Raw genomic sequence first — 56,689 nt, forward strand, 5'->3', positions numbered from 1 at the left:
AAGGGGTCGCTTTCTTTTGGTTACTTTTCTTTACGAGTAAAGAAAAGTGACACCTCCATGTGCCCAAGAGCCTGACACCACTCCGCCTTTAGGCCCTGCAGACCTGAATCAGGTCCCTACAAACGCATTAGGACCCAGGAAAAGACAAACATCTCCATCCCCCCATGAGCCCACCCCCTCAACTTGTTTCCCCCCGAAACAACTCCCCAAAACAAATCACCGATTTTTACGAACCAGCATCTCAAGTTACAGATATGTTGCAACTTAGCCGCTTTTTGCCCCTGCAGATTTCCCTGGATGCGTCGTAATCTTCAAACGCGCCAACCGGCGCTGCAACCAGATAGGAAATCATGTCCGAACGCCTCATCATGCTTGACGTCCCCGGTGTCCTCTACTCGAGCCGCTCCGAGGCTCGGCTGGGCGGGATTCCCGATACCGGCACCCTGCGCGACGTCCGTTTCTTCGATCCCGTCGCCCTTGGTTTCGTGCGTCGGCTGTTTGGTCTCGCCGGCGCCCGCGTGGTGGTATCCGAGGCATGGCGCCGCGGCGTCCCGGCGGCGATCCTGCAGCAGCTCGACCTGCAGATCGAAGGCATGACACCCGACGTGCCCGGCGGCCACGCCGCGCGCATCGCGGCCTACTTCGCGCACCGGCCTGCGCCGCAGGCGTTCGCCATCCTGACCTGCGACACGGCATCCCTGCGCGATGAGCAATACGCGCACCTGCGCCCGCACGTGGTGGCGGTGAACCCGGCAGAGGGGCTGACGCCGGCCAATTTCAAACAGGCGCTCGATCTGCTTGGCGTGGCCTGCCCGTCCACGCTGTGCCTCGATACCCAGCCCGACGCCGGCCTCGAAGCCCGGCTGCGACACCTGCGCCTGCTGGCCAGGGAAGCACCCGCGCGCTTCGAGGCAGGCACCATCGCCACGCCGCTGTTGCAGGCGGTGCCCGAGCTTGCGCTGCCGGTGCGGCAGCCCGCGCAGGCGCTGGCGCACGCCTGACACCTGCCCCGCATTGCATGCCGGCCCCGGCCACGGCACGCCATATGAGCGCGCCGCGGCCGGGGCCGGCTTGCTATCGGGCGCGGGCTTGCGCGCTGTCCCGCCCGCTTGCCGTCTCGCTGAAGACCAGCAGCAGGCCAAGCACGATCGCGGCCATGCCCGCCATGCTCAAGGCGGCCAGGCGGTTGCCCAGGAACAGGTAGTCCAGCAGCGCGGTCACGCCCGGCACCAGGTAGAACAGGCTGGTGACGTTGACCAGGTTGCCGGCCTGGATCAGCCGGTAGAGCAGCAGCGTGGCGCCCACCGAGATCACCAGCGCGAGCCATGCCAGCGACAGCGCGAAACCGGCGCCCGGCACCACCGCCATCGGCTGGAACGGGACGAACAGCAGGCACAGGGCAAGCCCCGCGCAGTACTGCAGCGGCAGCACGTCCAGCGGGGCCTGCCGGATGCGCTTTTGCAGGATGGCGCCGATCGTCATGCACGCCAGCGCCGCCAGCGCGAAGGCCATGCCCAGCGGCGAGAAGCGCGCCAGGCCGATGCCCTGCCAGACCACCAGCACCAGTCCGCACAAGGCCACCGCGAGTCCGGCCAGCCGGCGCGCGGAAACGCGCCGTTCCACCAGCAGCAAGGTCAGGATGGGCTGCACGCCCAGCACCGTGGCAAGTACGCCAGGCGTGATGCCGCGCGCCAGCGCCAGCAGGTAGCAGATCGAGTAGGCACCGGTCAGCAACAGCCCGGCGGCGGCCACCTGCAAGCGCGTGCCGGCCGGCGGCAGCCAGCGCCGGCGCCATGCCGCAAGCACCAGGAGTACGCTCAGCGCCAGCGCGAAGCGCGCCACCAGCAAGGCAAAAGCGGAAGCATATTCAAGCCCTAGCCGCGCGAAGATCGCGCCGCTGCTCCATAGCAGCACGAAGAGCGCGGTCGCGCCATGCGCGCTCAGGGCGGTTTTGTTCAAAGCCATGATATTCACCTGTCACGGGAATCCGAAAGCTCCGGCACGCCCGGCTGCGCGCGGGCGCGTGTCGCGCCCTGGCGCGATGCCGGGCCTGGCCGAAGATGGAAAAAACCGAAAAAACGGGCTGCGGATCAGCCCAGCAAGGCGGCGGGCGGCGGCGCAAGGCCAGCCCCCGCGCGCGGCGGCGACGTGACAGGAGGTGCGAAAGCCGCGGCGCACGGCCATGCCGCGCCCGCATGGGTCGCGATGGCGGCAATGGGATGGTGCGCGGCGTGGATCATGATGCTTTCGTGGAAACTGCGGGAAATATCCGTTGGTCCGTGGAGGCCGAAGAATCCGGTAGTCCGGCGAACTGCGTAACGGTACACCACGCAAACGCGCAAGGCAATGCTGCGCCGCCAACGGCTTACGAGGCCGGTTCGGGATCGGCTGCCAGCCGGCCGGCCACGGCAAACAGCCATGTCGCCAGCACGGCCAGCGCCCACAGCACCAGCACCCGGCCCGCCACGAGCTGCTCGTCAACCAGGTAGGTGCTGCACAGCTGGACCTCCGCCTCCTGGTAGAGCAGCCCGGCGGTCAGCATCATCCAGCAGCCATTGATGACGAAGAAGCCTTGCAGTACGGGGCCGGCCGCCTGCCAGGACGCGCGCGCCAGCAGCCCGGCCAGCACCATGGTCACGACCTTGGCCATGCCGCTCGGCGCCCCGAGCGTGGCTTCGTCCAGCGCCACCGGCAGCATCCAGTAGCTGACAACGCACCAGGCCGCCAGCAGGCCCGGCAGGCCGGCCCCGTTCCATGGGGCCAGCCAGCTCGTCAGGCGCCGGCCAGCACAATGCGCGGCCCACCAGCCGGCCAGCGCGAGCAAGGGCAATTCAAGCCCCATATGCCGGACCATGGACGCCTCCAGCCAGGGGCGCAGGAGCGCGGCCAGCGCCAGCAGCAGCCCGGGGCAGCAGGCTTGCCAGCCAGCCGGGAGCGCGAGCGGATTGCGCCATGGCCGGCGCGCGGGCAGCGGCCTCATGTGCCACCGCGCAGCAGGTCGGCCAGTGCCAGGTCCGGCCGCGCCACATCGTAGGCCGCGGCCAGGCGGCCCTTGCCATCGAGCAGGAACAGCGCCGCATTGTGCGAGTAGCCGCCCAGCCCGTCGGGCAGCACGACAATGCCGAAGGCGTCGAGCAAGCTGCGCAGCCGCGCCGGCTCGGCCACCGTGGCGAAGGTCCACATGGCGTGATCGGCGCGCAGCGTGCGGGCATAGGCCCGCAACGCGGCCGGCGTATCGCGTGCCGGGTCGAAGCTCAGGGTCAGCAGCCGCACACGGTCCTGCAGCCCGCGCTCGCGCAACTGCTGCTGGAGCCACGCCTGGCCCGAGGCGCTGGTGCGGCAGATCGCCGTGCATTGCGTGTAGACGAAGCTCACCAGCGTGACGGGTGCGCGGTCCGCGAGGGCTTCAGCGCCGGACGGCGTCCCGCCACCGAACGCATGGCGGGCACCGGCCTGATCGACCAGTGCCAGCGCCGGCAATGCGCGCGGCACGCGCGCCAGGTCGAGCCGGCGCGCGCCGTCTGCGCTGACCGTGCGCAGTCCGCGCGTGGTGGCGAACACCGCCGCACCGGCCGCCGCCAGCACCAGCGCCACCATCAGCAGCGTCCTGAGCCACATGCGCGTCATGGCTTGGCGGAACCTGCTCCACCGATGAAGGCCTGCAGCGCCTCGCCGCCATGCCAGGGTTCCTTCTGCGCCGCCGACGCCGTGCGCGCCGCCGCGATCTGCGCGGCATCGACCGGTGCCGCATGGTTGCCCCACTGGCTACGGATATGCGTGGCCAGCGCGGCGATCTCCGCGTCGGAGAACTGTTCGCCGAACGCCGGCATGGCGCCGTTGTAGGTGGTGCCAAGCACGTCCAGCGGGCCGGTCATGCCGTGCAGCAGGATCTGCGCGAGCCGGTCCGGCTCGCCGTTGACCCAGGGCGAAGCGGCCAGGGGCGGGAACACGCCTGGGATACCTTGCCCGCCGGCCTGGTGGCAGGCCTGGCAATTTGCCGCGAACAACTGCTTGCCATCGGCAACGGTGCCCTGCCCGGCCGGCGCCGCCAGCGCGGCCGCGTCGCGGCGGTCGCCCAGCGCGGCGGTGCCGTCGGCGCGCTCGATCGCGATATAGCTGACCGCCCACACCAGCAGGCCGCATACCAGCGCCAGCACCACCTTGGGCACCGGGTTGTGCTGCTCGACGGGATCGGCGTTTTCTGTCTTATGGGCTTGCGAGGGCTTCATCGGGTCGGGCGGCCGCATCCGGGGTGGTCGGCGTGGACGGCGCGTAGAGGTTGAGAGTGGGATTGGAAGAAGCGGCCGCACCGCGCAGGTTGGAGGGTGCGGCCGAAACGGCTGCCAGCGTGATACGTCCCGGGGATTGCCGGGTGGTATCCGCCGCGGCGGCCTGCTCCAGCACCGGGTAGGTGTGGCGCAGGCTGATCAGGTAGGCCACCAGGTCCAGCGCCTGGGGCGTGGCCACCGCTACCTTGCCGGGCGGCACCGCGCCGCCCGGCAGGGCGACGACCTTGTCGCCCTTGGCCACGGCGCCCTCCGGCTTCAACTCGAACAGGAAGGGGTAGGCTGGCATGATGCTGTCAGCCACATAGGCGCGCGGCTGGTAAAGGTGGCCAAGGTGCCAGTCGGCGCTGGGCTGGCGCACGCCGATATTGAAGAGATCCGGCCCGGTGCGCATGGTGCCCAGCAAGGGCGGGCTGTCGTAGTGATAGTCGGCCGCGACCGAGGGCCGCCCCCAGCCGCGCTGCCCGTCGGCGCGGCCGGCGCCGGTGGAACTGGGCTGCTGGGTGTGGCAGGCAATGCAGCCGTTGGCCAGATAGACCTCGCGGCCGCGCAATTGCTCGCTGGTGTACGGCGCCAGCGCCGCCGGGGCCGGCACATCCTTGAGCTGCAGGAAGGGCACCACGATCATGGCCGAGGTGGCGAGCGAAAGCGTGACCATCGCCCCGCCCACAAGTTTGAGTTCGTTTTCCATGTTCAGGCTGCCGCTTGGGTGGCCATGCGATCGGTCTGCGCAAGCGCCGAAGGACGCAGGACCATCAAGGCAAAGTGGAAGGCAAAGACCAGGTGGCCCAGCGTCATCAGCGCGCCGCCGAGCGAGCGCCCCTGCAGCCAGGGCAATGTGACCGCCACCGAATCCATGAACGGCCGCGCCGGGTCGAGCAGCGCCAGGCCCTGCAGTACGCCACCGATGCTCAGGGTGATCAGGTAGGTCAGGAAGCCCGCCACCACCAGCCAGAAATGCAGCGAGATCAGCGCCGGCCGGGGCCACGGCGCGTCGACGATGCGCGGCAGCGCGAAATAGATGCCGCCGAAGATCACCATCGACACGAAGCCGTACATGCCAAGGTGCGCGTGCGCCACCGTGAAGTGCGTGAAGTGGGTCACCGCGTTGAGCGAGCGCAGCGCCTCGAAGGAGCCCTGCACCGACGCCAGCGTGTACATGATCGCGCCGAAGACGATGAAGCGCAGCGTGGCCGAGTGGCGCAGCGCGCCGAAATGCCCCTTGAGCGTCAGGTGCTGGTTCACAGAGAACGCCGTCACGGGAATGATCATCATCACGCTCTGCACGATCGACAGCGTGATCAGCCATGGGGGAATGGGTCCGCCGATCAGGTGGTGGGCACCGACCTGGCCGTAGAAGAAAGCCAGCGTCCAGAAGCCCAGCAGCGACAGGTTGTATGAACGCACCGGCCGCCCGATCACCTTGGGCAGGAAGTAGTAGACACAGGCGAGCGACAGCGGCGTATAGAACAGGCCCAGTACGTTGTGGCCGAACCACCAGTTCATGGTGGCCTGCTCCACGCCGAAATGCACGCCCGGGACCTTGGCGACCACGTACAGCACCGGGAACCAGAACAGCGCCGCGCCGATGTACCAGACCGACACATACAAATGATGTACGCGGCGCTTTTGCAGCATGAACGCCAGCGGCAGGCCGATCATCATCCCGCCCAGCGCGAACAGCAGGCCCACCTGCCACGGGATCTCCAGCCATTCCAGTCCGGCATTGATACCGATGGCGATGCCGCCCAGTCCGGCCACCAGCCCCGCATTCCAGATCAGCGCGCCGATGACGGCAAAGCGGCCGCCCAGCAGCGGCGTACGCAACAAGCGCGGCAGCATCCACAGCGTCAGTCCGAGCAGGCCCATCGGGGCCCAGCCATAGGCCACCGCATTCAGGTGCAGCGTGCGCAGGCGGCCGAAGGTCAGCCAGGCCTGCTGGGTCAGCAGGTCGGGCAGGTGCAGCTTGAGCGAACTGAGCAGCCCGGCGGCGGACGCCACCACCAGCCAGACCACCGCGCAGCTCAGCAGCAGCAGCGCCGGCATGGCGCTGGAGCGGTCGGCTTGCTGCCGCGCGGCCAGTTCGAGGTCGAGGTCGGCCCGGGCCGCCGCGGCGGCGGCCGGCGCCTGCCGGCTGGACGCCGCGCCCGCCCACAAGGCCTGCCGCTGCACGGCATCGCTCGAGGGCTCTTCCGGATGGCCGACTTCGCCGGCCGCGAAAATAGTGCGGGCACCAGCGGCCTCGAGATCGAACAGGCCCTTGCGCAGCGACCAGATAAAGGCGAACAGCCCACCTACCGAAAGCAGGAAGGTAGCTAACAACAGACTCGTGGGATCCATGGATTTCCTTGCTCTTCCCGCAGCGGCACGGCAGCCGCCGTGCTCAACGGACAGCGCTGCATGCTAAGGATGCAAGCCCTGGCGGAACAGGAGCAGATCCGCACGATTCAACCGGACCAGCTTGATTTGCGCGCGACATGATGCCGCAGTAGCAGCCAAGGACCTGATCTGCCGGCGGCCTCCCGGTTGATACGGTACAGTTGAAAAAATCCAGTACCTTGCCAAACAGTTGCTTCCCTATGTCGTCGATGCCGTCCAAGTCCACCGCCCCTCGCCAGGCCACCCCCGGGTCCGCCGCCCCCGGCACGCTCTATGAAACACTGGCCGACGACATCGCGCAGTCGATCCAGGCCGGCACGCTGCGCCCCGGCGACCGCCTGCCCTCGGTGCGGCAGGCCAGCGCCAGCCGCGGCCTGAGTCCATCCACGGTGTTCCAGGCCTATTACCTGCTGGAAGCGCGCGGGCTGATCGTGGCGCGCCAGCGCTCCGGCTATTTCGTCGCCAGCGCCAGCCGCGTGCTGCCGCCCGAGCCGGAGGCGCCGTCGCAGCCGGCCGAGGACTCGACCGCGCTGAACGTCAGCGAGCTGGTCTTCGACGTGCTGCAGTCGGCCAAGCAGCGGGAGCTGGTACCGCTGGGATCGGCATTCCCGAGCCCGCTGCTGTTTCCGCTGCCGCGCCTGGCCAAGTCGATGGCCGGGGTGATCCAGCATCTCGACCCCTGGAGCTCGGTGGACGACATGACGCCAGGCAATGCCGGCCTGCGCCGGCAGATCGCGCTGCGCTACCTGATCGACGGACTCACCGTGCACACCGACGAGATCGTCATCACCAATGGCGCACTGGAAGCACTGAACCTGTGCCTGGCGGCGGTCACGCGGCCGGGCGACGCGGTGATCATCGAATCGCCGACCTTCTATGGCGCGCTGCAGGCGCTGGAACGCAACGGCCTGCGCGCCATCGAAGTGCCGACCCATCCGCGCGAGGGCATCGAGCTCGACGCGCTCGCCCGCGCGCTGGACCGTCACCGCCCGCGCGCGTGCTGGCTGATGACCAATTTCCAGAATCCGCTCGGCAGCCTGATGCCGGACGACAAGAAGCGCGAGCTGGTGCAGTTGCTGGCGCGCTTCGAGGTGCCGCTGATCGAGGACGACGTCTACGGCGAGCTGTACTTCGGCAGCAAGCGCCCGACGCCGGCCAAGGCATTCGACGCGCACGGCCTGGTAATGCACTGCGGCTCGTTCTCGAAATGCCTGGCGCCAGGCTACCGGATCGGTTGGGCCGCACCCGGACGCTTCGCGCGCGACGTGGCACGCGCCAAGCTCACCAGCACATTGACGGTGGCGGCGCCGACGCAGGCCGCCATCCTCGGCTACCTGGAGAAGGGTGGCTATGACCGCCACCTGCGCCAGTTGCGCCAGGCGCTGATGGTGCGCCAGGATGCGTTCGCGCAAGCGATCGCACGGCATTTCCCGCCCGGCACGCGCGCCACGCGGCCGGCCGGCGGATACTTCCTGTGGATCGAAATGCCGTCGGGCACCGACAGCCTTGCCCTGCATCGCTTCGCGCTCTCGCACGGCATCAGCATCGCGCCCGGGCCGATCTTCTCGGCGCATGGCGGATTCCGCCATTGCCTGCGGATCAATTGCGGGCACGATTTCGACGATCGCACCGATGCGGCACTGGCCACGCTGGGACGGCTCGCCAGGCTGACGATGCAGTAAAGGCGGCGCCGTCCCACGCTGACAACTTACAATGCGCGGCCCAATGGAGAACATGCAATGGAATCCCGCCTGACCGAACTCGAAATCAAGGTCGCCTTCCAGGACGACCTGCTCGAAACGCTCAACCTGGCCGTGGCGCGCCAGCAGCGCCAGATCGACCTGCTGCAGGAGCAGCTACAGGCGCTCTACCAGCAGATGCGCTCCAGCGGCGCGGGCGGCGCCGACGGCGGCCCGCAGCACGAGATCCCGCCGCACTACTGAGTTTGAAGATGGCGCAGCCCCGGCATGAAGCGGGCACCGGCCCGACCGATTGAACGAAAGCTGCGCCATCGCGGTCTGACAGGCTGGTGCGCGAACCGACGCGCAAGACACCAACCTGGAGTCACCGCAGCATGGCGATTCGCGCCAACCCACTGAAAGCCCTCGGCATTGCCGCGTGCGCCGCAATCGCCACGCTGGGCACCGCCAGCGCCGTTGCTGGCTACAACATCTGGACCGGCGAATACACCTTCTCCCGCCAGGAATTGCAGGACGCCGTGGACAAGCGCTTTCCGGCAACGCTGCGCTACGGCCAGCTTGTCGACGTGCAACTGACGCATCCGCGCCTGGTGCTCGACGACGCCAACAACCGCGTGACCACCCAGTTGGATGCGCGGCTCAGCAATACCTTGCTGCCGGCGCCGCCCATCGACGGCACGCTGTCGCTGAGCAGCGGACTCAGATACGATCCGGCGAAACGCGCCGTGCTGCTCGACAATCCTGCCGTCGAACAGGTGCGGGTAAACGGCATGCCGGCGCAGTACGGCGAGCAGCTGAATGCGATCGGTGCCGTGGTCGCGCAGCAAATCCTGCGCGACTACCCGCTTTACACCTTCACGCCGGAGCAATTGCGCGTGGCCGGCAAAGAGGTCGAGCCAGGCGCCATTACCGTGCTGCCCGACGGCATCAAGGTGCAGGTCAATACGCGCTAAGCGCAATACGTATCCCATATTCGCATCGAATGCGGCTGCCATTGCCGCGCGGCATTTGTTGTATTGGCGCACGCATTCATACCAGAACCACACGGATTAAATGCATGTCGCGCGAGTAAACTCGCCCGACCGGTTATACTCCGCGCTCCAACAACTAACGGGTAATTACAATGGCCGTAGCAAAGAAAGTCGCACAAACCAGCGCAGCAAAGACCAAGCCGGCAGCCGCCAAGAAGGCCGCCGTGCCCGCAAAGAAGGCCAGCGTGCTGGCTCGCGAACTGCAAGCTGCGAAGAAGGGCCTGCTGAAGCTGCGCGCCGATGCAAAGAAGGCGATCGAAGCCGCCAAGCGCGAAATCAAGGTCGCAGCCGAAGCCGCCAAGAAGGCAGTGCTGGCAGAGAAGCAAGCCGCCAAGGAAAAGCTGGCTGCGCAAAAGGCCAAGGCCAAGCCGGCAGCGAAGAAGCCGGTGGTGAAGGCCGCCGTGGCGAAGAAGGCAGCAGCACCGAAGGCCGCTGCCAAGAAGGCCGCCGCACCGAAGGCCGCCGCCAGGAAGGCAGCCGCTCCGAAGGCAGCAGCAGCGCCGAAGGCAGCCGCTCCGAAGGCCCCGCGCAAGACCGCCGCAAAGAAGCCGGCAGCACCGAAGAAGGCCGTGGCCGTGAAGGTCGAGGCAGAAGCGCCTGTCGCCGCGAAGTAAATCGCGCGAGGGCCAGCGCGGCAAGCGGCCCGGACATGCGCGCGGAAATCCGCGCCATGCTTCGGTCCCCGCCGCGCACCGCTCTGGTGCGAACCGGCTGGTGCCTGGCAGGGCCAGCCGGACATCCCTGTCGAAATTCCCGGCTTCCCGAACGTCTCAAGCCTTCAAGCAGGCTCTCCCACCCAACAGGCCAGCTCGGCAGGCGCCGCTCTCCCGCACGTCCGGTCGCCCTGTTTTCCCGGCCGTCATTCGATGTCATTCCGGCAATTGCCCGCACGGCCGCCAGGAAAGACCCGACGGATATTTCCCTCGATTAATGCAGTCCGGTAATTCGCGCCTCGCTCTCGCAGCATCTTAAGCCGACGCTTAAGCTGGAACCAGGCCAGAACGCAGCCGGAACCTGAGTGGAACCGGAACCAGCATTCGAGCCAGCCTTTTCTGTCATCCCCGGCCCGTTTTCCGCCCGGCATTCAGGCTGCTGTCAGCCGGTATGGGATGAGAGATTTCCTATTTGCGAAATACCAGGCTGAAGTTATTGGCCGGCATCGGAACCGGCTCGTCCATGCGAAAACCCTCCGCTTCGCCCAGCGCCGCCACGTCCTCCATATTGCGCACGCCCCATTCGGCATCGGCGCTGCGCAGCTGCGCGTCGAAGACAGCATTGCTTGGCGCGGTATGTTCGCCGTTGCGCCGATAGGGACCATAAAGGTAAAGCACGCCACCTGCCGGCAGCAGGCAGCCCGCCCCCGCGAACAACGCCTCGGCCGCCGCCCACGGCGCGATGTGGATCATATTGATGCAGACCATCGCTTGCGCCGCCTCGATGCCCCAGGGCTGCTGCCGCACGTCCAGCACCAGCGGTGCGCGCACGTTGGCCAGCCCGGCATGGGCGGTCCAGCCTTCGATCGAAGCGCGCGCGGTGGCATCCGGATCGCTGGGCTGCCAGGTCAGCCCCGGCAGCGCCGCGGCAAAATAGGCCGCGTGCTGGCCGGTACCGCTGGCGATTTCCAGCACAAGCCCGCTTTCCGGCAAGATCCGGCGCAACACGGCGAGGATGGCGTCGCGGTTGCGGTCGGTGGCTGGCGCGATCCGGCGAGCGTCGAGTTGCGCGTCTTGGTTCGGCATGGTGTTCTCCTGTGGACAATAGTGCGCACGGCGTACTGGCGCGGTGGCTGGTCGGTGCCGCAAGCGTAGCAGGCATGCGCTGCATGCGGGGCACGGAGACATCGGACTGCCTTCGCCCGTCACGCGCGCACGGGCCCGAACCGTTCCCGGTAGTCCCCCGGGGAAGTGCCGACGCGCTTGCGGAAAACGCGATGCAAGGCGTCCACGCTGCCGAAGCCGGATCGCTCGGCGATGCGCTCCAGCGGCCACGCCGTGGTCTCCAGCAACGCCTTGGCGCGCTCCGCACGCGCGCCTTCGACGAAGCGCGCCGGCGGACCGCCCGTCTCCCGGGCAAAGGCCCGGGCGAGCGTGCGCTCGCTCATGCCCGCGCGCGCGGCAAGCGCGGGCCCCCGCAGGTCACCCCTGGGATCGTCGATGATGGCAGCCAGCAAGGCGCGCAGCCTGGGCGTCGCGCTGCCCTGCAACTGCAGCCCGGTACTGAACTGCGACTGGCCGCCGGGCCGCCGCAGGAACAGCACCAGCTCGCGCGCCACGGCAAGCGCCAGCTCGGGACCGCAATCGGCCTCGACCAGCGACAGGCACAGGTCGATGCCGGCGGAGACGCCGGCCGAGGTATAGATAGGCGGATCCGCGACGAAGATCGCGTCGGGTTCGACCCGCACCGCCGGGCGCAGCGCCTGCAGCAAACCGCAGGCGTTCCAGTGCGTGGTGGCGCGGCGCCCGTCCAGCAAGCCGGCGGCGGCCAGCACGAAGGCGCCGGTGCAAACGCTGGCGATGCGGCGCGTGCGCCTGGCGCGCGACTGCAACCAGGCGATCAGTTCCGGATCGGCGGCGGCGCGGCGCAGGCTCGCCTCGCTGCCGCCGGCGACAACCAGGGTATCGGTGCGGGCGGGCAGATCGGCCAGCGCGGCCGCGCCGGCCAGCCGCAGGCCGGCATGGGTCCCGAGCTCGCCGCCGGCCTGCGTGGCAAGCGTGACCTGGTACGGCTTGCGGCCCGCGGGACTATGCAGGTTGGCCACGGCGAAGACTTCCATCGGCCCCACCACGTCGAGCGACTGGACGCCCTCGAAGCCCACCACCACCACGCTCCTGGTTGTTCTCTGTGAATTGGTCATGGCAAAGAATGCGGTAAATCTGGCCTTTTTGCCAGAGCCCAAAAGCCGTATTTTGACCTGGATCGAGACACGTCAACCGAGGACACCATGCAGCACACCTTCAGGCTCCGCCTCGCCGCACTCGCATTCAGCGCGCTCTTGTCATGCGGCTGCAGCGAACCGGGCACCCAGACCCAGGCGCCAGCATCGCCCGAGCCGGCCAGCCTGGCAACCGCCGCGCCGCTCGCCCTGCCGGCGCCCAAGGCCGGGCGCGTGCGGCCCCTGGTGGCGGTACTGGCCGACAACGCCGGCACCGAGGTGACCGATTTCGTGATTCCCTATGGCGTGCTGCGCGAGGCGGACGTGGCCGACGTACGCTCCGTATCGACCGGCGCCGGCACCGTCGCGCTGATGCCGGCCCTGCGCATACGGGCCGACCAGACCATCGCCGGCTTCGACGCGGAAGTGCCCGCAGGGGCGGACATCGTGATCGTGCCGGCGATGCACCACGACGATACGCCCCAGGTGCTGGCCTGGCTGCGCGCCCAGGCCGCGCGGGGGGCCACCGTGGTGGCGGTCTGCGAGGGCGCGCTCGTCCTCGCGCGCGCCGGGCTGCTCGATGGCCGCTCGGCCACAACACACTGGTATGCGATGCGCGGTATCGAAGCGAAGTTCCCAGCCACCCGCTGGGTGCACGGCCGGCGCTATGTGGCGGACGGCAACATCGTGACCTCCAGCGGCGTGACCGCCTCCCTGCCGCTGTCGCTGGCGCTGGTCGAAGCCATTGCCGGCCAGCCGGCGGCGGCAGCGGCGGCGGCCCGGCTGGGCGTCCGGGACTGGAGCGCGCGCCACGATTCGACGCCGTTCAGGCTGGACGCCGCGAGCATCGGCCTCGCGCTCTCCAACCGCCTCGCGTGGTGGCGGCACGAAACCGTCGATATCGCGGTGGCGCCCGGCTTTGACGAGATCGCAGTGGCGCTGCAGGCAGACGCGTGGTCGCGCACCTATCGCTCCGAAGCCAGGACGCTGGGCACTGCCGCCGAATTGCGCTCGCGCCGCGGCTTGCGGCTGGAGGCCGACGCCGTTGCCGTCGGCGCGGCGACCGGTCCCGAGCCTGGCCACCATGCGTCGGCCCCGTATGCCGGACCACCGGCCGAAGCGCTCGATGCTGCCCTGGGCACCATCCAGGCCCGCTACGGCCAGGCGACCGCGCAGTTCGTCGCGCTGCAAATGGAGTACCCACGCCGTTGAGGTCCGATGCCGGCGATGGCAGCGCCGGCAAGATGCAAAACGCCCCCGATGAAAGCATCATCGGGGGCGTTCGCACCGCCCGCGCTGGCCGGCGCCTGCGCGCCGGCCAGCAAGCCCGGGACAGGTCGGGCGGTGCTCAGGCCTTGGTCGTCTTGACGCTGGTGGCCTCGGCCGTCAGGTAGCCGACAGCCGCGCCGAAGCGGTCCTTGTAGTTGGCGCGGACCAGCGGATCCAGCTTCGGCTGCACCTTGCTGTGCAGGCTGGTCCAGTCACCGGCGTGCTGGAAATTATTCATGATGTAGGTCCAGCCGTTGAGCTCGTCGACCGCATGCAGGCCCGTCGATTCCGCGCCCGCCGGGGTGGACAGCACGCGCGTCAGCTTCCTGGTGTCGACGTTGTAGGCCCACAGGAAATTGTTGACGTGCTGGCTGCTGTCCTCGCCGATGAACAGGGTGCGCAGCTTTTCCGAGAACTTGAGGTTGTCGGGGTTGGCGACCAGTTCGGGGTCGGCGGTGTTGCCCAACGCGTCGGCCGCGATATCCTTGCCGACCAGCAGCGCCCTGGTATGCACCGGCACCCATTCGCTGTTGATCGCGGCGCCGCCCAGGTCCTTCTGGCCGCCGGCGAGGTTGTGCTGCATCACGCCGCCGGCCTTGAGCGCCGCCGGAACCGAGATGCCGCTCTCCGGATTCCAGCCCTTGGCGGTGTTGCCGTTGACCATCGAATCCTGGATGTTCTGCAGCGCGGAGTAGGCCACCTTGTCCTTGATATTGACGGTGGTGCCTTCCATCTTGGTGAAGCCCATGCTGCCGCCCATCAGATAGGCATAGCGATGGGTTTCCAGGAACGCCGCAGCCTTTTCCTTGCCGGGCATGACCTTGACCCAGTTGGCCGCGCCGCCGATGAAGATCTTCTTGTAGCTGGCGTCCGAGGGGTCGCTGAACTTGACGTCGAGGATATCGGTCGGCAGGTTGGACTTGGCCAGTGCCTCGATCTCGGCGCTGGTGGCATGGCCCAGCTTGACCCAGGTCAGGTCGGCGCCGGCGGCGGCGGGGTCGATGGAGAAGCCCGCGCCTACCTTGGCCACATACAGCGTGCCGGCGGAGAGATCCTTCTCCTTGTCCGCCACGAACATGAACAGGCCGCTGTTGGTGGCGTCGTCGCCCATCAGCACGGTGCGGTTGTCCGGCATCACCTGCACGAGTTCGTGCGAGATGCGGCCCATGCAATAGTGCTTCTTGATGCTGGCGGTGCCGTCCGGGTTGACCGTGACTTCGGGCATATGGCCATAGAAGTACGGGTTGGCCAGGACGCTGGCGGTGCCGAGCAGGTTCTTGCTGAACGCCTGGAACTGGGCGCTCGCGCTCGCGGTGAACGCGTCCGGCTCGTATTCCTCGCTGGACAGGTGCGTGTTCCACGGCGACAGGCTGGCGCCGCAGGTGATCCACAGGCCGTTGACGGACGAGGTGTCGACGTTGTGGTACTTGACCAGGGTCAGCTTGCCGGTGGCGGGGTTCTGGTCCAGCGTCAGCACGCCGATCGGCGACGGCAGGCGGCCATAGGTGTCGTTGCTGGCCTGGTCGCGCGTGGTGTATTCGAACTGGACCACGGCGAATACCGTGTTGCCCTTCACGCCCGCGACCTTGGCGCCGTCGATCTTGAGCAGCGAGGTGCCGTCCGGCGAGTCGGAGTAGAACTGGCGCTCCTTGCCTGCCACCGAGCGGTCGATGATCGGCTGGTTGTTGATGTCGAAATAGCCGCCGGCGAGGATGGTGCCGCCCTTGCCGTCCGGTACCTGGTCGCCGGTGATGAAGAAGGGCTGGTAGGCCAGCTTGTAGGTCTGGCTGGTGCCGTCGCTGAACGAGACCTTCAGGCTCGAACCCACCGTGGTGGTCGCCATCGCGGCCGCGTTACCCAGGTCCGGCGCGGCCATGCCGGTGAATTCCGCGGTGGTGAACGTGGCAGCCGGGGGGGTGGCCGCTATCGCTTCGTCATCGCCGCCGCAGCCGACCAGGAAGGCCGTGGCCCCGAGGCCCAGCGGCAGCATCGGCGCGCCAGCCAGGAATTTGAGCGCCTTGCGGCGGGATGCGTCAGGTTTGTCGAGCATTGTTCTTTCCCGTTCCTTATGTGATGGAGTGGGCGGCGCGCATGGCGCCGCCATGCCGCGCGCTGGTGGGGGACAGCCGTGCGTCGGTCAGGCCGATGTCGCATCCTATGAATGATTTGTGACAACCTGTTGAAATTGACTTATTTTTCAGACATTCGAGGGACCCGCCGCGCCTCCCTGGCGGGTTGGCGGGCGTTCCGGATACCTGCGGGCCGGCCGACGGGCGGCTGTTGTACACTGGCGGACGCGCCCGTCCCGGGCGCCTTATCCCTTAGCTTGCCGCCCGCCGGCGTCCCATGCGGCGCGCCGCGATGCGGCCTCACCCGTGCCGACCTACACCCTCGCCTCCTCCGTCCAGGCGGACCTTGAAATCCGCAAGAGCCGTTTCATCGGCTACGCGATCCCTGTGCCCGACCGCGAAACCGCCATGGCGCAGCTGCAGCGCCTGCGTGCCGAGCACGCCACCGCCACCCATGTCTGCTGGGCCCTGCTGGCAGGCGGCCAGTCCGGCATGTCGGACGATGGCGAGCCTTCCGGCACGGCCGGCCGGCCCATCCTGGAGGTGTTGCGCCACCATGAGCTGGACGGCGTACTGGCCGCGGTGGTGCGCTACTACGGCGGCATCAAGCTGGGAGCGGGCGGGCTGGTGCGCGCCTATACGGATGCGATTGCCGCCGCGATGAAGGACGCGCAGCGCATCGAACGCATCGTCCAGGCCGACCTGACGGTGGAGGTGGACTATGCCGACGAGGCGCGCGTGCGACGCTGGATCGAGCAGGCAGGCCATACGCTCGCGCATGGCGAGCACGGGGCCGCGGCACGGCTGACGATCCGCCTGCCGGCGAGCGTGCTGGACGACGCGCAGGCAGCGTTGCGCGATGCCACCCATGGGCGCGCCCGCTTTGCCGGCGCGGGCAAGGACGGCGACGATGAAGGGGCACCATCGTGAGCGGCCACGCGCCGGCACCGGTGCCCGCCTTCTCCGCGCGGGTGGAGCCGCTCGGCAGCACCTTTCCCGCGCCACCCGGACAGACGCTGCTGGAAGCCGCGCTGCAGGCCGGCGTGCGCCTGCCCAGCTCGTGCCGCAACGGCACCTGCCGCAGTTGCCTGTGCCGGCTATCCGCCGGGCGGATCGCCTATCGCATCGAATGGCCGGGCGTCAGCTTCGATGAGCGCGACGAAGGCTACATCCTGCCCTGCGTAGCGTATCCCGAAAGCGATGTGGTGATAGACGCGCCGCAGGCACGCTGAAGCGGGCTCAGGCCAGCCCGGCCAGCTTGCGCGCCCGCCTCGGCATCGCGCGCGCCGCCAGGCATTGCATGAAGAACGGCCAGGCGATGCGCAGGGCATCCGGGCCCGACGGATCGGAGAAGGCCTGGCTGGACGGCCCGCCGCTCCAGGCATGCGCAAGCCCTTCGATCCGCACCAGGCGGATATAAGGCCGCCCCTCGCTCGACCATCCATGAACACGGTAAGGGCGGCGCTGCCCGCGCTGCACCCTGCGCGGCGGCGCCGGCACGGGCGCTTGCGGCAAGAGTTGCTGCCACAGCGCCGCCGAGGCCAGTGCGTTGTCGAACGCCACCACGGGATCCGCATCGCCGTGCAGCAGCAGCAAGGGCGGCGGCGAACGCCCCGCCAGTTGCAGCCGGGCGGCGTGCAGGTCGGGCTGGCCCTTGCCATGCATGACGCGCGCCGCCTGCGCGGCGTTGCTCGCACTGTATGGCGCCGCGCCCGAGTGCGAGCCCACCGCGACAAAACGGTCCGGGTAGCGCAGCCCGAGCGTCAGCGCCATCGCCCCGCCGGCCGAAAGGCCCAGCACGAAGACGCTGTCGGGGCGAACCGGGCGATGCTCACAGATATGCTCGACGATGGCCATCAGCAGGCTGGCCTCGGCTGCCACCCGGGCCGGCGAGCGGAACCAGTTCCAGCAACGCTGCGCATTGGCCTGGGAGGATTGTTCAGGCATCAGCACCACGCAGCCCGCGCTGCGCGCCAGCGCCGCCGCCCGGGTGCAGGCGGCGAAGCTGGCGGAATCCTGGCCGCAGCCGTGCAACAGCACCAGCAGCGGGGCCGGGCGCGAGGCGCTCGCGCCGGGCGGGATGAACAGGCGGTAACGCCGCTGTACCAGCGGCCCCAGGCCCCAGCTGCCTTCCTCCCAGCGTCCGCCGCCCCGGCTGACCGGCGGCGGCACCGGCGAGGCTACCCCGCTGAGCACCCGCTGCGCGGCCTTGCTCATGGCCTCGCCCTGCTTCACCGCCGAGCGGATGGCACTGCGCGTGACGGTGCGCTGCGCGTCGCGGACATTGCGGGTGGCGATCTTGCTCAGCGTATCCCAAAGCTTGCGGCCGCTGCGGCTGCGTCGTGTCATCGGCGATATGCCATGGGCGGCATCTCCTGTGCGCGTGGTGGGAATGCGCCGAGGCGGGCGCACGGCTGGCCTGGCAGCGCAGCAGCCAGTATGCCGCGCGCCGGCGCATTCTGTCAGGCGATGCCGTGCACGCGCGCTCCCCCTGGGCGGACTCCTGCCGCCGCGCTCGCCGCCTAGAATGCCCCGCGCAGCGCCAGCTCGGCGCCGAGCAGCAGCAGCCCGCAGAAAAACAAGCGGCGAAAGCGCGCCGCGCTGATGCGATGGCGCAGCCACTGGCCGATGTACATGCCGCCCAGCGCAGGCACCAGTGCCAGCAGCGAAGCGCCCAGCACCGGCGTGTGCAGCAACGCGCCGTTCAGCGCCAGGCTGATCGCCAGGGCGACAGTGGATACGGTGAACGACAAGCCCAGCGCCTGCACCAGGGTTTCCCTGTCCAATTCCAGCCCCTGCAGGTAGGGCACCGCCGGAATCAGGAATACGCCCGTGACGGCGGTGATGGCGCCGGTGACCGCACCGATCAGCGGCCCCAGCCAGGCTTCCGTGGCCGCCGGGACTCTCGGATGGTATGCGGCCAGCCCCAGCACCGCGTACAACACCAGCGCCATGCCCAGCCATGCGGTGGCATGCGCCATCAGGCTGGCTGGCAACAGCGCGGCCGCCAGCCAGGTGCCCGCGCAGATGGCCGCCAGCATCGGCCACAGCCGCCGCGCCAGCTGGCCGAGCCGCGGCCCGCTGTACAGCTGGACGACGTTGGTCACCATGGATGGCGCCACCAGCAGCGCCGCCGCCTGCGCCGGCGGCATGGCAAGCCCCAGCAGCCCTACCGCCACCGTGGGCAGGCCCAGTCCCACCACGCCCTTGACCAGCCCCGCCAGCAGGAAGGTGAAGCCGATCAGCGCAGTCTGCGCGTTCAGGAAAGCCGACTCCATCGCGGGCCCCTCACCCGGCCCGTGCCGGCGAGGCCGCAACCGGGGCGTGCACGGCGCGGCTGTCGGCCGGGGCCTGCTCGCGCTCGTCCAGCCCGTAGTCGCGCAACACCTGCGCCACGCGCAGGCGATAGCCCGCGAACACGCCGCCGCGCCCGGCCGACTGCGCGTGGCGGTGCTCCGCCGTATTGCGCCAGGCCATGACCGCGGCTTCGTCGCGGAAGAACGACAGGGACAGCAGCTTCCCCGGGTTGCTCAGGCTCTGGAAGCGCTCCACCGAGATAAAGCCGTCGATGGCTTCCAGCGTGGTGCGCAGTTGCGCCGCGATATGCATATACGTATCCATGCGGCCCTCGGCGGGCTCGACTTCGAAGATGACTGCGATCATGGCGGAGGCCTTTTTCGGTTGCGTTCCATGGGTTCGGCGCGCCTTGCCGTTCACGGCAAGGGCACACGGAAAAGATCAGAGAAAATGCGGAATGCGCGTGTTGAGCGAGGGGCGATAGCGGAACGCGCGCGCCAGCAACGCCGGATCCGCGCCGCGCGACAGCAGCGCCGCGACAACCGCCTGCGCCACCGCCGACGCCAGCGCGTCGCCGGGGCAGGCATGACGGCCGCGGCCGAAGGTCCAGGGCGCCGCCGATGCATCGCACGCGCCGGTGCGTCCGCCGCCGTCATCGAGCGATGCCGCCGCCAGCACCACCAGCACGGTATCGCCGGCCTTCAGATCCGCGCCGCACAGGCGCGCATCGGCGGCCAGGAAGCGGCGCGTGTTCTGCACCGGCGGATCTTCCCGCAGCACGCCCGCGGCGGCCTCTTGCAGCGCATCCAGCCCGCGCCCTCGCTGCGGCTCCCGCGCGAGCCGCAGCAGCATGTTGCCGACCAGCCCGGCGCTGGCCTCGCAAGCCTGTATCAGCAGGCCGATCGCATTGGCGACGACAATCTCCCGCGTCACGCCGGCCGCCAGCGCCTCACGCACCAGCCCCTCCAGCGGCGGCGCGGCCGGATCATCCATTGGGGCCATGCCCGTTGTAGCGGACGCCAGGCGCGCGCGCATCCAGGCCTGCAGCCAGGCCGCCGCGTCGCTGCCGGCAGCAAGCTGCTCTGCCGTGGCCAGCGGCGACATCGCCCGCGCGAAAGCGGCCACCTGCGCCGCCATCCGCGCCGCCTCGCCACGCGCGCCGGCCACCTCCAGTCCCAGGACATCGGCCACTGCCAGCACCGGCAAGGAGAACATCCAGTGATTGACGGCCGCGCCCTGATGGCGGCTGTCGAACGGCAGATCCAGCGCCAGCGCCGACACCCGCGCGCGCACGCCGGCCAGATCCAGGCACGCCATCCGCTTGCGCAACACCGCCTTGAGCGGTGCGTTCCATTCGCGGTCGTTCATGCGGATCAGGCCGCCAAACAGCGCACCGGCGTGGCTATCCGCGAGCGCCGGCGGCACCGCCTGCGCGGGCGGCCGTACCCGGCACGCGGGATGCGCCAGCACCGCCGCCACCTCGGCGGCGCCAGCGGCCACCCACAGGCCGAGCGCTTCGTCGCGATAGAAGGGCCGCTGCGCGGCGAGGGTGTGATAGTAGGCCGCGGGGTCGGGATGGGTGACGGCGGAAAGCGGGTCGGGGGGCATCGGCATGGGAGGCGGCACGGGACCAAGGAGTGGGCTCAGGAGCACACAAAGAGTATGCCGCCGCCAGTGGCCCGACGTTTCATGACGAGGTGAAATATGGAATGCGGCCCCGCGTAAAACCGCGCCTTCGCTGGCCGCCGGTCAGCCAGCTACGGCACTTTACTCCCACGCGCTTGAATGCCTGCATTCCTCATCTGACCCCGGGGAATAAAGTGCTTCCGAAAGTCGCACTGAGCCATTGATTATTCAATGCGTCCAGATCGGTGCGCGTCACTAAATTGCTTTCGGGCAAGAATTGCGTCCGGTAGGAGAGCGCTTCCGAAATCGACGCCTCATTCTCGATTCAATATCGGAGGCAAACGCCGCAATCAATTCTGAGTGGACTAATGGCCTCCTCCATTGTGCCCGCCGCCGTCCCCGCCGCGAACCATAGCTCGACCACCACCGTGGCCCATACCTGGACTGTTGCCATGGCTCATAGCCGGACCACCGCCGGCGGTCATACCCGGACTGCCGGCATGGACCATACCCTGGCCGCCGCCAGCGCCCATAGCCGGGCCATTTCCTCTGACCATCCCCGGACCGCCACCGTGACCCATGCCTGGACCGTTGCCAGGACTCATGGCCGGACCACCGCCGAGGGCCATACCCGGACTGCCGGCATGGACCATACCCTGGCCGCCACCAGCGCCCATGGCCTGACCACTGCCGGGGACCATACCCGGACCGCCGCCATGGGCCATACCCTGGCCGCGGCCAGCGCCCATAGTCCGCCCGTTTCCAGCGGCCGCACCCGCACCGCTGCCATGGGTCATACCCGGACCGCTACCAGCGCCCATGCCAGGACCGGCGCCCAGGCTCATAGCCGGACCGGCGCCATGGTCCATACCTTGACCACGGTCATGGAATCCGTGATGAAACCGGTGGTGCCGGCCGTGATGGAAGCTCCCGAAGAAAATGGCGCCATACACTGGAAAGCCGCCATAGTAATATCCAGAATAATAGGGGTATTCGTGGTCCGAATATCCATAATACGGATAATCATAATTGGGATACTCATAATAAGGATAGGTATCGCCGAGAGGCCCGGAATAGTATCCGGCGGTGTAGGTATCGTCGTAGTAGGCCGCGGTTGGAACTTCGCTGCATCCTGATAGAAAAAACAACGCCGAAGCAGCCATCGCGGCAGCGCGAATCGTGCTCATGGCTTACCCCCCGCCACATCAAGTGAATCACGTCGCAAATGTTGCTGATGCCGTACACATCAAATTGGCTCCAACAGGCAGCCCTGTGACCGGCATCTCAACTCAGCCCCCCTTGGTACTGCGCTCACGCTATTCAGCCTGCCATATGAAGCCAAGAAAAGCGCGAAGTTTGGGCTCGTGGCGGATGCTCCCCTGGCAATCTCGGCTTTTCCCATCCGGGTCCATGGCCGAGCGATTGATCCGGCTTAGCCACTTTCCGTCTAATTTGGGTGGACAGCCTTCTAATCAAGTTTACGCGCTCCAGTCCAGCTATGCGCTTCTTTGCGAAATTTCGACGACGCAAATCTGGATGGCGCAGCATTGAGGGTCGCGTGGACATTGAGGCGTCTGGCTGCCCCTCTGTAGTCCTCGCGCTCCAGGAGCGTCCACCTAAAGCGTTCTCCGCCTGAGGCCGAGTACAGCAAGCCGGCGCTACCGCTTGGCTTGCAAAGGCAACGGCTAGTCCTATCCCAACGACCATGCAACGAGGTTGTTCCCTAGCGAACGACCTTGCACTCGGCAGTGCTGGCCAACCATTGGACGAAATACGTTCGGAGCCGCACCGTTCGAGGTGAACGGAGACCTATCATGAAGAAGATCATCCCGGCCGCCGTTGGCACGACGGCACTCCTCGCTTCCTTGTCCGACCGACAAATGTGCGACAACCTGCCACGGCAGGTCCATCCCAAACTTCGCTGAACGCTGATACTATTCTTGTCAAAATAAGCAACAGTTCTCGTGCGCACATCTGTTCGCCGGCTATGGCTTGCCGGGTTTCTCATCACCGCTTTCCTGACAGTCCAACTGGCAGCGGCGGCTTACGCCTGTACGGGAAGCCGTTATTCGCTTGAGCAGATGGACGACATGGCCGGCATGATGGAGTCATGCCCGGAGATGGCGAAGAATGCCCAACAGGACACGGGGGCGCATGACGGGCTCTGCCTTGAGCACTGCCAGCTCGGCTCCAAATCTGTCGACCACGCATCACCGCAAGTTCCTGCTTTTCTGCCGGTGCTGTTGAACGTGGTAGAGCCAACGCCGGCGCCCACGGTTGACCACTTTGCACTGGTGTATGGCCACGCCATCCCGCGCGCGCCACCACCACGGCTCTCCATCCTCCACTGTTGTTATCGCACGTAGCCTCCTGAGCAACGCAATTCGGGTGCTGTCTCGCTAGACCGGGACAGCTGTCGTTGCTCCTGGAGGCTTTATGCTTTTCCCTCGTCGCTTGATGCAGGCGCTGCTTTGCGCGCCTGTGCTCGGCATGGCCGTGCCGCTTGTGGTGCACGCCCAGTCGGCACCACCTCTTTCTATCGAAGAAGCCGTTGCGCTGGCCACCACGCGTGCCGGCAACGCCGAGACCTCTCACGGCGCCGTTGAAGCCGCCGTACAAATGGCGGTCGCGGCCGGCCAGTTGCCGGACCCCGTGCTCAAACTCGGGCTGAACAATGTCCCGGTCAACGGGAATGATAGGTTCTCGCTCAGCCGGGACTTCATGACCCAGCGCTCTGTCAGCGTTGTTCAGGAGTTCACTCGCTCAGACAAGCGCCGAGCGCGTACGGAGCGCTATGAAGCGGAAGCCGCCGCCGCAGAGGCGCAGAGAGCCGTCAGCCTGGCCAATGTTCAGCGCAGCGTTGCCACCGCATGGCTCGACCGCTGGTATGCCCAGCAAGCGGACGTGCTCCTCGGCCACCATGGCCACCCCCTGGAACTCGAACTTCAAGCCGCCATGGCCGCCTATCGAAGCGGGCGTGGCACGCGAGCGGATGTGCTTGCGGCGGAGATGGAAATTCAGAAACTGCAGGACCGCCTTGACGAGAACCGAGCCGCCGTCGACGCGACCCGCGCGAATCTCGAACGTTGGGTCGGCCAAGCCGCAAGTCGCCCACTCTCGGAGCGGCCGGGTCTCGTCGTTCCCTTGCGCCTGCAGCAGCTTGTGCAGACCGAACTGGATGCCTTGCCGGAAATGGCGGCTTCCCAACGGCAAATCGCCTTGGCGGAAGCCGACATTCGGGCAGCCACTGAGAACAGGAAGCCGGATGTGACCGTCGAGTTGATGTACAGCCAGCGCGGCTCCGCCTTTTCCAACATGGGTTCTCTCAACGTCAGCTTTCCGGTGCCTTGGGACCAGGGCAATCGGCAGGACCGCGAAGTCGCTGCCAAGCTCGCACAGGCACAGGAGGCACGAGCCAAGTCGGAAGTCATCGCACGCAATACCAGGGCAATGGTCGCGGCCAAGCTCGCCGAGCTGCAGCGCAATCTCGACCGGCTCAAACGCTACGACCAGAACATCTTGCCGTTGGCAAACGCCCAGGCAGACGCTGCACTGACGGCATACCGGGCCAACACCGGGCCCCTGGCCGCTGTTGCCGAAGCAAACCACCGAGCCATCGACACGGCGCTCGAGCGACTGACACTTGAAGCCAAAACGGCAAAGCTGTGGGCCGACCTGACCTTCCTCATCCCGCTGCCGACAGCACAGACCGAACCCGCCGTGAAGGAGCTCAAATGAAGAAACAGGCCATTTCCATCGCGGTGGGTGTCATCGTCGCCGCGAGCGCACTCTATGGCGCCTATCACCTTGGTGTCAGGCAGGGCGCGAAGTCCACCCAGCCCCCAGCTCCGGCCGTGGCGGAGGCAGGGCTCAAGGCCAGCGACACGGACCCGAAGACCGGAAAACGTGTTCTCTACTGGCACGACCCCATGGTGCCAGGCCAACGCTTCGACAAGCCCGGAAAGTCGCCGTTCATGGACATGCAGCTCGTGCCCGTCTACGCGGACGGCGACGGGAGCAGCAGCGGCGTGACCGTCGATAGCCGCGTCGCCCAGAATCTAGGCATCCGCACCGCTGAGGTGAAGGCTGGCCGGCTGAGCGCCGTGCTGGAAGTGCCCGGCAATGTCGCCATCGACGAACGTAGCGTCCAGGTTATCCAGGCCCGCACCAATGCCTTCGTGCAGCATGTCTCCGTCAAGGCAACGCTAGACCCGGTCAAGCGCGGCCAACCGCTGGTGACGTTGTACTCGCCGGACTGGGTGGCGGCGCAGGAGGAATACCTGGCGGTGTCACGCATGGCGATCAGCGGGCAAACCGACTTGCGTAGTGCGGCCAAGGCACGCATGCTCCAGGCCGGGATGACGCCTGGCCAAGTGAGCGCCGTCGAGTCCTCGGGGAAGCTGCAGCCCAATCTGGGAATAACCAGCCCGGTGGACGGCATTGTGACCGAGGTCGGAGTTCGTGACGGGATGACCGTAGCGCCCGGTATGACCCTGTACCGCCTGGCAGACCTGAGTCAGGTCTGGGTCATCGCGGAAGTGCCGGAAGGGCAAAGCCACAGCATCGCGCCCGGCGTGCCCGTCAAAGTATCGCCGACCGGTGCATCTGAGGCGCTCGCTGGCAAAGTCGACACCGTCCTACCCGACGTGAATCCGGCCACCCGAACCATCAAGGTCCGCATCGTGCTGCCCAATATGGGGCGGCAGTTGCTGCCTGGCATGTTCACGACGGTTCGATTCGATGCCGGTCAGGAGAAGGAGGCGCTGCTTGTTCCGTCCGAAGCTGTCATCCGCACGGGCCAACGGAACATCGTCATGGTCGACACCGGCAAGAATGGCTTTGTCGCGGCGGACATCAAGACAGGCCGGGAAGCCTCGGGCATGGTGGAGGTACTGGACGGACTCAAAGCCGGCCAGAAGGTCGTCACCTCGGGCCAGTTCCTCATCGACTCGGAAGCCAGCCTGCGCGGCACCGCCACTCGGATGGAAGCTGTCCCTGCAGCATCCGCGCCCGCAGCAGCGCCCCCCGAACATGAGGGAGTCGGACGCATTGAAGCCGTGTCGCCTAATGGCCTGACCATTTCACATGGACCGATTCCAACCATGCATTGGGGCGCCATGACGATGGACTTCAAGCCGCCTCCTTCCGGCATGCCGAAGGGTCTGAAGGAAGGTCAACAGATTCGCTTCAAGTTCCACATGGATAGCGAGGGAACACCGGTCCTGTCTTCCGTACAGCAGGCAGCCGCAAGCACGGCGGGAGCAAAGCCATGATGGCAAACCTCATCCGCTGGTCGATTCGGAACCGCTTCGTCGTCCTGCTGGCGACTGTCATCCTGACAGCGTGGGGCATTTGGGCGGCGCGCAGCACGCCGCTTGACGCCTTGCCGGACCTCTCCGACGTCCAGGTCATTATCCGCACCACGTACCCCGGCCAGGCTCCGCAAATCGTCGAGAATCAGGTGACTTATCCGCTCACGACCACCATGCTATCGGTGCCCGGAGCCAAGACCGTGCGGGGGTACTCGTTCTTCGGGGATTCCTTCGTCTATGTGCTGTTCGAGGACGGCACCGATTTGTACTGGGCGCGCTCGCGCGTGCTGGAGTACCTGAACCAGGTTCAGTCAAGACTGCCTGCTGCGGCCAAGCCCGCGCTCGGTCCGGATGCCACGGGGGTGGGCTGGGTCTACGAGTACGCGCTCGTCGACAAGACCGGCCAACACGACATCGCACAGCTGCGCGCGCTACAGGACTGGTTCCTGCGCTTCGAACTGAAGTCGCTACCCAACGTCTCTGAAGTAGCCTCCATTGGCGGGATGGTGAAGCAGTACCAGGTTGTGCTGATGCCCGAAAAACTGCGCGCCTACAACATTCCTCAGGCCAGAGTCCTGGAAGCGCTGAAGGGCGCAAACCAGGAAGCCGGCGGCTCGGTGCTGGAGTTCGGCGAAGCCGAGTATATGGTGCGTGCTTCCGGGTATCTGAAAACGCTGGACGACTTTCGGCAGATTCCGCTGAATGTCAGCAATGCGGGCATCCCGGTTCGTCTCGGCGATGTGGCTACGCTTCAGCTGGGCCCGGAAATGCGACGCGGCATCGCCGAGTTGAACGGTCAAGGGGAAGTCGCCGGTGGCGTCATCATCATGCGCTCCGGCAAGAATGCCCTGGAAACGATCGAGGCAGTCCGGGCGAAACTCGAGTCTCTCAAGAAGAGCCTGCCGCCGGGCGTGGAGATTGTCTCGACCTATGACCGCTCCAGCCTTATCAATCGTGCGGTGGAAAACCTGACGCACAAGCTGGTCGAAGAGTTCATCGTAGTGGCGGTGGTCTGCCTGGTGTTCCTATTTCACATGCGGTCCGCGCTGGTCGCCATCGTCTCCTTGCCGCTGGGTGTGCTGGCTGCCTTTCTGGTGATGCGCTATCAGGGCGTGAACGCCAACATCATGTCGTTGGGTGGCATCGCCATTGCCATTGGGGCCATGGTCGACGCGGCTGTCGTGATGATCGAGAACGCACACAAGCACATCGAGCATTGGCGCGAAAAGAATCCTGGGCGCCATCTTCGCGGCGACGAACAATGGCAGGTGATTGGCGAATCCGCAGCGGAGGTGGGACCAGCGCTCTTCTTCTCGCTGCTCATCATCACCCTGTCCTTCATTCCCGTGTTCACGCTGGAAGCCCAGGAGGGTCGCCTGTTTTCTCCGCTCGCCTTCACCAAGACATACTCAATGGCAGCAGCCGCAGGCTTGGCTGTGACGCTGATTCCTGTCCTGATGGGCTACCTCATACGCGGCAAGATTCCGTCCGAGCAATCCAATCCCGTCAATCGCTTCCTTATCCGACTCTATCAGCCGGTACTCGCCCGGGTACTGCGCTACCCGAAGAGCACCATCGTGGTCGCTGCGCTGATGCTCGCCGGAACCGCGTGGCCCATCATGCGGGTTGGCGGTGAGTTCATGCCTCCGCTCGACGAAGGCGACCTGCTCTATATGCCTTCGGCGCTGCCAGGACTGTCTGCCGGCAAGGCGGCGCAACTGCTCCAGCAGACCGACCGGCTCATCAAGACGGTGCCAGAGGTCGCAACCGTGTTTGGCAAGGCTGGCCGTGCCGACTCTGCCACTGACCCGGCGCCGATGGAGATGTTCGAGACCACTATCCAGTTCAAGCCGCGCGACCAGTGGCGAGCCGGCATGACGCCGGACAAGCTGGTAGAAGAGTTGGACAAGACGGTCAAGGTGCCGGGGTTATCCAACGTGTGGGTGCCGCCGATTCGCAACCGTATCGACATGTTGGCCACAGGCATCAAGAGCCCGGTGGGCATCAAGGTGGCCGGCACCAACCTGAAGGAAATCGACAAGCTGGCCGGCCAGATAGAACAAGCCGTCAAGCCGGTGCCGGGCGTTACCTCTGCCCTGGCCGAACGTCTCGCCGGTGGACGCTACGTCGACGTCGACATCGACCGCGTGGCAGCCAGCCGCTATGGCCTCAATGTTGACGACGTCCAAAGCATCGTGGCGTCGGCCATCGGCGGCGAGAACGTTGGCGAAGTGGTGGATGGCTTGGCCCGTTACCCCATCAACGTCCGCTATCCACGGGACTACCGCGACTCGGTCGAGCAATTGCGCATGCTTCCCGTGGTGACGCAAAGTGGTCAGCAGATTCTGCTGGCAGATGTCGCCCGCATCCAGGTGACGCAGGGGCCGCCGATGTTGCGCAGCGAGAATGCGCGGCTGTCCGGCTGGGTCTATGTGGATATCCGGGGACGCGACCTGCGCTCGGCCGTGCAGGAAATGCAGGGTGTCGTTGCCAAGGCGGTGCCGCTGCCTGCCGGCTATTCCATCAGTTGGTCCGGACAGTTCGAGTATCTTGAACGCGCCACCCAGAAGCTGAAGGTGGTGGTGCCATTCACGCTGCTCATCATCTTCCTGCTGCTTTACCTTACCTTCAGTCGATTCGACGAAGCCCTGCTCATCATGGCGACCCTGCCGTTCGCGCTGGTGGGCGGGTTCTGGCTACTCTATCTCCTTGGCCACAACTTATCGGTGGCAAGCGTGGTGGGCTTCATCGCCTTGGCCGGCGTCGCCGCGGAGTTCGGCGTCATCATGCTGCTCTACCTCAAGCAATCCTGGTTCAGGAAAATTGAGAGCGGGCATGCCGACCACGCGGCCCTGCTTGAGGCGATTCAGGAAGGTGCCGTCCTGCGCGTTCGCCCCAAGGCCATGACTGTGGCAGTCATCCTGGCCGGCCTGTTACCCATCATGTGGGCGGGCGGGACCGGCTCGGAAGTCATGCAGCGCATCGCAGCGCCGATGGTGGGGGGCATGGTCACAGCCCCCCTGCTCTCGCTCTTTGTTGTTCCGGCCGCCTATTTCCTGATGCGCAGGCGCCGGATGAGTTCACCCGCCGCATCCACCCACCCCACCCTTGGAAAGGAATCGCTATGAAATACGCCAACGCCCTCTCGATCGTTCTTGCCCTTGCAGCCGCGCCGGCAGCCTTCGCTGCCGGGTCGATGGATGGCATGGACATGAAGCCGGCCACCCAATCTCGGCAAGCACCGCATCCTGTCGCTGCCGAAATCAAAAAGATTGACCGGCACGCTGGCAAGGTGACGCTCAAGCATGGCCCCATCGAAAACCTTGGGATGGATGCAATGACAATGGCCTTCCCGGTGAAAGACCGCGCTGTCTTAAAGAATTTCAAGGTGGGCGACACCGTGTCAGTTACGTTCGACAGCGTGGATGGCAAGGCGACCGTGGTCGAAATGCGTCGCCCCTAATGCCTGTTCCGAGCACTGCTAAAGCGGGCGGTGCTCAGAATTCTTGAAAGGCCTACGACAATCACGGGGCCTGAAAGGAGGTGAATGCCAAGTTGTGCTCATCCGGCACGCCGCCGGTGTGCCGGTCAGGTGTGCCCACTGTGCATCCCAGACGTCAATCAAGCCGGCACTTTCCGGACGCTGCCGCCCAGCGTCACTCTGACCCACACAACGTGTCGATCAGGGGACACGAGACCTCCGCATGATTAGCGCGGCACTGTCCGACAAGGCTTCTCAGCTCGGTTCGCAGCACCCGCAAATCCCGCAACCGCTCCTCCACGACCTGGAGTTTGTGCTCTGCCAGCGTGCGGGCGGTACCGCATGCGCTACCGTCATTGAGCTGCAGCAGGGCGCGAACTTCATCCAGGGTGAAGCCCAGCGCCTGGGCCCGGCGAATGAAATGAAGCCGCTGCAAGCTCTGCCGCGAATATTGACGAATAGCGCCATACGCGCGTTCCGGTACCGGCAGCAAGCCGCACCTGTGGTAGTAGCGCACCGTCTCCACGCCAACATTGGCCGCCTTGGCCAACTGCCCGATTGTTAGTGTCGACTCCATCACTTGACTCCGTACTTAGGTACGTAGCTAGACTACGTGCAAGCAGGTCGAAAAGGAAGTGTGATGGCAGGTCGATGGACAACACCCGGTGCTCTGCTGGCCGGCGCAGGAGCCGCAATTGGCGCGTCAGCTTGTTGCGCTGGGCCACTACTGCTGGTCATGTTGGGGTTAGGTGGCGCGTGGGGTACTCGACTGAGCGCGCTGGAGCCATTTCAACCATTCTTCATGGCCGGAGCGCTCGCGTTCTTCGGGTTCGCCTTCTATCGCCTCTACAGCAAGCCTGAAGCCTGCAACGCAGGGGAGGCCTGCGCGGCTCCGGCCGTGCGGAGACGCCAACGGGTCATGTTCTGGACCGTCGCGCCCGGCGCCGTGGCGCTGATGGCGTTCCCACTGTATGCACCGCTGTTTTATTGAGGCATTCCCATGTATAGGAATCCAGTCCTGTTGTTCGTCGCGGCCATCGCTTCTGCCGCGGCCTTTGCTGCCGGCACGCGCTATCCATCGACCATCAGGCAGGAGAAATGATGAGCGCCGTCGAATTGCAGTCAACCATCACCTGCCCCAGGTGTGCGCACGCGAAAGCAGAGACGATGCCCACAGACGCCTGTCAGTGGTTCTACGAGTGTGAACATTGCAACGCAGTACTCAGACCCACGGCCGGGGACTGCTGCGTTTTCTGCTCGTATGGCACCAACAGGTGCCCACCGATGCAACAACTGTCGGGGTCGTGCTGCGCCTGCGAATGAACTGTGGCCAGACTTCGCCAAGACATCGAAGCCGCGTTGCGGGATGCGTGCCATGGCGCGGATTCCGGCAAAAGCGCAAGCTCGTCTTCAATCGTTTGCGAGGGGTTGCGTGTACACAAACCGCAAGCCTGTCTTTCCGTCCGACGTAACGGCATGCAAACTGACTTGGCCACCAAGCCGCGCCGCTGCGCTCCGAACAATCGCCAGCCCAAGCCCGCTCCCCGGTTGCCCCGACCCGACAACCCGATAGAACGCGTCAAACACGCGGGGAAGCTCCCCTTCGGGAATGCCCGGCCCGGAGTCTTCCACTTCAAACATGGCAGCATCGCTCTTCCGATACAGTCGTACATCAACCTTTCCACCAGGTGGTGTGTACAGGACCGCATTGTCGATGGCATTGCGAACCAGCGCGCGAAAGTCCTCTTGACTCCCGCGGATCGTCAGCGCCTCGCCAACCTCTAAGCCAAGGTCGATATCCTTGGAATCCGCGAACGGGAATATCTCCCCAATCACATCGATGAGCACAACCTTGGCGTCGATGTCGTGACCAACCGTCGGCGGGCCTGCCTCGTGCTCGGCCAGCATCAACAACTGTTCGACCAGGGAGCGCATGCGTGAGATGCTCGCACCCAATGGAGCAAGGCGAGCCAAGACTGCCTCGGGAACGGCCTCCACCGTCATGACGTTCTCCAGTTGCAGGGTCATCGCAGTAACCGGCGAGCGCAGTTCGTGCGCCGCGTCGGCTACGAACTGGCGTTGCTGCGAAATGGCCGACTGCAGCCGCCCAAGCAGCCTGTTCGTCGAACTCACAAACGGCAGGATTTCCGACGGCGCGCCCTGCGTGACGAGCGGTGCCAGATCTGTGTCGCCCTTCCTATCGACCTCTGCAGAGAGCTGCTGTACTTTCCGCAGCAGAATTCGGATAAGAAATCCGGCCAGCAGTGTCAGGATGGGAATCACGGACAACAGCGGAATCAGGGTCCGCAGCGCGCTGTCACGTGCAATCTCGTCTCGCGCCGACGTTCGCTGCGCGACAGCCAGGCCATATTCCGCGCTCAGCGGCCTGATGTAGATGCGCCACGATTCGCCGTGCGAATCAATGGTGTGCAGACCATCGGATAGCTCGCCCGGCAGGGTCAGCGACGGGTCTGGCGTGACCACCCGAGTGGCTAGCTTGGATACCTTCAGCACCCAGATTCGCATCTCCGGCTCCTCGGCCTGAACGAACCCGCCCTGCGAGGAGAGAAACCCGGCATCGCCAGGCGAGACCAGCCAGGCAATTTCCCGCAACTCGTCGTCCTGCAGGTCGCGCGCCTCCTCAAAGGCGAACCAGAACGACGCCGCTGCTGCCACAAGCCCAATGACCAGAATCGTGCCGCATATCGAGATGGACAACATCCATAGGAGTGACCGGTTCACTCCGCCTTTGGCACCATCCATCCCACCCCCCTGATATTCTTGATGACACTCGCGTCAAGTTTCTTCCTGACCCCGTGAAGGAGGAACTCAACGGCATTGCTTTCGACCTCTTCGTTCCAACCGTAGATGCGCTCTTCGAGCGCATTGCGGGAGAGGATGACACCAGGCCGGAGCATGAATTCGCGCAAGAGCGCAAATTCGCGAGCCGACAGCTGACGCTGGATGCCCTGGTACCAGACCTCGTGACTGGCCTGGTCCAGCGAGAGCGCGCCATTTCGAAGGATTGAGGAAACCTCTTGGCCTTGCCGCCGCGTGAGGGCGCGGAGTCGGGCCAGCAACTCCCCGACATGAAACGGTTTCACCAGATAGTCATCCGCGCCGAGGTCCAGGCCTGCAATGCGGTCTTCTACCGCGCTGCGCGCCGTGATAACGAGGACCGGCACGGCATTTCCTTGCCTTCGTGCCTCGCGTAGTACCTCGAGGCCATCTTTTCCGGGAAGCCCCAGGTCCAGCAGAACCGCCTCGTAGCGCTGCGCGAATAGCGCCGTAGCGGCTTGACGGCCATCCGTCGTCCAGTCCACCGCATAGCCCGCGTCCCTGAGAGTCTGGCATATGGCCTCCCCGATAAGGGGATCGTCTTCCACCAGTAGCGTTCGCATCCTCTCCCCATTTCGGTTGCTTGTCCATGCCAGCCCCGCGCGCAGCGTGTCTGTGAAGACTTAGCGGAGACTTAGTGGAGACTTGGCGGCGATTGCCGCATAAGTCACTTCGGCTTGAATCTGCTAAGTCCCCGCTAATTTTCGCTGCATATCCTCGCCCCCGCTTGTTGCCCATCGCTCCCTCAGGCCAATGGGCACTCACCAACTGGTGGTCCGGATCGGACTACGGAATCGACCAGAGGAGCCGAGGAATGAATGTCGCCAACGCCACGCTGACGGCGCGACCGGGCTCGATGCCACGGATTCTAGCCTCGTCTCGGGCATGGTTCCTCACTGTCTGCTGCGCGACCCTGTCAGCTTGCGCGTTCGACCACTATGACGCGCGCCCAATCTCCGCCGGCACCATTGCCAACACATACAACGAGCGTTCGCTTGCATCGGCTGACTTGCGCGACTTCATTGAGCGGCATGCCATGCCCTCAAGCACCAACTGGCCACCACCCCGCTGGAACCTGGATACCCTGACCCTTGCTGCGCTGTACTACAACCCGGACCTGGACCTCGCACGTGCCAGGCTGGCGAGCACGGAAGCCAGCATCAAGACCGCCGCGCAGCGGCCGAATCCGGCCCTGCAGTTGCCGTTTCAACGCACGCTGAATCCCAAGGGCGGAGACTCGCCATGGACTCTCGGTATTGCGCTGGACATCCCGATTCAGACTGCCGGCAAGCGCGGCTACCGCATCGACCAGGCTACCCATTTCGCCAGCGCGGCGCGCCTGGATGTCGCAAATGCGGCCTGGAGCGTGCGAAGCCAGCTACGGACCCAGCTATTGAATCTCTGGTTGGCGAATGCGCGGACGGAGCTCCTCAAGCAGCAGTTGGAACTGGACCAACGCATGAATACGATGCTGGAGAAACGCGTCCTCCTGGGCGAGGCTTCGGCATGGGAGCAGAATCAGCAGCGCCTGGCTCTCATCCAGGCTCAGGCCGACTTGCTGGATGCGCAGCGGCAGACGTCAGCCGCCAGGGTCCTGATTGCCAATGTGCTTGGGCTACGGTCGGGCGCCCTCGATGGCCTGGATATCGACCTTACGGATTTCGGACGGCCTTATGCCTCGGTTCCGGCCCCGGAAATCCGGCTACAGGCATTGCTGAACCGGGCCGATGTGCTGTCTGGCCTGGCGCAGTACGAAGCCAGTCAAGCCGCGTTGCAGCTGGAGGTCGCCAAGCAATATCCGGACATTCATCTTGGCCCGGGCTATACCTTTGACCAGGGATTGCACAAGCTTGGCTTCGACTTTACCAATCTCGTGCTGCCCATCTTCAATCGCAACGAGGGGCCAATCGCAGAGGCGCGGGCCCGGCGACTGGAAGCGGAAGCCCAGGTCAAGCGGCTCGAAGCCCAGGCACTGGGTGAAACCGACGGCGCCATCACCGCGTATCAAGCCACGCAAAGCATCCTGAAGCGGAATGAGGAGCAGGTCAGCATGCAAGGCCGCCAGCTCCTGGCAGCACGACGTTCCTTCGAAGCGGGACAAACCGACCGGATGGCGTTGACGCTTGCCGAACGGACCGAGCTTGCCGCGCGGCTTGCATGGCAAGACGCCGAATTCCGGATGCAGCAGGCCATCGGCCGGCTGGAAGATGCCATCCAGCGTCCACTCTCCGGCCGCGATGCGGGCGCCAATCCGAACAACTGGGTCAAGTGACCATGACAAGAAAAACGATACTCAAGGGCATTCTGCTCTTGTCGCCTGCGATTCTGGCCGCGCTTGTGCTGGGCGGGTTCTTGCTGAGCAAGGGTGAGCAGGACAAGGAAGCCGAGCGCGAGGCGCCGGTCCCGAGCGCGGTCCGCATCGCGGTGGCGGAGGGATTCACTACGCTGACGGTCGACGCCGCCATGCAAACACGCAGCGGCTTCCAGGTGGATGCACTGGCGCCCGCCAGCGCGACGACCGGACCCGCCGCCTATGGCATCGTTCTCGACTTGCAACCCCTCGTGGAAATGGCGAGCCGCCATGCCTCCGGTGTCGCGGACCTGAACGCCGCCCAAGCTTCGCTCGACGCGTCGCGCGCAGACTATGAGCGGCTCCAGGCCCTCAACGCAGACGCAAGCAATGTGTCGCTCAAGACAGTGCAAGCAGCGCGCGCAGTGCTTGCTTCGGCGACGGCAAAAGTCAATGCGGCACGCGTGGGGGTCGCCGCCATTGCCAGCGCAGCCAGGCAACAGTTCGGACCGACTCTGTCGGCCTGGGCGTCGACACCGGAATCCCCGGAGCTTGTCCCCTTCGTGGCACGCCGCGAAGTGTTACTGCGGGTCGTCCTGCCGCCCGGGCCATCCGCAACAGCCCCCGCCGTCCTGAAAGTGACGACGGATGGTATCCCCGCGTTCGACGCGCGCTTGATTTCGCCGTCGCCCCAGGTCGACCCCGGCATCCAGGGGCAAGCCTACTTCTATCGCGCCGCTGTGCCCCTGGCTACGGGCATGCGCATATCCGCCCACCTCGCTGTACCGTCGGGACAAGATAGCGGCCTGCTGGTGCCCGCCGGCGCCATCGTCTGGTATGGCGGTCAACCCTGGGCCTACGTCCAGTCCGACAACACGCACTTCCAGCGCCGGCCAGTCGACCCGCGCTCGCCTCAAGATGGGGACTTTGTCGTCACCGAAGGATTCAAGCCCGCCGACCGGGTCGTGGTGCGGGGCGCGCAGCTATTGCTTTCCGAAGAATCCCGAGCGCAACTGGCCAGCCAGCAAGGCAACGACGCGCGCTGACCCAATATGCTGACTTCCATTGTCGACTTCTCCGTCCGCCTTCGCGGCGTCATCCTTGCGCTCGCCTGCCTGCTCCTCGGCTATGGCACCTATGCCTTGTTCCAGAGCAAGCTCGACGTCTTTCCGGAATTCACGCCACCGCTCGTTACCGTCCAGACGGAAGCCCCCGGGCTCTCCGCAGAGCAGGTCGAACTGCTGGTCACACAGCGCGTTGAAAATGCCTTGGGCGGCTCGATCGGGCTTGAATCCATGCGGTCCCAATCGATACAGGGCGTATCGGTCGTTACCCTGACGTTCAATGGCCAGACCGATATCCGCCGCGCCCGGCAGTTGGTGGCGGAACATCTGGCAACCCTCACGGGCGAGCTGCCGGCGGGAGTACGCGCGCCGAAGATGACCCCACTGAGCTCGGCGACCAGCATTGTGCTTGGGATAGGGATGACGTCGGACACGCGTTCGCCCATGGCGCTGCGCACTTTCGCCGAATGGACGCTGAAGCCCCGGCTGCTGAGTCGTGCCGGGGTCTCGGACGTGAGTATCTACGGTGGCGAAATCAAGCAATACCAGGTCCAGGTCGACCCGCAAAAACTGGTTCGCCTTGGCCTCTCGCTGCACGACGTGGTCAGCGCGACGCAACGCGCAACCGGCATCCGTGGTGCGGGCGTGCTCGAAACCCCGAACCAGCGCATTGTCCTCAACACCGTCGGCCAGACCACGACCGCCGAGCAGTTGGGCCAGGTTGTCCTGCTGCAGAAGAACGGCGCCGTGGTCCGGCTCGCGGATGTCGGCAAGGTCGTACTTGGCCAGGAATTGCCGGTCAGCGGCGCCAACATCCAGGGCAAGCCGGGCGTCGTGCTGATGGTCAGCAACCAGTACGGCGCGGATACCGTGTCGGTGACCAGGAACGTCGAGGCAGCGCTGGCAGCCTTGCAGCCAATGCTGGCGGCCAATGGTATCCAACTGCACGCTGACATCTTCAGGCCCGCCAATTTCATCGTCGCCTCGACCGACCACCTGCGCACGGCGCTCGTCGTAGGGGCGGCGCTGGTGGTCATCGTCCTGTTCCTTTTTCTCTTCAACGTACGCACCGCCTTCATCTCAGCCACCGCCATCCCGCTCTCGCTGCTGGCCGCCGTCGTGGTACTGCATCACTTCGGCGTGGCGCTGAACACGATGACGCTGGGAGGACTGGCCATCGCGCTTGGCGAGGTGGTGGACGATGCCATCATCGACGTGGAGAACATTTACCGTCGCCTGCGCGAAAACCGCCACTTGGCGACGCCGCTGCCCGCCATCACGGTTGTCGTCACCGCATCCACCGAGGTGCGCAGCGCGGTGATATATGCAACATTTACCGTCGCCACCGTCTTCCTGCCGGTGCTGAGCTTGTCCGGCGTTGCCGGCAGACTGTTCGCCCCACTGGGGATGGCCTATATCCTGGCCATCATGTCGTCGCTGGTGGTCGCACTCACGCTGACCCCGGCGCTATGTTATGCATTGCTGGCCAACCGTACCAGCGACGCGGAGGAGCCCCGCGTCTACCAGTGGCTCAAGGCCCGCTACGCAGCCATCCTCACCCAGGTCGAGCAGCACTGGATTGCCGTCGTCGTGGCATTTGCCGGCCTGGTGCTGGCGACGCTGGCAACACTACCCTTCTTCAGCACGGAGTTTCTGCCGGAGCTGCGCGAAGGGCATTTCATCGCCCACATGCAGGCGGCGCCGGGCACGTCGTTGCAAGAATCGCTGCGTATCGGGGAACGCGTCAGCCATGCGCTGCTGGCGGTGCCGAACATACGGAGCGTGGCGCAGCGGGTTGGACGAACCGCGCGCGGCATCGATGTCTTCGGCCCGCAATACAGCGAGTTCGAGATCGACCTGAAGCCTGGCTTGGATGCGGAGGCACAGGAACAGACGCTGGCCGACCTGCGGAAAGAGATGGCGGGCTTTCCCGGCTTGACCTTTGCCACCGAGACCTTTCTGACCGAACGGGTCCAGGAAACCATTTCCGGCTACACGGCGCCGGTCATCGTCAACGTGTTCGGCAATGACCTCGATATCCTGGACGGCCTGGCGCGGCAGGTGTCGCGCACGCTCAGCACCATTCCGGGGGCGGCCGGGGTGACGGTGCAGTCGCCTCCCGAGATCCCGCAGCTGACCATCCGTCTGCGGCAGGACCAGCTGACGCGCTGGGGCTTTGCACCGCTGGACGTGATGGAAGCCATCCAGACCGCTTACCAGAGCGCCGAGGTCGCCCAGGTCTATGAGGCAAACGCCGTCGTCAATGTGGCGGTGGTGCTCGCCAGCGAATCTCGCCGCACGCCGGCTCAGGTGGGCGAGTTGCCGCTGCGCAATGCCGATGGCGTCATGGTGCCGCTAAGCCGCCTTGCGGACATCGCGCAAACGACAGGCCGCTACCTCATTCTGCACGATGGCGGCCAACGGCTGCAGACCGTGACCGCGCATCTCAACGGTCCTTCGCTCGGTCGGTTTGTCGGAGAGGCCCAGCGCCGCATTGCCGCTGACGTGAAGTTTCCGAAGGGCTATTACTTCGCCCTATCGGGCGAGGCGCAGGCCCAGGCGCACGCACAGCGGGACTTGCTGGTCTATTTCGCCATGGCGGCCGCCGGCATCGGCCTGCTCGTCTATCTGGCACTGCGCAGTTGGCGCGGCCTGGTCCTGGTCATGGCAAACCTGCCGTTCGCGCTGGTGGGCGGCGCGCTTACGGTCTTTGCCACGGGCGGACTGCTGTCGCTGGGGTCGATGGTCGGCTTTGTGACCCTGTTCGGCATCACGTTGCGCAACGCCATCATGCTCATCTCCCACTACGAGCACCTGGTCCAGGTCGAGGGCCACGCCTGGAACCTGGAGACGGCGACTCTGGGCGCAACCGAGAGGCTGGCGCCCATTCTGATGACAGCGCTCGTTACCGGGCTGGGCCTGTTGCCGCTGGCGCTCCAATCCGGCGAACCGGGCAACGAGGTGGAGGGGCCGATGGCGATTGTCATCCTGGGCGGCCTCTTCACCTCGACCGTGCTGAACCTGCTGATATTGCCGACCCTGGCGCTACGCTTCGGCAAATTTGACTGGGGAGCAAGCCAGAATGCAGACCGTTGATTCCAGCTTGCCCCACTCACGTCTGCGCACGGTGTCGGTAGTTATGCTCCATAGCGCAAATGAGAGGATGACGCCGAAGAGCGGTGCCACCGGGAAGTCGCCGGTTCTGGCCGTACCCAGATGGCGTAGCGCCACCACGAACACGCATTGAAGTCCGAGGCCATCATCCGCCGGCAAACGCCTATACTGCATTCGTTGCTTCAATTCAGGATGAACTATGGAATACGCTCCCAGCATCAGCCAGCTGGCTGGCCTGCTTGCCGACCCCGGACGAGCCGCCATGCTGTGGGCGCTGATGGACGGCAGCGCGCGGCCGGCAGGCGAGCTCGCTGCCATCGCGGGCCTGTCGGCATCGTCCACCAGCGGACACCTGGCGCGCCTTAGCGAGGGCGGCCTGCTCGCCGTGCAGACGCGCGGGCGCAATCGCTACTACCGGCTTGCCACGCCCGAGATCGGCGTAGCCATCGAGGCGCTCGCCAGCGCGTCGCTGGCGAGCCAGCCGCCGCGTGCGCGGGTCGTGCCTGCCTCCCGTACCGCCCCCGCGGGGCTGCGCCAGGCCCGCACCTGCTACGACCATCTCGCGGGGGAACTGGCAGTTGGCCTGTTCGAGCGGATGTCGCAGGCCAGTTGGATCGTGGTGCAAGGCACCACCGTGGACCTCACCGCGAGCGGCGCGCAGGGCATGGCGCAACTTGGCGTGGACCTCGAGGTGGCGCGCCGCAAGCGGCGGCAGTTTGCCTGCACCTGCCCCGACTGGAGCGAGCGCAAGCCGCATCTGGGCGGCGCGCTCGGCGCGGCGCTGCTCGAGAGCCTGATGGCACGCAACTGGATAGAACCCACGCCCACCTCGCGCGCGCTGCGGGTGACGCCGCGCGGGCAACGCGAGATCCCGCGCATTGCCGGCTGAGCCAACGACGTGCGGATTAGGTATCATTTCCCGATTTCAATGCGCCGCACAGGCGCCGCACCGGTGGAGGGCAGATGCGATGAGCGAAGGACTGAATAACGAAGCGCACCAGGCGCTCTGGCGCCTGATCGAACTGATCAACTTCGACGACTCGGCCATGGCCGAAAAACAGCAGACGCTGTTCGACGAAGCGCTGGCCGATTCGGATGACGCGGATGTGGTCGAAGGCCAGGAACTGCTGTGGATCCTCAAGGACGTGATCGACTGGGAATCCGGCTTCTATGTCGACTGGAAGGATGCCGAGTCCTTTATCAGCTGCATGGACGAGCTTTGCGCCCGGCTCGACATCGAACTCGACTGGGGCGTGGAAGATACCGAGGACGAGGACTTCCTGGAAAGCGCCAGCGTGCCCGAACTGATGGAGCTTGCCCACGAGCAATTGCGCCTCGCCGGTGTCACCTTGTGGAACTGGAACACCGAAGGCGACGCCTACGCCGGCTGGATCGCGCGCGGCGAGGACGACGAGGAAATAACCACCCTCGCCGAGACGCTGGGACTGGAAATCAGGACCTGCGACCAGCCATACTGAGACTGCCGGCGGGGGCGGCCGGGGCGCCGCGGCAGCCCCGGGTGCCGGCGCCGGGCCCTCAACCCCGCGCCGCCGCGAGCCTGGGATCCGCGCTGCCCAGCGTCTCCTCCAGCACATCGAGAAACGCCCGCACACTGGCGGGCATCAGCTTGCGCGCGGGCATCAGCACATACACCTTGAGCGGCGACGACGTATAGCCGGGCAACACCCGCACCAGCCGCCCCTGGTCCAGTTCATCCTGCACGTAGCGCGGCGACAGGCGCGCCACGCCAAGCCCGTCCAGCGCCGCCTTCAGCCGGATCTCGGCATTCTGCGTACGCATGCGCGGCTCCACCGCCAGGCTTGCCACCTCCGTGCCATCGCGCAGGAATTCCCAGCGCCGGTCCTCGGCATTGCCCAGCATGGGCCAGTTCGCCAGGTCCTGTGGCGTGCGAGGCAGCCCGCGCGCGCGGATCAAGGCCGGCGAGGCAAAGAAGCCGCGATCGATCAGCACCACCCGCTTGCTGGCGAAGGAGCTGTCGTGCAGCCCGGTATTGGTCATCACGAAGACGAGGTCGTAACCGCGTTCGACCAGGTCGGGCTGGTCCCACGTCACGTCGACCTCCACCCGCAGCGCGGGATGCAGGCGCAGCAGCCGGGTCAGGCTGGGCGAAAGGTGCAGGGAGCCGACCTCGTAGGGCGTGGCAATGCGCAAGGTGCCGGCGACCTCCGTGCTGACCGACACCGCCTCGGCGCTGATCTCGCGCAACTCCGTGAACAGCGGCGCCACCCGATCGTACAACTGCTGCCCCCGCTCGGTCACCCGCACCCGGCGCGTGGTGCGCTCGAACAGGCGCACGCCCAGCTGCATCTCCAGCCGGGATACGGCAGCGCTTGCCGAGGACTTCGGCACGTCGGCCAGTTCGGCGCCCTTGGTAAAGCCCGCGCCCTCCACCACCCGGCAGAAAATCTCCCAGTCCTTCCATTCGATCGTCTTCATGCGCCCGTCCTTTCCGCCAACCGCATGCGTCCTTGAGCGGTACGCGCCGGCGGAGAACATTGTCCCATGCGGTGAACAATAGCGCGCGTTGCGGATGCCGCCGGCCTTATTGAAATCTTCCCTTGTAAATTTACGTCGTAAATATACACTGTAAAACATACATGGACGGCCATACCCCGCCGCATCCGCAAACCCGCACGACAACCCTCGCAGCCAATGGCAAGACATCTGACCCAGGAAGAAATCGACGCCTTCAAGACCCGCCTGTGCGCGGTGGCGGAACGCCGTTTCGCCGAAGGCGGCGTGGCCAGCGTAAGCATGCGCCAGCTCGCCGAGGAACTGGGCTGCAGTCCGATGACGCCCTATCGCTACTTCCAGGACAAGGAAGACATCCTGGCCGCGGTACGCGCGGCGGCGTTCGACCGCTTCGCCGCGGCGCTGGAAGCCGCCGCCGCCACCGCGGGCGATCCCCGCCAGCGCGCGCGCGCGGTGGGCGAGGCTTACCTCGCCTTTGCCTGCGCCCAGCCCAATGCCTACCGGCTGATGTTCGACATGACGCAGCCGGACGACCGCTATCCCGAACTGGAGCGCGCCGGCGCGCGCGCGCGCCGCACCATGAGCGCGCACCTGGAAGACATGGCGGCGCGCGGCCTGATCCACGGCGACCCGCAGGTGATGAGCTATGTGATCTGGGCCTCGATCCACGGCCTGGTCATGCTGCACCTGGCCGGCAAGCTGCACGGCTCGCCCGGCATGCGCGCCATCCACGCCGAGATGGTGCGCCTGCTGTCTGCGGGCATGCGCGCACCCCAGCCCGAAACGGGCACAGAAGCAAGTACCGAAGCAAGTACCGGAACCGAAGCCAGCAACGAAGCCATTCCCCAAGCCACGCACGACCCCGCCAAGCGACAGACCAAGAGGAGCACCCGATGAGCCGGCCCGAACCGTCGTCCCCCTATCTCAGCGGCAATTTCGCCCCCATCCTGATGGAGTGCGACGCGCACGACCTGCCCGTGCTGGGCGAATTGCCGCGCGCGCTGCGCGGCACGCTCTACCGCAACGGGCCCAATCCGCAGTACGCGCCGCGCGATGCGCACTATCACTGGTTCATCGGCGACGGCATGGTGCACGCCTTCCATATCGAGGATGGCCGCGTGCGCTATCGCAACCGCTGGGTGCGCACCAACAAGTTCCAGCGCGAGCAGGCCGCGGGCCACGCCCTGTTCGGCAGCTGGGGCAACCCGGCCACCACCGACCCCTCGGTACTCGGCCAGAACGATGGCGTGGCCAATACCAATATCCTCTGGCATGGCGGACGCCTGCTGGCACTGGAAGAAGCCGACCTGCCGATCGAACTGGATAGCGAGAGCCTGGCCACGCGCGGCGACGTCGACTACGGCGGCAAGCTCGACGGCGCCATGACGGCGCACCCGAAGATCGACCCCGTCACCGGCGAAATGGTGTTCTTCGCCTATTCGGCCGATGGCCCCTTTACCCCCGGCATGCGCTATGGCGTGGTGGACCGGGACGGCCGGATGCAGCGCCTGGAGCGCTTCGAAGCCCCCTTCCCCAGCATGGTCCACGATTTCATGGTGACGCAGAACCATGTCCTGTTTCCCATCCTGCCGCTCACCGGCAGCATGGAACGCGCCATGCGCGGCGAGCCGGCCTACGCCTGGGAGCCGAGGCTGGGCTCGCACATCGGCATCATGCCGCGCAGCGGCGGCGCCGCACAGATACGCTGGTTCCGCGGCGAGGCCTGTTATGTGTTCCATGTCATGAACGCATGGGAGTCCGGCAGCCGGATCATCGCCGACGTGATGCAATACGACACCGCGCCGCTGTTCAATCCGGATGCCAACGGCGCCCGCGCGCGGCTGTGCCGCTGGACTTTCGACATGGCCGGCAAGTCGGACGGCTTCACCCGCGAATACCTCGACGACATGCCGGGCGAGTTCCCCCGCTTCGACGAGCGCTTCTCGACGCTGCCCTACCGCCACGGCTACTTTGCCTTTCGCCAGCACGAAAGCAGCGGGCGCGGCAGCTATGACGGCCTGGCCCATATCGACCTGCACAGCGGCAAGCGCGTGACCCATGTGCTGCCCGAGGGCGATGCGGTCTCGGAGCCGGTGTTCGTTCCGCGCGCCGCCGACAGCGCCGAGGGCGACGGCTGGCTGCTGGCCACCGTCTACCGCGGCGCCGAGGCACGCAGCGACCTCGCGGTCTACGAGGCCGGCGCCCTGGCGGACGGGCCCGTCGCCACGGTGCCGCTATCGCACCGCGTGCCGTTCGGCTTCCACGGCAACTGGCTCGGCGCGGACTGAAGCCGCCCCGGATCATCCACGCCAGGCGGCACGGCACCACGACACGCATCGCGCCGCATCACGACACCAAGGAGACCAGCATGGGAATGCTGACCGGATTCGCGCCCTTCATCGCTTTCTTCGTCGCCATGCGGATGGCGTCGCCCCTGGCAGGGCTCGGCGCGGCCTGCGCCGTATCGCTCTTCATGTGCCTGCGCATGAGGCGGCGGGGAGAATCGCTCAAGGTGCTGGAAGTGGGGAGCCTGGCGCTGTTCGCCGTGCTGCTGCTCTATACCGTGGTGGCTGCGCCGCAGTGGACGGTGGCCACGGTGCGGCTCGCGGTGGACGGCGGCCTGCTGGCCATCGTGGTGATCTCGCTGGCGATCGGCCGTCCGTTCACGCTGCAATATGCCCGCGAGCGCGTACCGCGCGAGTACTGGAACGCGCCGCGTTTCCTGGCGGTGAACCGCCATATCACGCTGGCCTGGGCCGCCGCGCTGGCGGTGATGGTGGCCGCCGATGCGGCGGCGGAATATGTCAGCGCCATCCCGCTGTGGGTCGACATCGCGGCCACGGCCGCCGCCTTCGCGGGCGCCGTGATCTTCACGGTGCGCTACCCGGCGGCGGTGCGGCGCGCGGCCGCGTCAGGCGCACCGCGACAGCCGCAAGCATAGGCGCGAGCGGACCAGCCAGTGCGCGCGTCAGCGGCGGGGAAATCCGGCGAAACGGCGGCCCGGGCCGCCGCCCGCGGGCTCAATGCTCGAACATGATCACCGAGCGTGCCAGCTCGCCGCGGCGCAGTTCGTCGAAGGCCTCGTTGATGTTCTCCAGCGGCATGCGGCGCGAGATCAGCTCATCCAGCCTGAGCTTGCCCGACAGGTAGAAATCCACCAGCCGCGGCATATCCACCGGAAAGCGGTTGGAACCCATCAGCGAGCCCTGGATGCGCTTTTCGGCCAGGAAGTCGGTGCCCTTGATCTCGATCTTCACGCCCGGCGCGATCATGCCGATCACGGTGGCGGTGCCGCCGCGGCGCAGCATGGCGAAGGCCTGTTCGGTGGTCTGCTTGAGGCCGATGGCCTCGAAGGCGTGATGCACGCCACCGCGCGTCAATTCGCGCACCGCCTCCACCGCATCCACGTCGGCGGCGTTGATGACGTCGGTCGCACCGAACTTCCTGGCCAGGTCCAGCTTGCCCGGCACGCGGTCGATGGCGATGATGCGGCCCGCGCCGGCAATGGCGGCGCCGTTGATGGTGGCCAGGCCAATGCCGCCACAGCCGATCACCGCCACGGTCTCGCCTGGGCTCACGCGCGCGGTGTGCACCACGGCGCCCACGCCGGTGGTCACCGCGCAGCCGATCAGCGCGGCGCGGTCCAGCGGCATTTCCGGGCGGATCGCCACCAGCGCGTGCTCGTGGACCAGCATCTGCTCGGCAAAGGCGGACAGGTTGAGGAACTGGTTCATGGTCCCGCTCCCGCCCTTGGCCAGCAGGCGCGGTTCCTCGCCCTCGCGGCGCTTGGTGTCCGGCTCCACGCACAGCGACAGGTGCCCGGTCAGGCAGTGTTCGCAATGGCCGCAGTATGCCGACAGGCAGGTGATCACGTGATCACCGGGCTTGACCGTGCGCACCTCCGCGCCCACCTGCTCGACCACCCCGGCCGCCTCGTGGCCGAGCACCACCGGCATCGGGAACGGATAGGCGCCGTCGAGAAAATGCAGGTCGGAGTGGCAAACGCCGACCGCTGCCGTGCGCAGCAGCACCTCGCGCGGCCCGGGCTTGCCGATGGCGACGTCTTCGATCACGAGCGGGGTCTTGGGTTGATGCAGGACGGCGGCTTTCATGGGTCTCCTCGTTGTTCGGCGCGTTGTTCGGCGTATTCGACGTACTACGATTCCAGCCTCCCGGCGATGGGCGGCGCAGAGCGCTACCATACAGCCGAAACGGGATTCGGTGAAGCCTCGCCGCCGCGCCACCCGCCAGCCCGCGCCACGCTTGGGGATCAGGACGCCGAAGCCGCCCCGGCTTGCTGCGGGGACGCGCCCGCGGCGCCGGATGCCGCCTGCGCCGCAGCCTCCGCGATACGCTGCAGGTGATACCTGCGCAGGATCTGCTGCCCGACCGAGAGCCGCGAGGCCACCGGCACCGGGAAGCGCACCAGCACGTCGAGCCGGTCCGCCGCCATGGCTTCGAACATCACGCGGGGCTCGAACTGGGAGAGATCGAGAAAGCGCGTGCCGCCGTACTCCTGCAGGCTGTGCCGGGCCTCGTCCAGGAACGGCGCGCACACCTGCTCGGTGATCCCGATCAGCGTGGCCTCGACGCGGTCCGGGTCGCTCTTCTCGGGCAGCGGGATGCGCAGGGTCTCCAGGGTGTACTTGCCCGACTGGGAGTGATTGCGCACCGCGGAGGTCAGCAGCATGCTGTTGGGAATCTGCACGGTGGAGCCGGTGAACTGGCGCGCACCGGCGATTTCCACCAGCGTGGTGGTGAGCGCGTCCATATCCGCCACTTCGCCGGAGTAGGGGCCGATCTCCACGATGTCCCCGAGCTGGAAGGGGCGCGCCATCATGCGCAGGAAGGCGCCGAGGAAACACATCACGAGTTCCTTGCCGCCGATCACCAGTGCCACCGCGAAGGCGGTCAGCGAGATCGCCACGCTCTTGAGCTCCGACACCCAGATCCCGAGCAGCAGCAGGAACACCACGGCGCCGACCACGTTGCGCGAAGCCACGGTCCAGGTGCGATAGCTGCCGCGGTTGTCCTTGTCCCCCTGCTGGCGCGCCTGGAAAAAGCGGTTGATGAACTTCACGGCCAGCATGCCGGCCAGCACGATGCCGGCGCTCAGCCCGATATGTAGAAGATAGCTGTCGTTGAAGGGCAGGTTCATGAGGATGGTTCCGGATACCGCGAGGATGGCAAACCCCAGATTCTAGCCATGCCGCACTGCAACGTCGCGAAACCGGCCCTGCGCGGACCATCGCGGCTTTCCCCGGGCGGCGTTTTCTCTTATGATGCCGCCCAATGTACCAGCCGGTAAATGTACCCTGCGCCTTTGCGCGCATCGCCGCGTTTCCCCACTGATGCCGGCGCCGCCGGTGAGTGCGGACAGCGCCGGCGCACCCGGCTTGCGCACTCCCATCCTTTATTGCCTATGATCAGCCAGCAACCCGTTTCCAGCACACCGCCCCCCGCCCTGCGCCGCACCCTGCGCGCCCGCCATCTCACCATGATCGCGATCGGCGGCTCGATCGGCACCGGGCTGTTCGTGGCGTCCGGCGCCACCATCGCGCAAGCCGGGCCAGGCGGGGCGCTCGCGGCTTACGTGCTGATCGGCGCCATGGTCTATTTCCTGATGACCAGCCTGGGCGAGCTGGCCGCCTACATGCCGGTGTCCGGCTCCTTCGCCACCTACGGCGCGCTGTATGTCGACGAAGGCTTCGGCTTCGCGCTGGGCTGGAACTACTGGTACAACTGGGCGGTCACCATCGCCGTGGAGCTGGCGGCAGCGCAGTTGGTGATGCAGTACTGGTTCCCGGACACGCCGGGACTGCTGTGGAGCGCGCTGTTTCTCACGGTGATGTTCCTGCTCAACGCCATCTCGGTGCGCGGCTTCGGCGAGGCCGAATACTGGTGCGCGCTGGTCAAGGTGGTGACGGTGATCGCCTTCATCGTCATCGGCGTGCTGATGATCTTCGGCATCCTGCGCGGCGATACCGGCGGGGTGCCGGCGGGGCTGGTGAACCTGACCGCCGGCGACGCGCCCTTCGTCGGCGGCCTGCCGGCGATGATCGGCGTGGCCATGATCGCGGGCTTCTCCTTCCAGGGCACCGAGCTGATCGGCGTGGCGGCCGGCGAATCCGCCGATCCCGCCAGGAACATCCCGCGCGCCGTGCGGCAGGTGTTCTGGCGCATCCTGCTGTTCTACGTGCTGGCGATCCTGATCATCGGCATCCTGATTCCCTATACCGATCCCAGCCTGCTCAAGAACGATGTGGAAACGGTCGGCGTGAGCCCGTTCACGCTGGTGTTCCGCCATGCGGGACTGGCATTCGCCGCCGGCGTGATGAACGCGGTGATCCTGACCGCCGTGCTGTCGGCCGGCAATTCCGGCATGTACGCCTCCACCCGCATGCTCTACAACCTCGCCACCGAAGGCCGCGCACCGCGCGTGTTCGCGGGCCTGACGCGCAACGGCGTGCCGCTGATGGCGCTGCTGGCCACCACCGCGGTCGGCGCGCTGTGCTTCCTGACCTCGCTGTTCGAGAGCAAGTCGGTCTACCTGTGGCTGCTCAACCTGTCGGGCATGACGGGCTTTATCGCCTGGCTCGGCATTGCCATCAGCCACTATCGCTTCCGCCGCGGCTTCGTCGCGCAGGGGCTCGACCTGTCGCGCCTGCCTTACCGCTCGCCCTTCTTTCCCTACGGTCCGATCTTCGCCTTCGTGCTGTGCCTGATCGTCACGCTGGGGCAGAACTACCAGGCCTTCATGGACGGCAGGATCGACTGGGTGGCGGTCACCGCCACCTATATCGGCATCCCGATCTTCCTGCTGATCTGGCTGGGCTACCGCATCGTGCGCAAGACGCGCTTCGTGCGCTACGCCGACATGACATTCCCGCCGCTGCCGCCCGCCCGCGGCGCAGCGGAAGGCTCCGCCCTTCCCGCCACGGCGGCGGCGGAATAAAGCGCAGTAAGCAGTAAACATCCTGAGAGCACACAAGAAGAAAAAGCGCTGCACCACAACAACAAGGAGAGTTGATTTGAAACACGCGATCCGCAAGAGCCTGCTGGCAATCGCCGCCGGCTTCACCCTGTCGGCCCATGCCGCGCCCACCCTGATCGAATCCGTGCAGGGCTATACCCTGAGGAATGATCAGGTCGCCGGCTTCACTGGCCTGGTGTTCGACCAGGGCAAGGTGCTGGCCACCGGCGGCGACGCCGCGCTGCGCGCGCAGTACCCCGAGGCCAAGCGCATCGACGGCCACGGCAAGACCCTGCTGCCGGGCCTGATCGACGCGCACGGCCACGTGTTCCGCCTGGGTTTCAAGACCACCGAGATCTCGCTGTCGGGCACCAGGGATCTCCAGCAAGCGCAAGGCATCATCCGCACCTACGGCGACAAGAACCCGCAGCGCCAATGGCTGCTCGGCTACGGCTGGAACCAGGTCAACTGGAAACTGGGCCGTTTCCCCACCGCGGCTGAACTGGACGCGGCGGTAGCGGACCGCCCGGTACGCCTGATCCGCGTGGACGGCCACGCCGCCTGGCTCAACACCAAGGCCATGCAGGCCGCCGGCATCACGCGCGACACCAAGGACCCGGCAGGCGGGCGCATCGAGCGTGACGCCAGCGGCAACCCCACCGGCGTGCTGGTCGACAAGGCCATGGCGCTGGTCAACAACGTGATTCCGCCCTACTCCGACGACGACCGCCGCGCCGCGCTGGCCGCCGCGCTGGCGCATATGAACGCGCTTGGCCTGACCGGCGCGGGCGACGCCGGCGTGACCGCGCAGGAGGACCGCATCTACCGCGAGTTCGCCGACCAGGGCAAGCTGACCACGCGCATCTACGGCATGATCCGCGACACCGGCGACGACTTCAAGGCGCTGTCCGCCAAGGGCCCGCTGTCCGGCTACGGCGGCGACCGCTACTACCTGCGTGCGGTCAAGCTGTACGGCGACGGCGCGCTGGGCAGCCGCGGCGCGGCGCTGATGGCGCCGTATTCCGACGACCACGTGCACAGCGGCCTGCTGTTCATGAGCGACGCGGCCATGCAGGCCAGCGTCAAGATGGCCATCAAGGCCGGCTACCAGGTCAATGTGCACGCCATCGGCGACGCCACCAACCACCAGGTGCTGGACGCGATCGAAGCCGCCTACAAGGAAGTCGGCGGCCGCGAACTGCGCAACCGCATCGAGCATGCGCAGGTGATCTCGCTGCCGGACATCCCGCGCTTCAAGCAGCTCGACCTGATCGCCTCGATGCAGCCCACCCACGCCACCAGCGACATGAACATGGCGGAAGACCGCATCGGCAAGGAGCGCATCAAGGGCGCCTACGCCTGGCAGACGCTGCTCAGGCAAGGCACCGTGATCGCCGGCGGCTCGGACTTCCCGGTGGAATCGGCCAACCCGTTCTACGGCCTGCACGCCGCGGTGACGCGTACCGACCACGAAGGCCGCCCGATCAAGGGCTGGCATCCGGAAGAAGCCATGACGCTGGCCCAGGCCTTCCGCGCCTTTACGCTGGACGCCGCCTATGCGGAGCATCAGGAGAAGACGCTGGGTTCGCTGGAACCGGGCAAATGGGCCGACTTCATCCTGGTCGACCAGGACCTGTTCAAGGTCGCGCCGGCCGAGATCTGGAAGACCCGCGTGCTGCAGACCTGGGTGGCGGGTGAACGCGTGTACGCGGACGCAAACCAGCGCTGACGCGCCCGGCCACAGCATGCCCCTGCCCGCGGAATCTCCTGCGGGCAGGCCCAAGGGCTGGCGCTTGCGCCGGCCCTTTTTGTTGCCCTTTGCCGTCACCTCACCATGAGCAGCAAGCGGGCCTCAGGCCGTGCGGTGCGTGGAACCCTGCAAAAATTCACGCCACTTATTCACGCCACTTATTCACGCCATTTTTGCAACAGCGAAACGGCAAACCGCGTATTGCTGGTCGAAATAATGCACAAAAGACCCGCACGATATGCATCGTCTTCCGAAAATCCGGCCACGCCAATGTGCAAGCAAGGTCTCTGCGGTCACGACCATAGTGACGTCCGGTGCTAGCGCAATCCGTAGTGTGACATCCCGCTCTTACATCTTTTTACAGCAACCATCCGTCTTCTTGGCTAGCCTTCAATCACTCGCCAAGGTGCAGCGGACACGAGCCCTGCACATTCACGGGTGTCATTCATGGCCGTCAGGCTATACGCAGTCGCTCCATTCCGGCGCTTGGCCGGGGTGCGGGCAATTCAGCGGACCGGCACGCACGGTCCACGCAAGGATGTGCAAGCAGCCCGGTTGAGCCGCGGCACAGCGCATCGCAGATAAATAAATTGGGGGACAGGTTCACCCGGAACGAGCGGCCTCGCGGACACGCCCGATGCTATCGGCTTGCCGTTTTTTTTTGTAAAAGCCGCATCGCACGAATTTGCAAAAAGAGGATGCCATGAGCGACAAACTGGAACACAGCCGCCCGCAGGCCACGCACCTGCCCAACCTGCGCACGGACGAACTGACACCCGCGAGAGGCGGCGGCAAGCTGAGCAAACGGCCGCTCTGGCATGTGGTGCCGCGCATGACCAGCTATGGCGTGGCCATCTTCATCGTATGGGTGATCCTGACCGTGATGTTCCCGCCCGTGTTCACGCGTTCATCCGAACGCGCCGTGGTCGATGGTCCGGTCAACCTGATCACCACGCCGGTGGAGGGGGTGGTGGCGAGCCAGCATGTCGCGGTGGGAACGTCCTTCGCTCCCGGTGACACGCTGGTGAGCGTGCAGAACCCCAATATCGACCGCGCCTTGCTGGTTGAGCTGACCGGCAAGAAGCTCGACACCCAGCAGCGCTACGACGCCGCCAAGGCCAAGCTCGAAGGCGATCAAAGCCGCCTTGCCGCCACCGACCAGCAGACCAGGAAGTACCAGACTGCCGCGCAGGCAGAGCATGCCGCCAAGATACGGGGTATCGAGGCGCGCATGGCAGTCGCCAAGGAACAGGTGGACCAGCAGGAAGACGTAGTGAACCGCAACCAGTCCATGCAATGGGCGGGCGCGGTCAGCGAGGCCTACACCAATGCCTCGCGCTACCAGTTGTCGATCCTGTCGAACTCCAAGGAGGCGATCCGCGCCGAACTCGACAATGCGCTCAGCAACAGCCAGGCCGCCAAGGGCAAGGTGTATCTCTCCAGCACCGACGGCGCGGTGTCGACGCTGACGCAACGGCATGACGAGCTGGCGGCGGAGATCACCCAGCTTCAGGCTGCGCTGACTCAGCTTCAGCAGTATGGCCAATCGGTTGATGCGTTGATCGCCGACGAAGAGAAGCGGCTCGACCGCATGTCCAATCTGGATATCAAGGCCTACGACACGGGCATGGTCCAGGATGTGCTGGCGCCGCCGGGCACGCGCGTGGCGGCCGGCGCGACGTTGTTGCGCAGCGCCAACTGCGCGCAGCCCCGCGTGGTGGCGGTATTCCCGCGCAGCCTCAGCAATGACCTGCTGCCCGGCGCCAAGGTCACGGTGCGCGTGGACGGTGTTGCCGCGCCCTTGTCCGCGAAGGTTGCGGAAATCCTGCCGCGCGCGCCGGACGGCGAGCAAGCGCGTTACTTCGTGCCCTTCCCGCCCATCGAGAAGAATGAGATCTACCTGATCGCCAAACTGGACAAGCCGTTGCCGGCGCTGCCGCATCAGGGCGGCACCTCGGCCGACAGCTGCGCGCTAGGCCGCTGGGCCAAGGTCAGCCTGGATCAGCCATGGTGGGGCCACATGCGCGCGCTGATCTGATGGCGGCCAATCCGACGCAAGGCAAGACCCGGGAGCCTGCCATGAACAGCGTTTCACCAGGCCTGCGGCGCTGGCTGCTGTCGCCGCTAGCGGCCGGCATGACCGGGCTGGCCATCATGCTGGCGCCTCTCCCGGCCAGCGCCCAGACCCCGCCGGCGCAAGCGCGGGAACAGTTGCTGGCCAGCGGCTGCCAGGCCATTGGCGCACGCGTCGCCGCGGTGCCAGGCCAGGGACCGGTGATGCTCGGCAGCTACGACCCGGCGCCAGGGCAGGGGCCGCTTGCACCCGCCTTGCAGCAGGCGGCCTTCGTCTACGACAACGCGCTCGCCGGCGTTGCGCTGGTGGCCTGTCACCGTGTCGGCGACGCGCGCCGCATTGCCGACGCCATGCTGGCGGCCAGCGCGCACGACCGGCATTATCACGATGGACGCCTGCGCAACGCCTATCGCGCCGGCGCGCTGCCCGCCGGCCCGGCGCCACTGCCTGGCTGGTGGGACGCGCCCAGCAAGCGCTGGTTCGAGGATGCGTACCAGGCCGGCACAGCCACGGGCAACGTGGCATGGGCCGCGCTGATGTTGCTGGCCGTCTACGACGCCACGCACGAGCGCCGTTACCTCGATGGCGCCGGCACGCTGATGGGCTGGGTCGACGCCGCCGTCTTCGATAGCGGCGCGCCGGGCGGCTTTATCGGTGGCTATTTCGGTGAAGAACCCAATCCGCTTCGCCAGACATGGAAATCCACCGAGCATAACGTGGATGCCTACGCCGCGTTCAGCTGGCTGGCGCTGCGCAGCAGCGATCCGCGCTGGCCGGTGGCGGCGCGCCGCGCGCGCGGCTTCGTCGAGGCGATGTGGCAGCCGCGCGAAGGCCGCTTCGTCATCGGCACGCGCGAGGATGGCCGCTCGCTCAACAGCGCCCCCTCGGCGCTCGATGCGGTGCTTTGGCCCCTGATTGCCATTCCGGATGCGCCCGCCGACTGGCGGCGAGGCATGGACTGGACGCGCGAGCGTCATGGCGTCAAGGGCGGCTACGGGTTCAACGGCAACCCCGACGGCGTCTGGACGGAAGGCACGGGCCAGGCTGCGCTGGTGCTGCGCGCCAGCGGCCGCGCGCAGGACACGGCTGCGCTGTGGCCACTGCTGCAATCCCAACGCGCGCCTTCCGGCCTGCTCTATGCCACCCCGGAACAACGCATTCGCACCGGCCTGTCCATCGGGCCGGCTTCCACCACGGAAGATTTCTACTACTACCACCTGCCGCACCTCGGCGCGACCGCATGGGCCGTGCTGGCGGCGGCGGGCTGGAACCCTTTCCGCCCATCCGGATGCCTCCAGGCCACTTGCGGCGGCGGTGATCCTGCCTCCCCGTCAAAGGAGTAACCATGTTCGAATTTTTTCTCGATGGCAGGACGCTTCTCGTCATCAACGCGGCCACCCTGCTGCTCGCGTGGCTTTGCATACGGGGGGATCGCGCCCGGCCCACGGACCGCTACGTGTTTGGCGCCATCACCGCGACGTTGCTGCTGGTCTACCTCGCCTGGCGCGCGACGCAGACGCTGCCCGATTGGCACATGACCTTCCCGAGCCTGTGGGCGCATGTCTTCTTCGGCTTCGAAGTGATGACGCTCGCCTACACCCTGATCTCCATCGTCACGCTGACCCGCGGCAGCAACCACACGCCGCATGCCAACGCCGGCGAGGCAGCCCTGCGCCGCAGCCGCAAGGTGCCACGGGTGGACATCTTCATCGCCACCTACAACGAGGGGCTGGAGATACTGGAGAAGACCATCGTCGCGGCACTGGCGATCGACTACCCGGATTTCCGCGTGTGGGTGCTGGACGACACCCGCCGCGACTGGCTGAAAGCGTTCTGCGAGCAGGTGGGCGCCAACTATGTCACGCGACCGGACAACACGCACGCCAAGGCGGGCAATCTCAACAACGGGCTGCGCCACAGCGCCCGCGCGGAGCACGGCGGCGGCGCGCCCTACATCATGGTGCTGGACGCCGATTTCGCGCCCAACCGGAACATCCTGCTGCGTATCATCGGCCTGTTCGGCGATCCCAAGGTGGGCGTGGTGCAGACCCCGCAGTTCTACTACAACGCGGACCCGATCCAGTACAACCTGCGTTCGACCGAATGCTGGGTCGACGAGCAGCGCGCCTTCTTCGACGTGATGCAGCCCGCCAAGGATGCGTGGGGCACCGCCTTTTGCATCGGTACCTCCTTCGTGGTCCGGCGCGACCTGCTGGGCCTGATCGGCGGCTTCCCCACCGGCACGGTGACCGAGGACATCCACCTGACCTACCGCCTGATGCCGCACGGCTACGTCACGCGCTGGCTCAACGAACGCCTGAGTGTCGGCCTCTCCGCGGAAGGCCTGCCCGAGTACATCAGCCAGCGCAGCCGCTGGGGGCTGGGCACGATCCAGGTCGCGCTCACGGCCGACGGGCCGCTGCGCGGGCGCGGTTATACGCTGGGGCAGCGCCTGCACTACGTGCACGGCCTGCTGCACTGGCTGAGCCGCCCCTTCACGCTGATGCTGCTGGCGGGGCCATTGCTGTACTGGTACTTCGATGTGCCCACGCTGTATGGAGACCCCATGCAATTCCTGGCCTATGGCGTGCCGGCGCTGCTGCTGTACTGGGCCTACAGCATCTGGATCACCGGCTCGCGCGCGTTGCCCATCTTTACCGAGGTGACGCAGATCGTGGCCTCGCTGGCGGTGAGCGCCACGCTGGCAAGTGCATTCTTCAAGCCGTTCGGACGCCCCTTCAAGGTCACCAACAAAGGCCTGGACCGCAGCCGGCTCGTGATCCACGGCAAGCTCGCCGCGCTGTACGGCTGCCTGATCGTGCTGTCGGGGATGGGCCTGGCGCGGGCGGTGACCGCCGATGCCTCGGCGCAAGGGCTCGTCTTCAATATCGCGTGGACTGCCATCTCGATGGTGCTCTACCTCACTTCCCTACTGGTCTGCGTGGAGCTGCCCCGCCCCCGCAAGGAGGAGCGCTTTCCCTATCGCGCGCGGGCGCGGTTGCGGATTCACGGCAAGGAGACCGGCGCAGCCGGCAGCGAGTACGCCGCAACCACCATCGACCTGTCCTGCAACGGCGTCGCCCTGGCCAGCGAGATGGCGGCCGCCATACCGGTCGGCGCCGAAGGCGCGGTCTGGCTGGAAGCGACGGGCTGGGTGCCGTGCCGCATCGCGCGCCGCCAGGGCAAGCTGCTGGGCGTGGCCATGCACGCCGACATGGCCGCGCGCCATCGGCTGATCCGCCTGCTCTTCAGCGAGCCTTCCCACAACGTGGCGCATCGCGGAAGTCCCCGCCTGGCTATTTCGCGGCTGATGCAGCGCGCCTTCTCCGGTTGAATCCCATGCACAAGACACCCTCCCCGACTCTGCGCGCCATCTGCGCCGTCCTGCCGCTGGTCCTGGCCGCATGCACGCTGGAACCCACCTACCAGCGTCCCGCGCAACCGGTGCCGCAAGCATGGCCCACCGGCCCGGCCTATGCCGGCGGCGCGCCGGCCGCGGCCAATGCGGCCGCGGCCGATCTCGGCTGGCAGGATTTCTTTGCCGACGCGCGCCTGCGGCGCCTGGTCGAACTCGCGCTCGCCAACAACCGCGACCTGCGCGCCGCCACGCTGGCCATCGACCAGGCGCGCGCCCAGTACCGCATCCAGCGCGCCGCCCAGTTCCCCGCGATCGGCGCCAACGCCGGCCTGCTCAGCCAGCGCGTTCCGAGCGACCTGCGCGCGCCTGGGCAGTCCGCGGTTATCAACGAATACAGCGCGGGGGTCGGCTTCACTGCCTTCGAGCTCGATTTCTTTGGCCGCGTGCGCAGTCTCAAGCATGAAGCGCTGGAGCAATACCTGGCCACCGAGGAAGCGCGCCGCAGTGCCCACATCAGCCTGGTTGCGGAAGTCGCCGATGCGTACCTGACCTTGCGCGCCGACGAGGCCCTCCTGAAGATATCGCAGGACACGCTGCAGGCCCAGCAGGCCGCCGCCGACATGGTGGGGCGCAGCAAGCGCGCGGGCGCCATGGCCCAACTGGACGTGCATCGGGCCGATACCCAGCTACAGACCGCGCGCGTGGGCGTGGAGCAATACACGCGGCAGGTCGCGCAGGACGAGAACGCACTCAGCCTGTTGATCGGCGGCCCGCTGCCGCAGGACTTGCCGGCGGGCCTGCCGTTCGAGTCGCCGGACCTGGTCGCCGAGCTGCCCGCCGGCCTGCCTTCGGCGCTGCTGGAACGGCGCCCCGACATCATGGCCGCCGAGCACCGCCTGAAGGCGGCCAACGCCGACATCGGCGCGGCGCGGGCGGCCTTCTTCCCGACCATCTCCCTGACCGCCGCGGTCGGCACCGCCAGCCCCACCCTGGCCGGCCTGTTCGCGGCAGGCATGGGGGCATGGACCTTCGCGCCGCAGATCACCATGCCGATCTTCAATGCCGGCAACAACCAGGCACGGCTGGACGTCTCCAAGATACAGAAGGACATCAATATCGCCAACTACGAAAAGGCGATCCAGACCGGCTTCCGCGAAGTCGCCGATGGACTGGCCGCGCGCGGTACCTATGACCGCCAGGCCGACGCGCAGGAGACGCTGGTCAAGGAGGCGGCTGAAACCCAGCGGCTGTCGGAGATGCGTTTCAAGAATGGCGTGGACGACTATTTCGCCGTCTTCGATGCGCAGCGCCAGCTCTATACCGCGCAGCAGACGCTGGCCGCCATCCGCCTGGCGCGCCTGACCAGCCGTGTCGCGCTGTACAAGGCGCTTGGCGGCGGATGGTCGGAACGGA

48 protein-coding genes and 2 pseudogenes (1 of these 50 cut by a window edge) are annotated in these 56,689 nt (G+C 66.4%); 30 read left to right on the plus strand and 20 right to left on the minus strand.

Annotated features, from left to right (window positions below; all coding sequences use genetic code 11):
* Window positions 1–350: 350 nt before the first annotated feature.
* Window positions 351–1,001 (plus strand): HAD domain-containing protein, encoded by a 651-nt coding sequence (locus AC3FOF_RS02595; protein WP_488725686.1) that lies wholly within the window; start codon window positions 351–353, stop codon window positions 999–1,001.
* Between the two features lie 73 nt (window positions 1,002–1,074).
* On the opposite strand, the gene AC3FOF_RS02600 is transcribed toward AC3FOF_RS02595, so the two are convergent.
* The 6 genes and pseudogenes from AC3FOF_RS02600 to AC3FOF_RS02625 all read right to left on the minus strand — a co-directional run bounded on the left by AC3FOF_RS02600 (window position 1,075) and on the right by AC3FOF_RS02625 (window position 6,626).
* Window positions 1,075–1,965, minus strand: a complete 891-nt coding sequence (locus tag AC3FOF_RS02600; RefSeq protein WP_488725687.1) for a DMT family transporter — start codon at window positions 1,963–1,965, stop codon at window positions 1,075–1,077.
* A 400-nt stretch (window positions 1,966–2,365) separates the two neighbouring features.
* Window positions 2,366–2,980, minus strand: coding sequence for a hypothetical protein (locus AC3FOF_RS02605; protein ID WP_276267672.1), 615 nt, complete (start codon window positions 2,978–2,980; stop codon window positions 2,366–2,368).
* Window positions 2,977–3,627 carry an SCO family protein gene (locus AC3FOF_RS02610; RefSeq protein ID WP_276267673.1) on the minus strand — a complete coding sequence of 217 codons (651 nt, stop codon included), beginning with the start codon at window positions 3,625–3,627 and terminating at the stop codon, window positions 2,977–2,979. The genes AC3FOF_RS02605 and AC3FOF_RS02610 overlap by 4 nt, the downstream gene beginning before the upstream one ends.
* The gene (locus AC3FOF_RS02615) at window positions 3,624–4,229 is read right to left on the minus strand and encodes a c-type cytochrome (RefSeq protein ID WP_276267674.1); all 606 of its coding nucleotides are present in this window, start codon (window positions 4,227–4,229) and stop codon (window positions 3,624–3,626) included. Before AC3FOF_RS02615 ends, AC3FOF_RS02610 begins: the two co-directional genes overlap by 4 nt.
* Before the next feature lie 157 nt (window positions 4,230–4,386).
* Window positions 4,387–4,977, minus strand: a pseudogene (locus AC3FOF_RS02620) (cbb3-type cytochrome c oxidase subunit II); the annotation flags it as partial.
* 2 nt (window positions 4,978–4,979) lie between these two features.
* On the minus strand, window positions 4,980–6,626 hold the full coding sequence (locus AC3FOF_RS02625; RefSeq protein WP_276267675.1) for a cbb3-type cytochrome c oxidase subunit I: 1,647 nt from the start codon (window positions 6,624–6,626) through the stop codon (window positions 4,980–4,982).
* Window positions 6,627–6,874: 248 nt separating this feature from the next.
* Here AC3FOF_RS02625 and AC3FOF_RS02630 point away from each other — a divergent pair, with 248 nt between their 5' ends.
* From AC3FOF_RS02630 to AC3FOF_RS02645, 4 genes are all read left to right on the plus strand, one after another.
* On the plus strand, window positions 6,875–8,347 hold the full coding sequence (locus tag AC3FOF_RS02630; RefSeq protein WP_488725905.1) for an aminotransferase-like domain-containing protein: 1,473 nt from the start codon (window positions 6,875–6,877) through the stop codon (window positions 8,345–8,347).
* Between the two features lie 57 nt (window positions 8,348–8,404).
* Window positions 8,405–8,608, plus strand: coding sequence for a SlyX family protein (locus AC3FOF_RS02635; RefSeq protein WP_017229890.1), 204 nt, complete (start codon window positions 8,405–8,407; stop codon window positions 8,606–8,608).
* A 131-nt stretch (window positions 8,609–8,739) separates the two neighbouring features.
* On the plus strand, window positions 8,740–9,318 hold the full coding sequence (locus AC3FOF_RS02640; protein WP_017229891.1) for a DUF1439 domain-containing protein: 579 nt from the start codon (window positions 8,740–8,742) through the stop codon (window positions 9,316–9,318).
* 170 nt (window positions 9,319–9,488) lie between these two features.
* Window positions 9,489–10,010 (plus strand): hypothetical protein, encoded by a 522-nt coding sequence (locus AC3FOF_RS02645; RefSeq protein WP_017229892.1) that lies wholly within the window; start codon window positions 9,489–9,491, stop codon window positions 10,008–10,010.
* Window positions 10,011–10,517: 507 nt separating this feature from the next.
* On the opposite strand, the gene AC3FOF_RS02650 is transcribed toward AC3FOF_RS02645, so the two are convergent.
* Together AC3FOF_RS02650 and AC3FOF_RS02655 are read right to left on the minus strand one after the other, a co-directional pair.
* On the minus strand, window positions 10,518–11,198 hold the full coding sequence (locus tag AC3FOF_RS02650) for a DUF938 domain-containing protein (RefSeq protein ID WP_488725688.1): 681 nt from the start codon (window positions 11,196–11,198) through the stop codon (window positions 10,518–10,520).
* A 56-nt stretch (window positions 11,199–11,254) separates the two neighbouring features.
* Window positions 11,255–12,250: a GlxA family transcriptional regulator gene (locus AC3FOF_RS02655; protein WP_488725689.1), complete on the minus strand. Its 996-nt coding sequence runs from the start codon at window positions 12,248–12,250 to the stop codon at window positions 11,255–11,257.
* Window positions 12,251–12,337: 87 nt separating this feature from the next.
* On the opposite strand from AC3FOF_RS02655, the gene AC3FOF_RS02660 reads away from it, so the two are divergent.
* A complete protein-coding gene (locus AC3FOF_RS02660; RefSeq protein ID WP_488725690.1) occupies window positions 12,338–13,480 on the plus strand; it encodes a DJ-1/PfpI family protein in 1,143 nt (380 codons plus the stop codon).
* Window positions 13,481–13,616: 136 nt separating this feature from the next.
* Here the strand turns inward: AC3FOF_RS02660 and AC3FOF_RS02665 are convergent, their stop codons facing one another.
* The gene (locus AC3FOF_RS02665; protein ID WP_488725691.1) at window positions 13,617–15,587 is read right to left on the minus strand and encodes a PhoX family protein; all 1,971 of its coding nucleotides are present in this window, start codon (window positions 15,585–15,587) and stop codon (window positions 13,617–13,619) included.
* Window positions 15,588–15,912: 325 nt separating this feature from the next.
* Here AC3FOF_RS02665 and AC3FOF_RS02670 point away from each other — a divergent pair, with 325 nt between their 5' ends.
* On the plus strand, window positions 15,913–16,536 hold the full coding sequence (locus AC3FOF_RS02670) for an IMPACT family protein (RefSeq protein ID WP_276267295.1): 624 nt from the start codon (window positions 15,913–15,915) through the stop codon (window positions 16,534–16,536).
* On the plus strand, window positions 16,530–16,838 hold the full coding sequence (locus AC3FOF_RS02675; protein WP_430869639.1) for a 2Fe-2S iron-sulfur cluster-binding protein: 309 nt from the start codon (window positions 16,530–16,532) through the stop codon (window positions 16,836–16,838). The genes AC3FOF_RS02670 and AC3FOF_RS02675 overlap by 7 nt, the downstream gene beginning before the upstream one ends.
* A gap of 7 nt (window positions 16,839–16,845) precedes the next feature.
* Here AC3FOF_RS02675 and AC3FOF_RS02680 read toward each other — a convergent pair whose 3' ends face one another.
* The 4 genes from AC3FOF_RS02680 to AC3FOF_RS02695 form a co-directional block, all read right to left on the minus strand.
* Window positions 16,846–17,955, minus strand: coding sequence for an extracellular catalytic domain type 1 short-chain-length polyhydroxyalkanoate depolymerase (locus AC3FOF_RS02680; protein WP_276267297.1), 1,110 nt, complete (start codon window positions 17,953–17,955; stop codon window positions 16,846–16,848).
* A 173-nt stretch (window positions 17,956–18,128) separates the two neighbouring features.
* Window positions 18,129–18,884 carry a sulfite exporter TauE/SafE family protein gene (locus tag AC3FOF_RS02685; RefSeq protein WP_488725692.1) on the minus strand — a complete coding sequence of 252 codons (756 nt, stop codon included), beginning with the start codon at window positions 18,882–18,884 and terminating at the stop codon, window positions 18,129–18,131.
* 10 nt (window positions 18,885–18,894) lie between these two features.
* Entirely contained in the window at window positions 18,895–19,269 is a 375-nt protein-coding gene (locus AC3FOF_RS02690) for an antibiotic biosynthesis monooxygenase family protein (protein WP_276267299.1), read from the minus strand.
* Between the two features lie 75 nt (window positions 19,270–19,344).
* Window positions 19,345–20,517: a cytochrome P450 gene (locus AC3FOF_RS02695; RefSeq protein ID WP_488725693.1), complete on the minus strand. Its 1,173-nt coding sequence runs from the start codon at window positions 20,515–20,517 to the stop codon at window positions 19,345–19,347.
* A gap of 908 nt (window positions 20,518–21,425) precedes the next feature.
* Here AC3FOF_RS02695 and AC3FOF_RS02700 point away from each other — a divergent pair.
* From AC3FOF_RS02700 to AC3FOF_RS02725, 6 genes are all read left to right on the plus strand, one after another.
* Window positions 21,426–21,665, plus strand: a complete 240-nt coding sequence (locus tag AC3FOF_RS02700; protein ID WP_276268634.1) for a hypothetical protein — start codon at window positions 21,426–21,428, stop codon at window positions 21,663–21,665.
* An 828-nt stretch (window positions 21,666–22,493) separates the two neighbouring features.
* Window positions 22,494–22,895, plus strand: coding sequence for a copper resistance protein (locus tag AC3FOF_RS02705; RefSeq protein ID WP_488725694.1), 402 nt, complete (start codon window positions 22,494–22,496; stop codon window positions 22,893–22,895).
* A 70-nt stretch (window positions 22,896–22,965) separates the two neighbouring features.
* On the plus strand, window positions 22,966–24,267 hold the full coding sequence (locus AC3FOF_RS02710; protein ID WP_488725695.1) for a TolC family protein: 1,302 nt from the start codon (window positions 22,966–22,968) through the stop codon (window positions 24,265–24,267).
* Window positions 24,264–25,802: an efflux RND transporter periplasmic adaptor subunit gene (locus AC3FOF_RS02715; RefSeq protein WP_488725696.1), complete on the plus strand. Its 1,539-nt coding sequence runs from the start codon at window positions 24,264–24,266 to the stop codon at window positions 25,800–25,802. The genes AC3FOF_RS02710 and AC3FOF_RS02715 overlap by 4 nt, the downstream gene beginning before the upstream one ends.
* Window positions 25,799–28,969: an efflux RND transporter permease subunit gene (locus tag AC3FOF_RS02720; RefSeq protein WP_488725697.1), complete on the plus strand. Its 3,171-nt coding sequence runs from the start codon at window positions 25,799–25,801 to the stop codon at window positions 28,967–28,969. Before AC3FOF_RS02715 ends, AC3FOF_RS02720 begins: the two co-directional genes overlap by 4 nt.
* Complete coding sequence (locus tag AC3FOF_RS02725; RefSeq protein WP_017224380.1) at window positions 28,966–29,304, plus strand: copper-binding protein; 339 nt, start codon at window positions 28,966–28,968, stop codon at window positions 29,302–29,304. Before AC3FOF_RS02720 ends, AC3FOF_RS02725 begins: the two co-directional genes overlap by 4 nt.
* A gap of 193 nt (window positions 29,305–29,497) precedes the next feature.
* Here AC3FOF_RS02725 and AC3FOF_RS02730 read toward each other — a convergent pair whose 3' ends face one another.
* Window positions 29,498–29,899 (minus strand): MerR family transcriptional regulator, encoded by a 402-nt coding sequence (locus AC3FOF_RS02730; RefSeq protein WP_017224381.1) that lies wholly within the window; start codon window positions 29,897–29,899, stop codon window positions 29,498–29,500.
* Window positions 29,900–29,962: 63 nt separating this feature from the next.
* On the opposite strand from AC3FOF_RS02730, the gene AC3FOF_RS02735 reads away from it, so the two are divergent.
* Complete coding sequence (locus AC3FOF_RS02735; protein WP_035805932.1) at window positions 29,963–30,313, plus strand: mercuric transporter MerT family protein; 351 nt, start codon at window positions 29,963–29,965, stop codon at window positions 30,311–30,313.
* A 110-nt stretch (window positions 30,314–30,423) separates the two neighbouring features.
* Window positions 30,424–30,645: a GDCCVxC domain-containing (seleno)protein gene (locus tag AC3FOF_RS02740; protein ID WP_488725698.1), complete on the plus strand. Its 222-nt coding sequence runs from the start codon at window positions 30,424–30,426 to the stop codon at window positions 30,643–30,645.
* Between the two features lie 87 nt (window positions 30,646–30,732).
* Here the strand turns inward: AC3FOF_RS02740 and AC3FOF_RS02745 are convergent, their stop codons facing one another.
* Together AC3FOF_RS02745 and AC3FOF_RS02750 are read right to left on the minus strand one after the other, a co-directional pair.
* A complete protein-coding gene (locus AC3FOF_RS02745; protein WP_488725699.1) occupies window positions 30,733–32,043 on the minus strand; it encodes an ATP-binding protein in 1,311 nt (436 codons plus the stop codon).
* A gap of 17 nt (window positions 32,044–32,060) precedes the next feature.
* Entirely contained in the window at window positions 32,061–32,723 is a 663-nt protein-coding gene (locus tag AC3FOF_RS02750; RefSeq protein WP_017224384.1) for a response regulator transcription factor, read from the minus strand.
* A gap of 251 nt (window positions 32,724–32,974) precedes the next feature.
* Here AC3FOF_RS02750 and AC3FOF_RS02755 point away from each other — a divergent pair, with 251 nt between their 5' ends.
* Genes AC3FOF_RS02755 through AC3FOF_RS02765 form a run of 3 tightly spaced genes read left to right on the plus strand, consistent with a single transcriptional unit; the run spans window position 32,975 to window position 38,610 of the window.
* On the plus strand, window positions 32,975–34,432 hold the full coding sequence (locus AC3FOF_RS02755; RefSeq protein ID WP_488725700.1) for a TolC family protein: 1,458 nt from the start codon (window positions 32,975–32,977) through the stop codon (window positions 34,430–34,432).
* Complete coding sequence (locus tag AC3FOF_RS02760; protein ID WP_488725701.1) at window positions 34,429–35,496, plus strand: efflux RND transporter periplasmic adaptor subunit; 1,068 nt, start codon at window positions 34,429–34,431, stop codon at window positions 35,494–35,496. The genes AC3FOF_RS02755 and AC3FOF_RS02760 overlap by 4 nt, the downstream gene beginning before the upstream one ends.
* Window positions 35,497–35,502: 6 nt before the next feature.
* Complete coding sequence (locus AC3FOF_RS02765; RefSeq protein ID WP_488725702.1) at window positions 35,503–38,610, plus strand: efflux RND transporter permease subunit; 3,108 nt, start codon at window positions 35,503–35,505, stop codon at window positions 38,608–38,610.
* A 48-nt stretch (window positions 38,611–38,658) separates the two neighbouring features.
* Here AC3FOF_RS02765 and AC3FOF_RS02770 read toward each other — a convergent pair.
* Window positions 38,659–38,757 (minus strand): annotated as a pseudogene (locus AC3FOF_RS02770) (EamA family transporter); the annotation flags it as partial.
* Between the two features lie 70 nt (window positions 38,758–38,827).
* On the opposite strand from AC3FOF_RS02770, the gene AC3FOF_RS02775 reads away from it, so the two are divergent.
* Complete coding sequence (locus tag AC3FOF_RS02775; RefSeq protein ID WP_488725703.1) at window positions 38,828–39,517, plus strand: ArsR/SmtB family transcription factor; 690 nt, start codon at window positions 38,828–38,830, stop codon at window positions 39,515–39,517.
* Window positions 39,518–39,596: 79 nt separating this feature from the next.
* Window positions 39,597–40,106: a DUF6630 family protein gene (locus AC3FOF_RS02780; protein ID WP_488725704.1), complete on the plus strand. Its 510-nt coding sequence runs from the start codon at window positions 39,597–39,599 to the stop codon at window positions 40,104–40,106.
* 58 nt (window positions 40,107–40,164) lie between these two features.
* Here AC3FOF_RS02780 and AC3FOF_RS02785 read toward each other — a convergent pair whose 3' ends face one another.
* A complete protein-coding gene (locus AC3FOF_RS02785; RefSeq protein WP_017231128.1) occupies window positions 40,165–41,085 on the minus strand; it encodes a LysR family transcriptional regulator in 921 nt (306 codons plus the stop codon).
* Between the two features lie 216 nt (window positions 41,086–41,301).
* Between AC3FOF_RS02785 and AC3FOF_RS02790 the strand changes: the two genes are divergently transcribed.
* The 3 genes from AC3FOF_RS02790 (at window position 41,302) to AC3FOF_RS02800 (ending at window position 44,062) form a co-directional block, all read left to right on the plus strand.
* Window positions 41,302–42,018, plus strand: a complete 717-nt coding sequence (locus tag AC3FOF_RS02790) for a TetR/AcrR family transcriptional regulator (RefSeq protein WP_017231127.1) — start codon at window positions 41,302–41,304, stop codon at window positions 42,016–42,018.
* Window positions 42,015–43,409, plus strand: coding sequence for a carotenoid oxygenase family protein (locus AC3FOF_RS02795; protein ID WP_488725705.1), 1,395 nt, complete (start codon window positions 42,015–42,017; stop codon window positions 43,407–43,409). Before AC3FOF_RS02790 ends, AC3FOF_RS02795 begins: the two co-directional genes overlap by 4 nt.
* 80 nt (window positions 43,410–43,489) lie before the next feature.
* Complete coding sequence (locus AC3FOF_RS02800; protein WP_488725706.1) at window positions 43,490–44,062, plus strand: hypothetical protein; 573 nt, start codon at window positions 43,490–43,492, stop codon at window positions 44,060–44,062.
* Between the two features lie 79 nt (window positions 44,063–44,141).
* On the opposite strand, the gene AC3FOF_RS02805 is transcribed toward AC3FOF_RS02800, so the two are convergent.
* Window positions 44,142–45,233 (minus strand): Zn-dependent alcohol dehydrogenase, encoded by a 1,092-nt coding sequence (locus AC3FOF_RS02805; RefSeq protein ID WP_488725707.1) that lies wholly within the window; start codon window positions 45,231–45,233, stop codon window positions 44,142–44,144.
* Window positions 45,234–45,391: 158 nt separating this feature from the next.
* On the minus strand, window positions 45,392–46,279 hold the full coding sequence (locus AC3FOF_RS02810; protein ID WP_017228860.1) for a mechanosensitive ion channel family protein: 888 nt from the start codon (window positions 46,277–46,279) through the stop codon (window positions 45,392–45,394).
* 264 nt (window positions 46,280–46,543) lie between these two features.
* On the opposite strand from AC3FOF_RS02810, the gene AC3FOF_RS02815 reads away from it, so the two are divergent.
* The 6 genes from AC3FOF_RS02815 to AC3FOF_RS02840 all read left to right on the plus strand — a co-directional run.
* Window positions 46,544–48,076, plus strand: a complete 1,533-nt coding sequence (locus AC3FOF_RS02815) for an amino acid permease (RefSeq protein ID WP_488725708.1) — start codon at window positions 46,544–46,546, stop codon at window positions 48,074–48,076.
* Between the two features lie 76 nt (window positions 48,077–48,152).
* Window positions 48,153–49,823: an amidohydrolase gene (locus AC3FOF_RS02820; RefSeq protein ID WP_488725709.1), complete on the plus strand. Its 1,671-nt coding sequence runs from the start codon at window positions 48,153–48,155 to the stop codon at window positions 49,821–49,823.
* Between the two features lie 724 nt (window positions 49,824–50,547).
* Window positions 50,548–51,882, plus strand: a complete 1,335-nt coding sequence (locus AC3FOF_RS02825) for an HlyD family secretion protein (RefSeq protein ID WP_276268615.1) — start codon at window positions 50,548–50,550, stop codon at window positions 51,880–51,882.
* A 41-nt stretch (window positions 51,883–51,923) separates the two neighbouring features.
* Window positions 51,924–53,261, plus strand: coding sequence for a hypothetical protein (locus AC3FOF_RS02830; RefSeq protein WP_488725710.1), 1,338 nt, complete (start codon window positions 51,924–51,926; stop codon window positions 53,259–53,261).
* Window positions 53,262–53,263: 2 nt separating this feature from the next.
* On the plus strand, window positions 53,264–55,252 hold the full coding sequence (locus AC3FOF_RS02835; RefSeq protein WP_488725711.1) for a glycosyltransferase: 1,989 nt from the start codon (window positions 53,264–53,266) through the stop codon (window positions 55,250–55,252).
* 5 nt (window positions 55,253–55,257) lie between these two features.
* Window positions 55,258–56,689 carry the 5' portion of an efflux transporter outer membrane subunit gene (locus tag AC3FOF_RS02840; RefSeq protein WP_488725712.1) on the plus strand. Its footprint extends 80 nt past the window's final position, so the window shows 1,432 of its 1,512 coding nt (coding positions 1–1,432); it begins with the start codon at window positions 55,258–55,260; its stop codon lies beyond the right edge, outside the window.

It is taken from the genome of Cupriavidus sp. 96C5-1 (assembly GCF_057798855.1).

What these genes read in the sequence shown, in the direction of transcription:
- AC3FOF_RS02595 (WP_488725686.1), top strand. Translation starts at nt 351, where the DNA reads ATGTCCGAACGCCTCATCATGCTTGACGTCCCCGGTGTCCTCTACTCG.
- AC3FOF_RS02600 (WP_488725687.1), bottom strand. Translation starts at nt 1,965, where the DNA reads ATGGCTTTGAACAAAACCGCCCTGAGCGCGCATGGCGCGACCGCGCTC.
- AC3FOF_RS02605 (WP_276267672.1), bottom strand. Translation starts at nt 2,980, where the DNA reads ATGAGGCCGCTGCCCGCGCGCCGGCCATGGCGCAATCCGCTCGCGCTC.
- AC3FOF_RS02610 (WP_276267673.1), bottom strand. Translation starts at nt 3,627, where the DNA reads ATGACGCGCATGTGGCTCAGGACGCTGCTGATGGTGGCGCTGGTGCTG.
- AC3FOF_RS02615 (WP_276267674.1), bottom strand. Translation starts at nt 4,229, where the DNA reads ATGAAGCCCTCGCAAGCCCATAAGACAGAAAACGCCGATCCCGTCGAG.
- AC3FOF_RS02625 (WP_276267675.1), bottom strand. Translation starts at nt 6,626, where the DNA reads ATGGATCCCACGAGTCTGTTGTTAGCTACCTTCCTGCTTTCGGTAGGT.
- AC3FOF_RS02630 (WP_488725905.1), top strand. Translation starts at nt 6,875, where the DNA reads ATGCCGTCCAAGTCCACCGCCCCTCGCCAGGCCACCCCCGGGTCCGCC.
- AC3FOF_RS02635 (WP_017229890.1), top strand. Translation starts at nt 8,405, where the DNA reads ATGGAATCCCGCCTGACCGAACTCGAAATCAAGGTCGCCTTCCAGGAC.
- AC3FOF_RS02640 (WP_017229891.1), top strand. Translation starts at nt 8,740, where the DNA reads ATGGCGATTCGCGCCAACCCACTGAAAGCCCTCGGCATTGCCGCGTGC.
- AC3FOF_RS02645 (WP_017229892.1), top strand. Translation starts at nt 9,489, where the DNA reads ATGGCCGTAGCAAAGAAAGTCGCACAAACCAGCGCAGCAAAGACCAAG.
- AC3FOF_RS02655 (WP_488725689.1), bottom strand. Translation starts at nt 12,250, where the DNA reads ATGACCAATTCACAGAGAACAACCAGGAGCGTGGTGGTGGTGGGCTTC.
- AC3FOF_RS02660 (WP_488725690.1), top strand. Translation starts at nt 12,338, where the DNA reads ATGCAGCACACCTTCAGGCTCCGCCTCGCCGCACTCGCATTCAGCGCG.
- AC3FOF_RS02665 (WP_488725691.1), bottom strand. Translation starts at nt 15,587, where the DNA reads ATGCTCGACAAACCTGACGCATCCCGCCGCAAGGCGCTCAAATTCCTG.
- AC3FOF_RS02680 (WP_276267297.1), bottom strand. Translation starts at nt 17,955, where the DNA reads ATGACACGACGCAGCCGCAGCGGCCGCAAGCTTTGGGATACGCTGAGC.
- AC3FOF_RS02685 (WP_488725692.1), bottom strand. Translation starts at nt 18,884, where the DNA reads ATGGAGTCGGCTTTCCTGAACGCGCAGACTGCGCTGATCGGCTTCACC.
- AC3FOF_RS02690 (WP_276267299.1), bottom strand. Translation starts at nt 19,269, where the DNA reads ATGATCGCAGTCATCTTCGAAGTCGAGCCCGCCGAGGGCCGCATGGAT.
- AC3FOF_RS02695 (WP_488725693.1), bottom strand. Translation starts at nt 20,517, where the DNA reads ATGCCGATGCCCCCCGACCCGCTTTCCGCCGTCACCCATCCCGACCCC.
- AC3FOF_RS02700 (WP_276268634.1), top strand. Translation starts at nt 21,426, where the DNA reads ATGAAACCGGTGGTGCCGGCCGTGATGGAAGCTCCCGAAGAAAATGGC.
- AC3FOF_RS02710 (WP_488725695.1), top strand. Translation starts at nt 22,966, where the DNA reads ATGCTTTTCCCTCGTCGCTTGATGCAGGCGCTGCTTTGCGCGCCTGTG.
- AC3FOF_RS02715 (WP_488725696.1), top strand. Translation starts at nt 24,264, where the DNA reads ATGAAGAAACAGGCCATTTCCATCGCGGTGGGTGTCATCGTCGCCGCG.
- AC3FOF_RS02720 (WP_488725697.1), top strand. Translation starts at nt 25,799, where the DNA reads ATGATGGCAAACCTCATCCGCTGGTCGATTCGGAACCGCTTCGTCGTC.
- AC3FOF_RS02725 (WP_017224380.1), top strand. Translation starts at nt 28,966, where the DNA reads ATGAAATACGCCAACGCCCTCTCGATCGTTCTTGCCCTTGCAGCCGCG.
- AC3FOF_RS02730 (WP_017224381.1), bottom strand. Translation starts at nt 29,899, where the DNA reads ATGGAGTCGACACTAACAATCGGGCAGTTGGCCAAGGCGGCCAATGTT.
- AC3FOF_RS02735 (WP_035805932.1), top strand. Translation starts at nt 29,963, where the DNA reads ATGGCAGGTCGATGGACAACACCCGGTGCTCTGCTGGCCGGCGCAGGA.
- AC3FOF_RS02740 (WP_488725698.1), top strand. Translation starts at nt 30,424, where the DNA reads ATGAGCGCCGTCGAATTGCAGTCAACCATCACCTGCCCCAGGTGTGCG.
- AC3FOF_RS02745 (WP_488725699.1), bottom strand. Translation starts at nt 32,043, where the DNA reads ATGTTGTCCATCTCGATATGCGGCACGATTCTGGTCATTGGGCTTGTG.
- AC3FOF_RS02750 (WP_017224384.1), bottom strand. Translation starts at nt 32,723, where the DNA reads ATGCGAACGCTACTGGTGGAAGACGATCCCCTTATCGGGGAGGCCATA.
- AC3FOF_RS02755 (WP_488725700.1), top strand. Translation starts at nt 32,975, where the DNA reads ATGAATGTCGCCAACGCCACGCTGACGGCGCGACCGGGCTCGATGCCA.
- AC3FOF_RS02765 (WP_488725702.1), top strand. Translation starts at nt 35,503, where the DNA reads ATGCTGACTTCCATTGTCGACTTCTCCGTCCGCCTTCGCGGCGTCATC.
- AC3FOF_RS02775 (WP_488725703.1), top strand. Translation starts at nt 38,828, where the DNA reads ATGGAATACGCTCCCAGCATCAGCCAGCTGGCTGGCCTGCTTGCCGAC.
- AC3FOF_RS02780 (WP_488725704.1), top strand. Translation starts at nt 39,597, where the DNA reads ATGAGCGAAGGACTGAATAACGAAGCGCACCAGGCGCTCTGGCGCCTG.
- AC3FOF_RS02785 (WP_017231128.1), bottom strand. Translation starts at nt 41,085, where the DNA reads ATGAAGACGATCGAATGGAAGGACTGGGAGATTTTCTGCCGGGTGGTG.
- AC3FOF_RS02790 (WP_017231127.1), top strand. Translation starts at nt 41,302, where the DNA reads ATGGCAAGACATCTGACCCAGGAAGAAATCGACGCCTTCAAGACCCGC.
- AC3FOF_RS02795 (WP_488725705.1), top strand. Translation starts at nt 42,015, where the DNA reads ATGAGCCGGCCCGAACCGTCGTCCCCCTATCTCAGCGGCAATTTCGCC.
- AC3FOF_RS02800 (WP_488725706.1), top strand. Translation starts at nt 43,490, where the DNA reads ATGGGAATGCTGACCGGATTCGCGCCCTTCATCGCTTTCTTCGTCGCC.
- AC3FOF_RS02805 (WP_488725707.1), bottom strand. Translation starts at nt 45,233, where the DNA reads ATGAAAGCCGCCGTCCTGCATCAACCCAAGACCCCGCTCGTGATCGAA.
- AC3FOF_RS02810 (WP_017228860.1), bottom strand. Translation starts at nt 46,279, where the DNA reads ATGAACCTGCCCTTCAACGACAGCTATCTTCTACATATCGGGCTGAGC.
- AC3FOF_RS02815 (WP_488725708.1), top strand. Translation starts at nt 46,544, where the DNA reads ATGATCAGCCAGCAACCCGTTTCCAGCACACCGCCCCCCGCCCTGCGC.
- AC3FOF_RS02825 (WP_276268615.1), top strand. Translation starts at nt 50,548, where the DNA reads ATGAGCGACAAACTGGAACACAGCCGCCCGCAGGCCACGCACCTGCCC.
- AC3FOF_RS02830 (WP_488725710.1), top strand. Translation starts at nt 51,924, where the DNA reads ATGAACAGCGTTTCACCAGGCCTGCGGCGCTGGCTGCTGTCGCCGCTA.
- AC3FOF_RS02835 (WP_488725711.1), top strand. Translation starts at nt 53,264, where the DNA reads ATGTTCGAATTTTTTCTCGATGGCAGGACGCTTCTCGTCATCAACGCG.